The organism is Bacillus sp. YP1 (assembly GCF_000877815.1).
GTDB classification, from domain to species: Bacteria; Bacillota; Bacilli; order Bacillales; family Bacillaceae; genus Bacillus; species Bacillus subtilis.
Map to the genome: position 1 here is coordinate 2,007,985 of NZ_CP010014.1, position 56,329 is coordinate 2,064,313.

Annotated in this window: 65 protein-coding genes, 2 pseudogenes and 2 riboswitches (2 of these 69 running past the window's edge); of the genes and pseudogenes, 7 read left to right on the plus strand and 60 right to left on the minus strand. The window is 43.1% G+C overall.

The features are described from left to right. The 11 genes from sleB to QF06_RS09710 form a co-directional block, all read right to left on the minus strand. Positions 1 to 54, minus strand: the 5' portion of a protein-coding gene (gene sleB / locus QF06_RS09660) for a spore cortex-lytic enzyme (RefSeq protein ID WP_014480142.1). Its footprint begins 864 nt before the window's first position; the window shows 54 of its 918 coding nt (coding positions 1-54); it begins with the start codon at positions 52 to 54; its stop codon lies off the left edge, out of view. A gap of 138 nt (positions 55 to 192) precedes the next feature. Then, entirely contained in the window at positions 193 to 849 is a 657-nt protein-coding gene (gene prsW / locus QF06_RS09665; RefSeq protein WP_014480144.1) for a glutamic-type intramembrane protease PrsW, read from the minus strand. 119 nt (positions 850 to 968) lie between these two features. Beyond that, positions 969 to 1,943 (minus strand): YpdA family putative bacillithiol disulfide reductase, encoded by a 975-nt coding sequence (locus tag QF06_RS09670; protein WP_043940145.1) that lies wholly within the window; start codon positions 1,941 to 1,943, stop codon positions 969 to 971. Between the two features lie 108 nt (positions 1,944 to 2,051). Further along, positions 2,052 to 3,326, minus strand: a complete 1,275-nt coding sequence (gene gudB / locus QF06_RS09675) for an NAD-specific glutamate dehydrogenase (RefSeq protein WP_003230536.1) — start codon at positions 3,324 to 3,326, stop codon at positions 2,052 to 2,054. A gap of 155 nt (positions 3,327 to 3,481) precedes the next feature. Further along, positions 3,482 to 4,066, minus strand: a complete 585-nt coding sequence (locus QF06_RS09680) for a genetic competence negative regulator (protein ID WP_003230533.1) — start codon at positions 4,064 to 4,066, stop codon at positions 3,482 to 3,484. Between the two features lie 158 nt (positions 4,067 to 4,224). After that, positions 4,225 to 5,004 (minus strand): metallophosphoesterase, encoded by a 780-nt coding sequence (locus QF06_RS09685; protein ID WP_003230532.1) that lies wholly within the window; start codon positions 5,002 to 5,004, stop codon positions 4,225 to 4,227. An 86-nt stretch (positions 5,005 to 5,090) separates the two neighbouring features. Continuing rightward, on the minus strand, positions 5,091 to 5,534 hold the full coding sequence (locus QF06_RS09690) for a YpbF family protein (RefSeq protein WP_003230531.1): 444 nt from the start codon (positions 5,532 to 5,534) through the stop codon (positions 5,091 to 5,093). Between the two features lie 62 nt (positions 5,535 to 5,596). Next, complete coding sequence (locus QF06_RS09695; RefSeq protein WP_038429216.1) at positions 5,597 to 6,328, minus strand: LysM peptidoglycan-binding domain-containing protein; 732 nt, start codon at positions 6,326 to 6,328, stop codon at positions 5,597 to 5,599. Beyond that, positions 6,279 to 6,881 (minus strand): CPBP family intramembrane glutamic endopeptidase, encoded by a 603-nt coding sequence (locus tag QF06_RS09700; RefSeq protein WP_014477208.1) that lies wholly within the window; start codon positions 6,879 to 6,881, stop codon positions 6,279 to 6,281. Before QF06_RS09700 ends, QF06_RS09695 begins: the two co-directional genes overlap by 50 nt. A gap of 26 nt (positions 6,882 to 6,907) precedes the next feature. After that, positions 6,908 to 8,398, minus strand: coding sequence for a RecQ family ATP-dependent DNA helicase (locus QF06_RS09705; RefSeq protein ID WP_015251799.1), 1,491 nt, complete (start codon positions 8,396 to 8,398; stop codon positions 6,908 to 6,910). Then, on the minus strand, positions 8,391 to 9,449 hold the full coding sequence (locus tag QF06_RS09710; protein ID WP_041849976.1) for a YpbB family protein: 1,059 nt from the start codon (positions 9,447 to 9,449) through the stop codon (positions 8,391 to 8,393). The genes QF06_RS09705 and QF06_RS09710 overlap by 8 nt, the downstream gene beginning before the upstream one ends. Before the next feature lie 265 nt (positions 9,450 to 9,714). Between QF06_RS09710 and QF06_RS09715 the strand changes: the two genes are divergently transcribed. Beyond that, positions 9,715 to 9,963: a ferredoxin gene (locus tag QF06_RS09715; protein WP_003225461.1), complete on the plus strand. Its 249-nt coding sequence runs from the start codon at positions 9,715 to 9,717 to the stop codon at positions 9,961 to 9,963. A gap of 39 nt (positions 9,964 to 10,002) precedes the next feature. Here the strand turns inward: QF06_RS09715 and fmnP are convergent, their stop codons facing one another. Beyond that, entirely contained in the window at positions 10,003 to 10,575 is a 573-nt protein-coding gene (gene fmnP / locus QF06_RS09720) for a riboflavin transporter FmnP (protein WP_004399159.1), read from the minus strand. Positions 10,576 to 10,728: 153 nt separating this feature from the next. Then, a riboswitch (FMN riboswitch) is annotated at positions 10,729 to 10,863 on the minus strand. Positions 10,864 to 11,071: 208 nt separating this feature from the next. On the opposite strand from fmnP, the gene serA reads away from it, so the two are divergent. Next, the gene (gene serA / locus QF06_RS09725; protein ID WP_004398713.1) at positions 11,072 to 12,649 is read left to right on the plus strand and encodes a phosphoglycerate dehydrogenase; all 1,578 of its coding nucleotides are present in this window, start codon (positions 11,072 to 11,074) and stop codon (positions 12,647 to 12,649) included. Positions 12,650 to 12,691: 42 nt separating this feature from the next. On the opposite strand, the gene aroD is transcribed toward serA, so the two are convergent. The 15 genes from aroD to scpA all read right to left on the minus strand — a co-directional run bounded on the left by aroD (position 12,692) and on the right by scpA (position 26,567). Further along, on the minus strand, positions 12,692 to 13,459 hold the full coding sequence (gene aroD / locus QF06_RS09730; RefSeq protein WP_043940146.1) for a type I 3-dehydroquinate dehydratase: 768 nt from the start codon (positions 13,457 to 13,459) through the stop codon (positions 12,692 to 12,694). Between the two features lie 109 nt (positions 13,460 to 13,568). After that, positions 13,569 to 14,672: a GerMN domain-containing protein gene (locus tag QF06_RS09735; RefSeq protein ID WP_038828562.1), complete on the minus strand. Its 1,104-nt coding sequence runs from the start codon at positions 14,670 to 14,672 to the stop codon at positions 13,569 to 13,571. Continuing rightward, positions 14,608 to 15,192, minus strand: a complete 585-nt coding sequence (sigX, locus tag QF06_RS09740) for an RNA polymerase sigma factor SigX (RefSeq protein WP_003230521.1) — start codon at positions 15,190 to 15,192, stop codon at positions 14,608 to 14,610. Before sigX ends, QF06_RS09735 begins: the two co-directional genes overlap by 65 nt. Positions 15,193 to 15,395: 203 nt before the next feature. Beyond that, positions 15,396 to 17,165, minus strand: coding sequence for a sensor histidine kinase ResE (resE, locus tag QF06_RS09745; RefSeq protein ID WP_021481567.1), 1,770 nt, complete (start codon positions 17,163 to 17,165; stop codon positions 15,396 to 15,398). Continuing rightward, positions 17,162 to 17,884, minus strand: a complete 723-nt coding sequence (gene resD / locus QF06_RS09750; protein ID WP_003246107.1) for a DNA-binding response regulator ResD — start codon at positions 17,882 to 17,884, stop codon at positions 17,162 to 17,164. Before resD ends, resE begins: the two co-directional genes overlap by 4 nt. 80 nt (positions 17,885 to 17,964) lie before the next feature. Further along, entirely contained in the window at positions 17,965 to 19,140 is a 1,176-nt protein-coding gene (gene resC, locus QF06_RS09755) for a cytochrome c biogenesis protein ResC (protein WP_043940147.1), read from the minus strand. Between the two features lie 19 nt (positions 19,141 to 19,159). Continuing rightward, the gene (resB, locus tag QF06_RS09760) at positions 19,160 to 20,788 is read right to left on the minus strand and encodes a cytochrome c biogenesis protein ResB (RefSeq protein WP_038429221.1); all 1,629 of its coding nucleotides are present in this window, start codon (positions 20,786 to 20,788) and stop codon (positions 19,160 to 19,162) included. Continuing rightward, positions 20,785 to 21,324 carry a thiol-disulfide oxidoreductase ResA gene (gene resA / locus QF06_RS09765; RefSeq protein ID WP_003230513.1) on the minus strand — a complete coding sequence of 180 codons (540 nt, stop codon included), beginning with the start codon at positions 21,322 to 21,324 and terminating at the stop codon, positions 20,785 to 20,787. Before resA ends, resB begins: the two co-directional genes overlap by 4 nt. Before the next feature lie 94 nt (positions 21,325 to 21,418). Continuing rightward, positions 21,419 to 22,153, minus strand: coding sequence for a 23S rRNA pseudouridine(2605) synthase RluB (gene rluB / locus QF06_RS09770; RefSeq protein WP_004398815.1), 735 nt, complete (start codon positions 22,151 to 22,153; stop codon positions 21,419 to 21,421). A 91-nt stretch (positions 22,154 to 22,244) separates the two neighbouring features. Beyond that, complete coding sequence (spmB, locus tag QF06_RS09775) at positions 22,245 to 22,781, minus strand: spore maturation protein SpmB (RefSeq protein ID WP_003230509.1); 537 nt, start codon at positions 22,779 to 22,781, stop codon at positions 22,245 to 22,247. A 4-nt stretch (positions 22,782 to 22,785) separates the two neighbouring features. After that, a complete protein-coding gene (gene spmA, locus QF06_RS09780) occupies positions 22,786 to 23,376 on the minus strand; it encodes a spore maturation protein SpmA (protein ID WP_004398980.1) in 591 nt (196 codons plus the stop codon). After that, positions 23,364 to 24,512, minus strand: a complete 1,149-nt coding sequence (gene dacB / locus QF06_RS09785; RefSeq protein ID WP_041849978.1) for a D-alanyl-D-alanine carboxypeptidase DacB — start codon at positions 24,510 to 24,512, stop codon at positions 23,364 to 23,366. Before dacB ends, spmA begins: the two co-directional genes overlap by 13 nt. Before the next feature lie 122 nt (positions 24,513 to 24,634). Next, entirely contained in the window at positions 24,635 to 25,174 is a 540-nt protein-coding gene (locus QF06_RS09790) for a YpuI family protein (protein ID WP_014477219.1), read from the minus strand. A gap of 54 nt (positions 25,175 to 25,228) precedes the next feature. Beyond that, positions 25,229 to 25,822 carry an SMC-Scp complex subunit ScpB gene (scpB, locus tag QF06_RS09795; RefSeq protein WP_003223904.1) on the minus strand — a complete coding sequence of 198 codons (594 nt, stop codon included), beginning with the start codon at positions 25,820 to 25,822 and terminating at the stop codon, positions 25,229 to 25,231. Next, the gene (gene scpA / locus QF06_RS09800) at positions 25,812 to 26,567 is read right to left on the minus strand and encodes a segregation/condensation protein A (protein ID WP_003246108.1); all 756 of its coding nucleotides are present in this window, start codon (positions 26,565 to 26,567) and stop codon (positions 25,812 to 25,814) included. Before scpA ends, scpB begins: the two co-directional genes overlap by 11 nt. 281 nt (positions 26,568 to 26,848) lie before the next feature. Here scpA and QF06_RS09805 point away from each other — a divergent pair, with 281 nt between their 5' ends. Beyond that, positions 26,849 to 27,373, plus strand: a complete 525-nt coding sequence (locus QF06_RS09805; RefSeq protein WP_043940148.1) for a DUF309 domain-containing protein — start codon at positions 26,849 to 26,851, stop codon at positions 27,371 to 27,373. 13 nt (positions 27,374 to 27,386) lie between these two features. Here the strand turns inward: QF06_RS09805 and ribT are convergent, their stop codons facing one another. From ribT to sipS, 7 genes are all read right to left on the minus strand, one after another. Continuing rightward, on the minus strand, positions 27,387 to 27,761 hold the full coding sequence (gene ribT / locus QF06_RS09810) for a GNAT family N-acetyltransferase RibT (protein ID WP_003223910.1): 375 nt from the start codon (positions 27,759 to 27,761) through the stop codon (positions 27,387 to 27,389). Positions 27,762 to 27,873: 112 nt separating this feature from the next. Beyond that, complete coding sequence (ribH, locus tag QF06_RS09815) at positions 27,874 to 28,338, minus strand: 6,7-dimethyl-8-ribityllumazine synthase (RefSeq protein ID WP_003223915.1); 465 nt, start codon at positions 28,336 to 28,338, stop codon at positions 27,874 to 27,876. Positions 28,339 to 28,370: 32 nt separating this feature from the next. Then, a complete protein-coding gene (locus QF06_RS09820) occupies positions 28,371 to 29,567 on the minus strand; it encodes a bifunctional 3,4-dihydroxy-2-butanone-4-phosphate synthase/GTP cyclohydrolase II (RefSeq protein ID WP_043940149.1) in 1,197 nt (398 codons plus the stop codon). A gap of 14 nt (positions 29,568 to 29,581) precedes the next feature. After that, positions 29,582 to 30,229, minus strand: coding sequence for a riboflavin synthase subunit alpha (gene ribE / locus QF06_RS09825; RefSeq protein WP_014480161.1), 648 nt, complete (start codon positions 30,227 to 30,229; stop codon positions 29,582 to 29,584). A 10-nt stretch (positions 30,230 to 30,239) separates the two neighbouring features. Then, positions 30,240 to 31,325, minus strand: coding sequence for a bifunctional diaminohydroxyphosphoribosylaminopyrimidine deaminase/5-amino-6-(5-phosphoribosylamino)uracil reductase RibD (gene ribD / locus QF06_RS09830; protein WP_041849980.1), 1,086 nt, complete (start codon positions 31,323 to 31,325; stop codon positions 30,240 to 30,242). A gap of 129 nt (positions 31,326 to 31,454) precedes the next feature. After that, positions 31,455 to 31,599: riboswitch (FMN riboswitch) on the minus strand. 120 nt (positions 31,600 to 31,719) lie between these two features. Then, positions 31,720 to 32,064 (minus strand): hypothetical protein, encoded by a 345-nt coding sequence (locus QF06_RS09835; RefSeq protein ID WP_003230488.1) that lies wholly within the window; start codon positions 32,062 to 32,064, stop codon positions 31,720 to 31,722. Positions 32,065 to 32,298: 234 nt separating this feature from the next. Continuing rightward, positions 32,299 to 32,850, minus strand: a complete 552-nt coding sequence (gene sipS, locus QF06_RS09840) for a signal peptidase I sipS (RefSeq protein WP_041849981.1) — start codon at positions 32,848 to 32,850, stop codon at positions 32,299 to 32,301. Between the two features lie 266 nt (positions 32,851 to 33,116). On the opposite strand from sipS, the pseudogene QF06_RS22125 reads away from it, so the two are divergent. Then, a pseudogene (locus QF06_RS22125) lies at positions 33,117 to 33,355 on the plus strand (hypothetical protein). On the opposite strand, the pseudogene QF06_RS09845 reads toward QF06_RS22125, so the two are convergent. Next, positions 33,298 to 33,503: pseudogene (locus QF06_RS09845) on the minus strand (zinc ribbon domain-containing protein). The pseudogenes QF06_RS22125 and QF06_RS09845 overlap by 58 nt on opposite strands. 163 nt (positions 33,504 to 33,666) lie before the next feature. Between QF06_RS09845 and QF06_RS09850 the strand changes: the two are divergent. Then, a complete protein-coding gene (locus QF06_RS09850) occupies positions 33,667 to 33,879 on the plus strand; it encodes a spore germination protein (RefSeq protein ID WP_003230479.1) in 213 nt (70 codons plus the stop codon). 135 nt (positions 33,880 to 34,014) lie between these two features. Here the strand turns inward: QF06_RS09850 and QF06_RS09855 are convergent, their stop codons facing one another. Next, positions 34,015 to 34,446 carry a peptidylprolyl isomerase gene (locus QF06_RS09855; RefSeq protein ID WP_003223931.1) on the minus strand — a complete coding sequence of 144 codons (432 nt, stop codon included), beginning with the start codon at positions 34,444 to 34,446 and terminating at the stop codon, positions 34,015 to 34,017. 256 nt (positions 34,447 to 34,702) lie between these two features. Here QF06_RS09855 and QF06_RS09860 point away from each other — a divergent pair, with 256 nt between their 5' ends. Further along, the gene (locus QF06_RS09860; protein WP_021479957.1) at positions 34,703 to 35,575 is read left to right on the plus strand and encodes a DUF1002 domain-containing protein; all 873 of its coding nucleotides are present in this window, start codon (positions 34,703 to 34,705) and stop codon (positions 35,573 to 35,575) included. Positions 35,576 to 35,604: 29 nt separating this feature from the next. Here QF06_RS09860 and lysA read toward each other — a convergent pair whose 3' ends face one another. The 23 genes from lysA to ansA all read right to left on the minus strand — a co-directional run bounded on the left by lysA (position 35,605) and on the right by ansA (position 55,465). Beyond that, positions 35,605 to 36,924, minus strand: coding sequence for a diaminopimelate decarboxylase (gene lysA, locus QF06_RS09865; protein ID WP_004398851.1), 1,320 nt, complete (start codon positions 36,922 to 36,924; stop codon positions 35,605 to 35,607). Positions 36,925 to 37,029: 105 nt separating this feature from the next. Next, positions 37,030 to 38,511, minus strand: a complete 1,482-nt coding sequence (gene spoVAF, locus QF06_RS09870) for a spore germination protein SpoVAF (protein ID WP_003230471.1) — start codon at positions 38,509 to 38,511, stop codon at positions 37,030 to 37,032. Continuing rightward, positions 38,462 to 39,073 carry a stage V sporulation protein SpoVABEA gene (spoVAEA, locus tag QF06_RS09875; RefSeq protein ID WP_003230469.1) on the minus strand — a complete coding sequence of 204 codons (612 nt, stop codon included), beginning with the start codon at positions 39,071 to 39,073 and terminating at the stop codon, positions 38,462 to 38,464. The genes spoVAF and spoVAEA overlap by 50 nt, the downstream gene beginning before the upstream one ends. Before the next feature lie 7 nt (positions 39,074 to 39,080). Further along, positions 39,081 to 39,431, minus strand: coding sequence for a stage V sporulation protein AE (spoVAE, locus tag QF06_RS09880; protein WP_003230467.1), 351 nt, complete (start codon positions 39,429 to 39,431; stop codon positions 39,081 to 39,083). Position 39,432: 1 nt separating this feature from the next. Then, positions 39,433 to 40,449, minus strand: coding sequence for a stage V sporulation protein AD (gene spoVAD / locus QF06_RS09885; protein WP_003230465.1), 1,017 nt, complete (start codon positions 40,447 to 40,449; stop codon positions 39,433 to 39,435). Positions 40,450 to 40,461: 12 nt separating this feature from the next. Further along, positions 40,462 to 40,914 (minus strand): stage V sporulation protein AC, encoded by a 453-nt coding sequence (gene spoVAC, locus QF06_RS09890; protein WP_003223947.1) that lies wholly within the window; start codon positions 40,912 to 40,914, stop codon positions 40,462 to 40,464. A 12-nt stretch (positions 40,915 to 40,926) separates the two neighbouring features. Then, positions 40,927 to 41,352 carry a stage V sporulation protein SpoVAB gene (spoVAB, locus tag QF06_RS09895; protein ID WP_003230463.1) on the minus strand — a complete coding sequence of 142 codons (426 nt, stop codon included), beginning with the start codon at positions 41,350 to 41,352 and terminating at the stop codon, positions 40,927 to 40,929. Continuing rightward, entirely contained in the window at positions 41,342 to 41,962 is a 621-nt protein-coding gene (gene spoVAA, locus QF06_RS09900) for a stage V sporulation protein SpoVAA (protein ID WP_015714205.1), read from the minus strand. The genes spoVAB and spoVAA overlap by 11 nt, the downstream gene beginning before the upstream one ends. 126 nt (positions 41,963 to 42,088) lie before the next feature. Next, complete coding sequence (sigF, locus tag QF06_RS09905) at positions 42,089 to 42,856, minus strand: RNA polymerase sporulation sigma factor SigF (RefSeq protein WP_003230458.1); 768 nt, start codon at positions 42,854 to 42,856, stop codon at positions 42,089 to 42,091. Between the two features lie 11 nt (positions 42,857 to 42,867). Then, the gene (spoIIAB, locus tag QF06_RS09910) at positions 42,868 to 43,308 is read right to left on the minus strand and encodes an anti-sigma F factor (RefSeq protein ID WP_014477237.1); all 441 of its coding nucleotides are present in this window, start codon (positions 43,306 to 43,308) and stop codon (positions 42,868 to 42,870) included. After that, positions 43,305 to 43,658, minus strand: coding sequence for an anti-sigma F factor antagonist (gene spoIIAA, locus QF06_RS09915; RefSeq protein WP_003223957.1), 354 nt, complete (start codon positions 43,656 to 43,658; stop codon positions 43,305 to 43,307). The genes spoIIAB and spoIIAA overlap by 4 nt, the downstream gene beginning before the upstream one ends. 95 nt (positions 43,659 to 43,753) lie before the next feature. Beyond that, positions 43,754 to 44,923 carry a D-alanyl-D-alanine carboxypeptidase DacF gene (dacF, locus tag QF06_RS09920; protein WP_041850193.1) on the minus strand — a complete coding sequence of 390 codons (1,170 nt, stop codon included), beginning with the start codon at positions 44,921 to 44,923 and terminating at the stop codon, positions 43,754 to 43,756. A gap of 154 nt (positions 44,924 to 45,077) precedes the next feature. After that, positions 45,078 to 45,893, minus strand: coding sequence for a purine nucleoside phosphorylase I, inosine and guanosine-specific (locus QF06_RS09925; RefSeq protein WP_003230447.1), 816 nt, complete (start codon positions 45,891 to 45,893; stop codon positions 45,078 to 45,080). A gap of 12 nt (positions 45,894 to 45,905) precedes the next feature. After that, entirely contained in the window at positions 45,906 to 47,090 is a 1,185-nt protein-coding gene (deoB, locus tag QF06_RS09930) for a phosphopentomutase (RefSeq protein WP_041849982.1), read from the minus strand. A gap of 160 nt (positions 47,091 to 47,250) precedes the next feature. Then, a complete protein-coding gene (gene xerD, locus QF06_RS09935) occupies positions 47,251 to 48,141 on the minus strand; it encodes a site-specific tyrosine recombinase XerD (protein WP_041849983.1) in 891 nt (296 codons plus the stop codon). A 7-nt stretch (positions 48,142 to 48,148) separates the two neighbouring features. Next, positions 48,149 to 48,376: a YqzK family protein gene (locus QF06_RS09940; protein ID WP_003230440.1), complete on the minus strand. Its 228-nt coding sequence runs from the start codon at positions 48,374 to 48,376 to the stop codon at positions 48,149 to 48,151. Positions 48,377 to 48,500: 124 nt separating this feature from the next. Beyond that, positions 48,501 to 48,950 (minus strand): ferric iron uptake transcriptional regulator, encoded by a 450-nt coding sequence (gene fur, locus QF06_RS09945; protein ID WP_003223972.1) that lies wholly within the window; start codon positions 48,948 to 48,950, stop codon positions 48,501 to 48,503. 112 nt (positions 48,951 to 49,062) lie between these two features. Further along, complete coding sequence (spoIIM, locus tag QF06_RS09950; RefSeq protein ID WP_004398593.1) at positions 49,063 to 49,707, minus strand: stage II sporulation protein M; 645 nt, start codon at positions 49,705 to 49,707, stop codon at positions 49,063 to 49,065. A 100-nt stretch (positions 49,708 to 49,807) separates the two neighbouring features. Beyond that, entirely contained in the window at positions 49,808 to 50,023 is a 216-nt protein-coding gene (locus QF06_RS09955) for a hypothetical protein (RefSeq protein ID WP_038829773.1), read from the minus strand. A gap of 96 nt (positions 50,024 to 50,119) precedes the next feature. Beyond that, on the minus strand, positions 50,120 to 51,439 hold the full coding sequence (locus tag QF06_RS09960) for an NAD-dependent malic enzyme (protein ID WP_004398731.1): 1,320 nt from the start codon (positions 51,437 to 51,439) through the stop codon (positions 50,120 to 50,122). A 17-nt stretch (positions 51,440 to 51,456) separates the two neighbouring features. Next, positions 51,457 to 52,863 (minus strand): malate-H+/Na+-lactate antiporter MleN, encoded by a 1,407-nt coding sequence (gene mleN / locus QF06_RS09965; protein WP_014480178.1) that lies wholly within the window; start codon positions 52,861 to 52,863, stop codon positions 51,457 to 51,459. 140 nt (positions 52,864 to 53,003) lie between these two features. After that, positions 53,004 to 54,431 (minus strand): aspartate ammonia-lyase, encoded by a 1,428-nt coding sequence (gene aspA / locus QF06_RS09970; protein WP_014477246.1) that lies wholly within the window; start codon positions 54,429 to 54,431, stop codon positions 53,004 to 53,006. A gap of 44 nt (positions 54,432 to 54,475) precedes the next feature. Continuing rightward, positions 54,476 to 55,465: an asparaginase gene (ansA, locus tag QF06_RS09975; protein ID WP_043940150.1), complete on the minus strand. Its 990-nt coding sequence runs from the start codon at positions 55,463 to 55,465 to the stop codon at positions 54,476 to 54,478. A 181-nt stretch (positions 55,466 to 55,646) separates the two neighbouring features. Here ansA and ansR point away from each other — a divergent pair, with 181 nt between their 5' ends. Then, on the plus strand, positions 55,647 to 55,997 hold the full coding sequence (gene ansR / locus QF06_RS09980; protein WP_004399024.1) for an HTH-type transcriptional regulator AnsR: 351 nt from the start codon (positions 55,647 to 55,649) through the stop codon (positions 55,995 to 55,997). Between the two features lie 8 nt (positions 55,998 to 56,005). Here the strand turns inward: ansR and QF06_RS09985 are convergent, their stop codons facing one another. Next, positions 56,006 to 56,329 carry the end of a TIGR00375 family protein gene (locus tag QF06_RS09985; RefSeq protein WP_041849985.1) on the minus strand. 840 nt of this gene lie beyond the right edge of the window, so 324 of the gene's 1,164 nt are visible here — the last part of the coding sequence; its start codon lies beyond the right edge, outside the window; its stop codon occupies positions 56,006 to 56,008.

The following is a 56,329-nucleotide window of genomic DNA, read 5'->3' on the forward strand; positions in this document are numbered from 1 at the left end:
TATTGTAAAGGAAAAAAGGATGAGACATGCCATAATCGATCCTTTGGACTTCATCTTTTCAAGCCTCCTACTGCAAATTTTTAAGTGTAATCGTATTTTCTGTAACGAGGTTATTTTTATACACTCTTTCCTTGTTATCCCTCAGAACATAAAAACTGCACACAAAAAAGCCGCACGGTTGCTGTGCGGCTTCTATACTTGCATCATATTAACGGAACGGGCTTTTTTCGCTTTACGCAAACCAAACCACCATAAAAATACCATAAATGGAAGCATATAATAAATCCAATTGCTAAGCGCTGTTAGGATAAAATCATATGATCCATGCAAAAGGGATGGGACAACTAAAGAAAGAGTAAGCCACTTTACACGCGCCTTATCAGCGGAAAAACGGGCTTTTCCAAGATAAAATCCCATTATAACGCCAATCAAGGCATGGCATGAAACAGGCAGCAGCGCCCTGACAAACGCATGCTCTACGCCGTGGCCAATTAAATAAAGAATATTTTCGAGGGTTGCAAAACCGAGAGATACACTTGTACCGTACACAATCCCGTCATAATGCTCATCAAAGTGGGCGTGCGGGTAAACACTGATCATCAGTATAAACCATTTTAATGATTCCTCCAAAAACCCCGAAGATAAAAAAGAAACGAAAAAGCTTCCGCCTCCTACATTCTCTTTTTCAAGTACATACTGGATAAACATGATGGGAAATACAAGAACAACCCCGAGAAAAAACGACCGTAGCACCATATGTACAGGTTCATTATCATACTGATCTTTTAAATAAAAATAACTTAATAACGCGATGCCGGGGGCAATTCCTGCAGAGATGATTGCAAACATCAGGCAACCTCTTTCCTTTATATTCCTACGTCTATCCTACCATGTTGTTTAAAATTTTACATCTGTCTGCACTTAAAAAAACAAAAAGAGCATACGAATGCATCATATGCTCCTCATCTTTAATGGTTTTCTCTTTTGGCGATTTCCGCTGCGATATGCCCCCCGTGAAACCTGCCGTTTTCAATAAATATTTCATTTGCATTATTTCCCGCAGCAATAACACCGGCAATAAAGACACCTTCAACGTTCGTTTCCATCGTTTCTTCGTTGAAATATGGACGCCCTGTTTCTTTATCAATTTCAACACCAATTTTTTCAAGAAATTGATGATCAGGATGATAGCCTGTCATGGCAAATACAAAATCATTTTTAATGGTAATGAGTTCTTTCTCTCCGGAGCGAAACACAACTTCATCCTCGGTGATTTTTTCGACACAAGCGCCATATTCCATACGGATTGTACCGTTTCTGACGAGGGCTTCAAATTCCGGCAGAATCCACGGCTTAATGCTTGGAGAATACTCATTGCCCCTATATAAAACTGTGACACGCGCTCCAGATTTCACGAGTTCAAGGGCAGCGTCCACGCTTGAATTTTTCCCCCCGATAACAACAACATCTTTATCAAAATACGGGTGACCTTCTTTAAAATAATGAAATACTTTCGGCAAATCCTCACCGGGTACATTCATATAGTTTGGATGATCATAATAGCCTGTGGCGATGATACAATATGGCGTCGTGTAGGTCTCTTTTGACGTCTCAATAACGAATGTGTTTTTTTGCGTTTTCGTCACTTTATGCACCATTTCAAACGCATTAACACGGATGTTTTTCCGTTTAACGACTTCACGGTAATACGATAAAGCCTGGATTCTGACAGGCTTCCTGTTCTCTGTAATAAATGCGACATCTCCGATTTCGAGCTTTTCACTTGAGCTGAAAAAGGTTTGATGCGTCGGATAATTGTAAATACTGTTAACGACATTGCCTTTTTCGATGACGAGGGCATCAATGCCAATTTGTTTTAGGTGAATGGCAGCAGATAGTCCGCAAGGTCCTCCGCCTATAATAATTGCTTTTTCTTGAATCATTTCTGTCAACTCCTGCGATTGGCATTTCACTTCATATTTTCTATTTCCGAATAAAAAAATCTCCTATTTTATCATAGGAGATTTTTTATTTTTATGCAAATCATCAACTTATATCCAGCCTCTAAAACGCGAAGCTTCAGCCATTTTGCGAACGCCGACCATATATGCAGCGAGCCTCATGTCAATTCTACGGTTGTTAGCCATTTCATAAATATTGTTAAATGATTTGACCATCATTTTTTCTAATTTTTCTTCTACCTCTTCTTCACTCCAGTAGAAGCCTTGGTTATTCTGAACCCATTCAAAATAAGAAACTGTTACGCCACCGGCACTTGCCAGCACGTCTGGTACAAGCAGAATGTCCCGGTCTGAAAGAATTTTTGTTCCTTCAAGCGTTGTTGGTCCGTTCGCTGCTTCAACGACAATTTTAGCCCGGATATTATGGGCATTTTCTTCTGTAATTTGATTTTCAATCGCAGCAGGAACGAGAATATCACAATCCAGCTCCAGCAGCTCTTGGTTGGTAATGGTATCGTTGAAAAGCTTTGTTACGGTACCGAAGCTGTCGCGTCGGTCGAGTAAATAATCGATATCAAGGCCTTCCGGATCATAAAGTCCGCCATACGCATCTGAGATGCCGACAACTTTTGCCCCCGCATCATGCATAAATTTTGCCAAATAGCTTCCCGCGTTTCCGAAGCCTTGGACAACGACACGCGCACCTTTAATATCGATGCCTCTCTTCTTAGCCGCTTCTTTAATACAGATGGTAACACCTTTTGCTGTCGCAGATTCTCTCCCGTGAGATCCGCCAAGCACAAGCGGTTTGCCTGTAATAAATCCAGGCGAATTAAATTCATCAATTCTTGAATACTCATCCATCATCCAAGCCATGATTTGTGAGTTTGTAAATACATCCGGTGCCGGCACGTCTTTTGTCGGGCCGACAATTTGGCTGATCGCTCTGACATACCCTCTGCTCAGACGCTCCAGCTCTCTAAACGACATATCCCTTGGATCACAAACAATTCCGCCTTTACCACCGCCATATGGAAGATCTATTATGCCGCATTTTAAACTCATCCAAATTGAAAGCGCCTTCACCTCTTTTTCTGTTACGTTCGGGTGAAAACGTATCCCGCCTTTCGTTGGACCGACAGAGTCATTGTGCTGCGCACGATATCCTGTGAAAATCTTTACTGAACCGTCGTCCATACGAACAGGTATTTTTACCGTTAATAATCTCATCGGCTCTTTTAACAATTCGTATACCTCTTCGGGATATCCCAATTTTTCCAGAGCCTTATGTATTACGGTTTGGGTTGATTTTAATACATCAAGTTTGTCCTCTTCTGTATGACCGGTGTTTCGATCGGCTGCCATTTGAGTTAACCTCCTAGAATCTTCTGTTTCTCACATGCTCCCTTTCAGAGAATAGTATACACCTTCATATGATCTGTGCATAGAATAAACGTTATGTTTTTCCATGTTTTTTAACGAAAAAAAACTGCTGAAATCAGCAGTTTTCCGTTGCATTTTTATGAAAAATGAGTTTGTATCGTTTCTACGGCATTACCGTCCATAATGAGCTTACCATACTCTTGCAGGCGATAAATCGTTAAAGTTGTCGGATTGCCGTATTCAGCCAGAACCGCCACAACCCCTTCAGCCGTATGTGACCCTAGATCTTCAAGGCTTAAAAAGTACTGCCCGTCATAGTGGTAGACAGTTCCCCCTGTGATACCGATTCGCTGTAAGCTTTCTGAAAGCTGAATGATATCTTCAAAGGAATGGAATTGATATATGATGTCCGCGCTTTCATCAAGCTTGACTTGCATTTCGATGTAATCATCATCATACTCATCGTCTTCTGAATCGGCGTCTTGGTTCTTTGTTACAATCACGACCATCCCTTGTGCTTGGAGAGAATACACTTCCACTGCAATCGGTCCATTCGCTTCAAAGCCGAGCTCTGTATTTGCTTCATTCATCATATCTTTAAATAACTGGTGGACTTTAAATGAGTCCTTCCAGAGGTCTTCTTTTGTCAATCCCCGGTCTGTCAAATCATCGAGGGTTAAAAAGATTTTGATCTTATTATAATTCAGACGCTCAAGCCGCATAACGTTCCCTCCTGCCTCTACTTGCACACAAATCATATAACACATTATATGAGATGATGAGTCATAGGTTCTTAATTGTTATCAGTTTACACTGAGTTCACTAGTAAGACAAGCACAATGCAGTTTTTATTGCCATATGGATTTTTGCTTTTTAGAAGTTATTCTGGCCCGCAAAGAGTCACAATGTGTGTTTCAGGCTCAGCACCTAAACGAAGAGGCACTTTTGTCGTGCCGTAGCCGTTGCTGATCAGATATGCCGCGTTTTTAACAATACCTGTTTTCCCCAGTTCATAAGGACCGAATTTTCCAAACCTGATCTGGCCTCCATGGGTATGTCCGCTGAGTATCACATCAATACCGTCATCTTCATTGATTTGTTCATGAATCTCCGGATTATGGCAAACCAGAATATTCAGCTGGCTTTCATCAAGTTCTTTGATGGCTTCCTCATAATGATCCATCTCCATCCTGATATCATCAACCCCCGCAATCGCAATCGTATGCCCATTGTATGAAAACGGGACTGACTCATTTCTCAGAGTGATGACGCCGTGCGCTTTAAATATGGAATACAGCTTATGCTGCCTGACTTCATAATCATTATTCCCCCACACAAACACGATAGGGACCCCGAAATGCACGAGCCTTTTGATGTTTTCCTCGATTCTCGCACTGGGCACCCCGCCCTCAGCTAAATCACCGCCGATTATAACCAAGTGAGGGGCATGGCTTCGCGCTTTTTCTAAAAGGTCTTGATCGATGAGACGTTTGTGAATGTCTGAAATAAAAAAGATTGTCAGAGGCGGCTTGCCCTTCATCTTTGATAAAGGAAACGTATGTGTCTTCAAATGATTGCCTTTTGCTGTTGCATACATTTTTGCCGTCATTGCCGCTGCCGCAACAGTTAGTACACCGGCAATTTTCACTGATAGCTTCATAAAAAAACTCTCCATTCTTTTTAGAACTTATCAATAAGACGGACAATAAAAAAAGACGTTTCTATCGTTTGAGAAAACGCCCCATTTTATTTACTTTCAAAATATAGATTAATGTCATATTTGTGCTTCATCATATGAAAAACAGACTCTCTCGCCTTCCATTTATCGGGCTGCGGCCAGAGATCAGTGCTTTTCTGAATAATTTCACATCTCAGTTTATGGAAATCAGTCTCGGATTTTTCTTCCTTTTTCTTGAAATAATATGAAGTGCAGTAGGCAAAAGCGGTTGCCAGCATCCAAAATAAATAAAAGGTATGACTAAGTATTTCTTGAAGTATAAGCTGAGGCTCCGGGCTTTTGATCATGATCATAACACATAATAAGCCTAGGCAGATAAGTGAAGCCCATCGCCATCTGCGGCATTGTGCTGCATAATTTTCGAATTTTTGTTTTCGTTTTACCAGCGCTTGGAGCATCTGTTTGGTCGGCGCGTCTGTAAACTGATCCAGCTGATTCCATAAGGATTCCATACGCTTCACACCTTGTCCATTTTCATTGCTATAATATATGAACGTAAAATAAAAATAATACCCTATTCATCCATTAAGGGGATGTCCAAAACTTGTCCGGTGTAAACATCATTTCCATTCAGATGATTATACGCTCGAATTTTTTCTTCTCCTGTCCGGCTTTTATAATACTTCATGGAAATACGGTATAGCGTTTCTTTCTTTTGGACGGTGTGCTTGACAACGCGATTCGGCACATTTTGAACTGGCTCAGCCGGCTGCTGTTGCTGTTCTTGCTGTTGTACTGTTGATTGGGAAGAGGAAGCAGCCGCGGCGGTTGCTTCCTCCTTATTTGCCGAGTCTTCTTTTTCCGCTACAGCAGTCTGTTTCTTATCAGCAGCTGTTTGCTCTTTTGGCTTGGAATCTTCTGGCTCTTTTTTTGACTCCTTCTGCAGTGCGGTTTCTTTAGTGTCTGCGGTATCGTTTTTATCCTCTGATTTCGGGACAACCTCATATTTGCTTTGGCTGCTGTCAATAAATACGTCTTCATAATCGTCATGATTATCCGGGTGGCTCTTTAGATAAAATAAGGTGACTAAAACGATAACTGGCACAAATACAAATATTACTGCGAGTACTGTGAATAATGGCGTTTTTGTTTTGCCTTGCTTTTTTTTCTGTTCTCTTTGATTTTTTACAGATTGTCTTGTCGGAAGGCTTTCTCCATCATCGACATAATCGTCCGCCAATGCGGCGTTTTGATCTTCATAAAGATTCTGGGCTTTTCTTCTCTCTACTCTCGACATGTTCGTCATGTTTATCCCTCCTCACATGTTCAAAACGAATCTGACAGGCAAACACGGCATCAATGATAAAATGCGCCGTCATCGGAACAAATAAGTTGCCGGTCCATTCATACATCAGACCGAGCAAAAAGCTGATTGCTGTCACCATAATAAATAACAGCCATTTTGACAAATACCGAAAGTGCAGAGCGGCAAATATAAGGCTGGCCGCCCATAAACCGATATGAGTCTGCAGCACTCCTCTGAATAACATTTCTTCCGCGAAAGCAATCAGAAGCGTTAAAAATATAATATGAGGGATTGACCTCTTACTGAATATTTTTTTATTGATTCCGCCGTCATCATATAAATGAGACGGAAACCATTTCATTACTGCCATATCGGCTAAAATAACAATAACAGCTATAGAAACACCATACCAGATGATTCGCATATCGCGAATGTCCCAGAGCTTTAATACGTCCCGTACATCCTCAAAAAAGAACAGTCCTGCTGCAGCAGCGGCAAATATGATGAGTAGCTGCGTCAAATATAACTGCTTCAGCATGTCACGGTCAGTCATATGCTGAATATAATCTTTTTGCTGTTTCAGTTCAGCTCACCTACAGTCTGCAAGCTGAATATCCGGTGCAATTCCGAACTCCAGCTGTCTAATGGCGCCATTTTACTCCGTTCCCCTTTTTGTTCATACAAGGATAAATCAAAACCGCAATGTGAACAGCACGGGAGGTTTCCGTCATCGGGCTCGTATGATTCATCAAAGTAGGTTAACAGTGCCTGCCTTAAACAGCCGTCACGCTGAAGCAAAAATGATACACGGTGCATTTTTTCCAGCTTCAGCTCCATGCGATATGAAATTTCTTTCTTCATCAGTTCAACTGATGTTTTTCCCTGCATAAAGAGATGAATCATCATACGGGCCTGTGTCTCTCCGACGCCATACTGAAGTAATACGTCACGCAGCCTTCTCTCATCCCGCTCCTCCGTCTTCTCTAGCACACGGATTACGTCGGCGATTTCTTCAGCTGTGACACTCTCCATCTGGATAATTTGTTCCTGCAATTCAAAATCCCCTGGCGCCCGCAGCAAAATGCTGACACTCGGCTTTCCGTCGCGTCCCGCTCTGCCGATTTCCTGCATAAAAGCTTCTGCCGTCTGCGGGAGGTGAAAATGAATCACATATCTGATATCAGGTTTATCGACACCCATTCCAAACGCATTCGTACAACATATCACATCAAGCTGGTTATGAATAAACTGCTGCTGAATTAAAATCCTGTCCCCTGACTCCAAACCGCCATGGTAAAAGTCGGCTCTGCTGCTCGTTTTGCTTTTAATCTCACCCGCTAATTCCTCAGCCCATTTCCGTGTCGGACAATAAACAATTCCCGGGCCTTGCAGGTTTTCAACCAGCTGAATGACCCTATCTATTTTTTCGGCAGTATCCGCCGCATTTTCAACCCTCAGTGCGATGTTTGGGCGGTTGACTGAGTTGAGATGGCGTACAGCATGCTGCAGCTCTAGCAGGTTCATGACATCTTGCAGCGTTTCCTTTGTAGCCGTGGCGGTCAATGCCAGAACGGGCGGGTGACCAAGTTTTTTTCTCAGCTGTCCGAGCTTTGAATAATCAGGCCTGAAGTCGTGTCCCCATTCAGAAATACAATGCGCTTCGTCAATAACAAATAGGCTGATCGGGACGCTTTTCAATTTTTCCAATACATATGGAGACTGTAAAGCTTCAGGAGACAAGTACAAAAATTTATATCGATGAATATGTTCTAAAACAAATTGTCTTTCCTGCCTGTTAAGCATGCTGTTCAAAGCTGCAGCACGCTTTTCCCCCCGGGCTTTCAGCTGCTGCACCTGATCCTCCATTAAAGAAAGCAGTGGAGAAACGATTAATACCATGCCGTCAAGCATATAACCAGGCAGCTGGTAGCAAAGCGATTTCCCTCCCCCAGTCGGGAGCATTGCAATGGTATCCTTCCCGCTGAGTATGCTTTCAATAATGTCCTGCTGCCCTTTTTTAAAGGAAGTAAAACCAAAAAACTGATATAACGTTTGCTGTAATTTAGTCATATTGCTGCACCTGCTTTGTCAATGCCAGTCTGATTTGAAAGTAGCTGAACCGCTGTTCCAGCCCGTCGCGAATTTGTTTGATTTTATTCGTCCGCATCCGTTTGGCAAACTCTGCGATTTGGAGCTGGTCTTCTGCTGATACATAATCATTTATCATAAACGTAGGCTCATGGAGAGAAATCTCGACAATGTGGTCTTCAATCGTCGCTGTTTTCAGCTTTCTGATTTCAGCAATTCGATGTATCGGAAACCCTTGTTTGACCATCTGCCATGTTTTCCTCGTCGACTCTGTCAGGGCATTATCTAAGTGTACATCAGAAAGGAGATCCTTTAACAAAGCATCTTCACACTCCGGAAGAGAATGAATAAAATAATGTACCGAAGCCCAAAACATGATATAGACATACCATTCGTCTTCTTTCATCGTATCAGCAAGCTGCCTGCTCGTATAACCGATCCGATGGTGCGAGGTTAAGGAGTAGACAAAAATTTGCGCTGCTTTGTTTTCAATCTTTTTCAAATGCGCCTCAAGCATGGCAAAAAGGCTTTTTGCCATCTCTATATGATCCGTATGCCGGGACAGGTATTTCTTTACCCAGTGAAGAGTCTTATGATCCTTTGTGACAGGGATATACTGCCTGCTCCCTTGCTGTTTATGGGATAAGACCTGCACAAGCAGCGAAAGCCTTTTCCAAAGCACGCCGGCAGCCTGCTGATAATGAGCACCGTGACAATAAACGGGCCACGGCCGCTCGCTAAGGGAATGTCTCAAAACTGCTGCGCCGCTGGCTGTCACTTTGTATGTATCTGTTTCAGACATTGGCGCGAGATATGAATGCTTTTCAAGCTTGTCAAGCGACGCAGAAATATCGCCTCTCGAACATTTTGCCGCCATTCCGAAGTATTTTGCAGTCTGAAATAAGCCGGCATCTTGAATGGTTTGTGACGATCTCTTGCCTTTGAATAGGTGAAAAACAGCGCTTCCCGACCGTTCCCCGTTTATTTTGCAAAGACAATCGAGAACCATAATATCGAAGTAATTTAATGACAACCTATCCACCTACATTCTTCCTGACAAAAATCGTTGATTTGCTCTTTTTATTTTAACAGATTTCAAACAGAAATCGACGTTTAAAGTCATCATTAAGGGGGATGTTATGTAGATAACCCCTTATGTGATAAGCATTCTCAATCATTTTTCTGTTGAAATGTGGCAGCAACATCATTACAATAAGTAAGAGGAATAGGTGTTAAATTGATTAAATATAAAGATTGATCCATTTGTTCCACCAAGAACAATCTGGGAGGTTTTATTCATGGCAAAGTACACAATCGTAGACAAAGATACATGTATTGCATGCGGCGCTTGCGGAGCTGCTGCACCAGACATTTACGATTACGATGATGAAGGCATCGCGTTCGTAACGCTTGATGAAAACAAAGGTGTTGTCGAAGTTCCTGAGGTACTGGAAGAAGATATGATTGACGCATTTGAAGGATGCCCTACTGATTCCATCAAAGTGGCGGATGAGCCATTTGAAGGCGACCCGCTTAAATTTGAATAGAAGTAACTAAAAAAAGCTCCCGAACGGGGGCTTTTTTATTTAATGGATATGTGCACTTCGCTGCTGCTCAATCCATGGCTTAAGCTTGATAAAAATTAGTGAGAATACAACCGTAATTACAATACCTTTTATCATGTTAAACGGCAGGATACCTGCGACGACTGCTGTTTTTAGCGCGCTGTCGGATAATGCCGGTGAATGTAAAAACCACGTGTATGCCGGAAGAATCAGAACATAATTTAAAATACTCATTAAAATGGTCATCGCTGCAGTTCCCAAAAGCAGGCTGACAGCCAAGCCCTTTGCTGAGTTGAGTTTTTTAAATAAGAAAGCAGTCGGTAATATAAAGAGTGTTCCTGCAATAAAATTCGCAACTTGCCCTACAGGAACTCCGGCCATGCTTCCCTGAATGATATACTGAAGAACATTTTTTATCGCTTCTACGGCAATACCCGCCAAAGGTCCGTAAATCAGAATGGCAATAATAGCGGGAACGTCGCTAAAATCGATTTTTAAATAATCCGGAAGACCCGGAAACGGGAAATTTAACAGCATCAAAACAAATGCAATGCTGCTCAGCATGCTGACCACAACTAATTTTTTTACTTTCACTTCATTCTCTCCTTTTCGATCACATCTTACTCGAAAACGGAAAGGTTCTTTTCCAGCCAATAAAAAAACCGCTTCATATATAAAAGCGGGGTTTCGAAAATTAGGCTAGGCAAAGAAACGTTTGAAAAATTCAATTTCAAAACGCTTATGAACCTCCATCTTCTCCCATCCAGACTGTACTGTCGGCTCCGGAATCTCACCGAATCCTGCTGTAAAGACAGCTCGCGGGCTTAGAGCCATTGGCTCATCACCGCCGGTAGGGAATTTCACCCTGCCCCGAAGATTGATCATATGAAATTTAATTACATTATAAACGATAACTGGTTGGCTGTATAGAGAATTGCTTCAAATTATATATATTACCTGCAAGCTGTCAAATCATTGATTTATTAGGCTTTACTTTTATCCTTTACTGCGTCAATACACGTTGACACTCTTTTGAGAATATGTTAAATTATCAGATATTTAGTTTGTCAATTTAGGAGGAAATCTAACGATGTTTCGAGTATTGGTCTCAGACAAAATGAGCAACGACGGTTTACAGCCACTTATTGAATCAGACTTTATTGAAATCGTTCAAAAAAACGTAGCAGATGCAGAAGATGAATTACATACTTTTGATGCTCTTTTGGTGCGAAGTGCGACAAAAGTAACAGAAGACCTTTTCAACAAAATGACTTCTTTAAAAATTGTCGGAAGAGCCGGTGTCGGTGTCGATAATATCGATATTGATGAGGCTACGAAACACGGGGTAATCGTGATCAATGCTCCGAACGGCAACACCATTTCGACAGCTGAGCATACATTTGCAATGATCTCTTCTTTAATGAGACACATTCCGCAGGCTAATATCTCAGTGAAATCCAGAGAGTGGAACCGCACAGCTTATGTGGGTTCAGAGCTCTATGGAAAAACGCTTGGTATTGTAGGATTAGGCCGAATCGGAAGTGAAATTGCACAGCGTGCGAGAGCGTTCGGTATGACAGTGCACGTTTTTGATCCTTTCTTAACGGAAGAAAGAGCGAAAAAAATCGGCGTAAACAGCCGTACATTTGAAGAAGTGCTTGAAAGTGCGGATATCATTACCGTTCACACGCCTTTAACAAAAGAAACAAAAGGCTTATTGAATAAAGAAACGATTGCAAAAACGAAAAAAGGCGTTCGTTTAATTAACTGTGCGCGAGGCGGAATTATCGATGAAGCAGCACTTCTCGAAGCTTTGGAAAACGGGCATGTTGCGGGAGCGGCTCTTGACGTTTTCGAAGTTGAACCGCCAGTTGACAACAAACTTGTTGATCATCCATTAGTCATTGCCACTCCTCACTTAGGAGCATCAACGAAAGAAGCACAGCTCAATGTCGCCGCCCAAGTGTCAGAAGAAGTTCTGCAGTTCGCAAAAGGCCTGCCTGTCATGTCAGCTATCAACCTGCCTGCCATGACAAAAGATGAATTTGCTAAAATTAAGCCCTACCATCAGATTGCAGGAAAAATTGGCAGCCTTGTATCACAGTGCATGAAAGAACCAGTACAGGATGTTGCCATTCAATATGAAGGCACAATTGCTAAACTTGAAACATCGTTCATTACAAAAGCCCTTCTGTCAGGCTTTTTAAAACCGCGCGTTGACTCTACTGTTAACGAGGTCAATGCCGGGGGTGTCGCAAAAGAACGCGGCATCAGCTTCAGTGAAAAAATTTCCTCTTCTGAATCTGGATACGATAACTGCATCAGCGTAAAAGTGACAGGAGACCGCAGCACCTTTACTGTAACAGCTACGTATATTCCTCATTTCGGAGAACGAATTGTCGAGATCAATGGATTTAATATTGATTTTTATCCGACAGGTCACTTGGTGTATATCCAGCATCAAGATACAACAGGTGTCATCGGCCGAGTAGGACGTATTCTCGGAGATAACGATATTAACATTGCAACTATGCAGGTTGGCCGTAAGGAAAAAGGCGGAGAAGCCATCATGATGCTTTCCTTTGACAGACATCTGGAAGATAAAATTGTGAAAGAACTAACAAATGTCCCTGATATTGTGTCTGTGAAGCTCATTGATCTGCCATAATCAAAAAAACTCAAGCTATAAAGCTTGAGTTTTTTTATTGTTCTATCCTCGTGTGTTTTTATGCAAAATATCTAAGACACTCCTTAGCTCAGAAACAGGTATTTGACCTGGTGCGGACGCCTCTTCTCCAGCTCCAAAAGTACAAGCCGATCCAAAAACCTCACCGCTCAGCCTGCTGATGAGCCCTGTTGCAGCCATTGACATTGTAATAATGGGGCGGTCTGCATATTTTGTTTTCATTGTATACGTCGCATCAAGCAGCGTTAGGAGATCTCCAGTATCATTCGGCATAACAGCCATTTTGGGAATATGTGCCCCTAAATCCTGCATTTTCCGAAGTCTTGAAAGAATCTCATCTTTCGAAGGCGTTTTTTCAAAGTCGTGATTTGACATCACCACATAGACGTTGTTTTCTTCCGCCATCGATACTAACGCTTTTACATGTGCATCTCCTGAAAATAATTCGATGTCTATCAGATCGATGTCTTTTGTTTGGATTGCCGATTCCAGCAAAGCAAGATAGGAGCTTTCGTCCATCTCCATGCTCCCGCCCTCTTTGTGGGTTCTGAATGTAAATAGAAATAGCTTGTCTTCTAAAGATTTACGAAGCTTAGACATGAGCTTTGTGACCGCTTCTCTGTCATTAGCTTTTTCAAATACGTCGACTCTCCATTCAACAATGTCCGGATTCAGTAATTTTACTGCCTCTGCTTCATTCAGAATTTGTTTTTCCGTCTTTCCCATCAGCGGAACGATGATTTTCGGCATTCCTTCCCCGATGGAAACTCCTTTAATTGTTAACACGTTCACTCATCTCAAATCCTTTCAATCGTTACCTTGTTTTATTATACACGCACAACTTTTTTTTGAAAATTTCTATTATGAATAGCAACTAAAAAAGAGCCTCAAAGGGCCCATTTTAGTTTAAGAAAATCGGATTTGGAGCAGCCGGTACCGGAATTGCATCTGATACGTCATATTTGCCGATTTTGTTTGTTCTGGTTTCGGTAAAGGTCACTTCTGTGAAGCCAAACTCTTTTGCGGTTAAAAGAAGTCCCTCAATCATTAAAATACTGGCAATAGAATCCTCAACTTCTGAGTCCTTTGAGAAACGGATATATAAGTGCTTCTGTTTCTTCGTTACAGATTGGACAGTACCCGCTTGAATAAGCGGTGTTGTATCTTTTTGACTGCTCGATTCCATTTCATTAATCGCTTCTTTTACCGTATCAAATGTTTTTTCTGACGGAATGAGAAAGTTTCCTTGTTTATTTTTGTACAAGTAGTAAGCTCTTTTTGACTGTTTTGGAATCGAAATTTCCGTAAAAGTGCCATATGAGCCAATCCGAACGCCAGTCTCATTTTGATCCGATAAAAATTTGACTTTTTCATAAGGACTCCATTTTAAGGATTCTTTAAGCAATTTTTTTAACAGTGTATCATCTTTTACAGAAAATGCCGTAGCTGGCTGATGGACTCGTATACTTAATTCCTTCTGCTTTGGTTTTTCTTTTATTTCTACTTCATCTATGAAGGATGGAATTGTAATGGCATGATCCAAGATATCCAATTCACTACTTACAGTCAGCATGTCCTGGATCGTTTGGTATGCATTTGTTTTTTGAATGCTGACAGGTATGATTGCAGATGTATCGGCATCAGCAACTGCTACAGTGATGTAATTGTCTTGTTCCTTTTCAGTTACAACAAACGATGTATGATCCAGGGATGATGCAGCTTTTGGGCTGTCTTCTGTCTCAGTTTTCGTTACTGCGTTCTCTTGGGACGCTTCTTTTTGTTGAGGCTGTGCCTGATCAAAGAAATGAGGAGAAATAATGAAGGCGATATAAACCGCAATTGCAGCGGCACACGCGGGGCCAATCCACCTGACAGCGGGCTTATTTTTACGCTTTGCCATCGTCAGCCGCTTGTAAATATCCTGAGGCGAACGATGGTCTTTAACTGCCGGAAGTTGACTTAACAACTCCTTTATCTGTTCTTCGTTCCATTCTGACTTCATCATCCATTAGCTCCTCCCTCAAAAGCTCCATATGTTTCCGAAGTACTTTGAGCCCTCTGTGTTGGGTCGTTTTTACTTTGCTTTCCGAGAAGCGCAGAGCCTTGGCTGTTTCCTGTATTGAATATCCCTGAATAAACCGCAAGATAATCACAGCTCTTTGATCGATTGTACATTGATCAAGCGCAGCATAAATTTCCCGGACATTTTCATGTTGAACCGCAAGTTCGTCCGGCAGCAATTGCTGATCCCTGACATCTTGTGTATCCCAGTCAAATGTACCGAGTATACGCTGTCTGATTGTTTGCTGTTTACGAAACCAGTCTATCGCAACATGGCGTGCGATAGACAAAAGCCATGTTTTTTCACTGCTTCTTCCTTCAAACGTATGATAAGAATTTAATACCCGGATATAAACCTCTTGAAGAAGGTCTTCTGTCTGGTTTTTATCCTTTACCATATAAAATAAAAATTGGTACAAATCTTGATGATATGTATCATATAATAATTGAAAGGTTTCTTCCATTTGAAACCCCTCCGTTCACTTTTTTGTCGTATGAATAGCTTGAAAAGTTACATTACAACTATATTACGAGTAACTGGAATTTGGAAGGGAATTTATATTAACATATCCTTAAATTTTATTAATGTTGGCTATTAAAAAAACACCCGCTCAGTCAGCGGGTGTTTCTTATGGAACAAGATTCTTCGGCAAATTCAGACTCGATTTTACCGTTTTGTCGGAATATAAAAAGTAAATGTTGTTCCTTTATCTATTCGGCTGTGCACAGTAATTGATCCGTTGTGGGCTTCCACGATATTTTTAACGATAGCCAGCCCTAACCCGGTTCCTGCTCTGCCTCTTGTCCGCGCTTTATCTGCCTTATAAAACCGCTCAAAGATAAATGGCAGATCTTCTTCCGGTATGCCGGACCCGGAGTCTTTGATATCAATTTTCAATCCATCCTTCACAGAATGGACTGAAATGGAGACACTGCCACCGGATGAAGTATGCCGCAACGCGTTATCGATCAAATTGGTAAATACCTGCTCCATCTTGTCTTCATCAAACATAAATTCCTCTTCTGTGAGAGAAATGTCATGATGTAAAGCAATATTTTTTTCTTTCGCAACACCGGAAAACTTCCGAATGATCTTTTCTAAAAACTCATTCACATTGATTTTTTCATAATGTAAGCCTGTATGGCCTGATTCCATTCGGGCTAAATCAAGCAAATCATTAACTAAACGGCCCATTCGGAGCGATTCGTCATAAATGATTTGGGCAATTTCTTTCCGGTCTTCTTCAGAGCTTGCAATGTCATCGACAATTGCTTCACTGTATCCTTGAAGCATGGAGATTGGTGTTCTCAGCTCATGACTGACATTTGCGATAAAGTCCTCCCGCAGCTTATCAAGGCGGCGTTCTTCTGTCATGTCACGCAGTACGGCAACCGCTCCTCTGACATGCGATTCCGCATAAAGCGGCGACATCAAAAGCACCCATGATCTGCCTTGCAGCGTCATCTCAATCATTTGTTCTTTTTCAGTGCTGACAGCGTTTTGAAACAGCTCTTTTGCTTCAGGCGGAAGGTTGTCGCCTTCTTTGATATTCATGTTCTGTTCATAATACCAAGCCTGAAGAAAACGTTCAGCCGGCGGGTTGGTCACAAGAATCGTACCGTCAATATTAATGGTAATAACCCCGTCAGCCATACTGCTCAAAATGTTAGAAAGCTGCTCTTTTTCTTGATTGAGCGCATTGATATGAAAGTTAAGCTGCCGGCCCATTTGATTAAAAGCGGTCGCCAGTTCACCGATTTCATCCTGAGTTAAAATCGGGATTTTTGTATCGAACTTGCCCTTCGCCAAATCCTGCGCGCCTTCTCTCATTTTTCGGAGAGGGTACGTGACCCTGCTTGATAAAAAGAATGCGAAAAATGTGGTCAGCACAATCGCAATTCCAGCGGCAAGAAAAATATAGCGGGTCGTATGTTTTGTTGTATCTTTAACGGCAAGCAAAGACTGGGATAAAAAGACCATGCCTTTCTTTCCGTCTTTTTCATACGGGACACCTACAATCAGGCGTTCATTATCCGTGTCTGTATCGCTCAGTCCCGTCCGTTTGCTTACTTTTTTATGGTCTTTGAGAGCTTTATTTAAGTCTTTGTCATGCTGTATTTGCTCAACCGTAATAGACGACAGGCGATTTTTATCATTCGGAGAATACCAGTGGTTCTTCTCATCCTGGATGATGGCAATGCTTGTTAAGTTATCAGCGAGCTCCCAAGTGATTGACCTTGCCAGTGCCTGGTCCTCGTGATTTTCTAGGATGACAGCAACTTTATTCGCAAGCTGTGTTAAATCATTCTCGGCTTCTTCCACATGGTAGTTTTCAATAAACTCCAGCAAAAGAACCGTTAAAATGAACAATACGATCAAGACGAGTGAAAGGATCGTAAACCACAGCTTGCCTACTACGCTTTTCCAAAATTTCATTCAGCGCCGACCTCAAATTTATAACCTACACCCCATACTGTGACAATTTTTTTCGCAGCTTCCGGAGATACCTTGTTCAGCTTCTCTCTCAAGCGTTTGACGTGAGTGTCCACTGTGCGTAAATCACCAAAAAACTCATATTGCCACACTTCTTTCAGAAGCTTTTCCCGATCATACACCTTGTCAGGCGTTTTCGCTAAGAAATATAGAAGCTCATACTCTTTTGGCGTCAAGCTCACTTCTGTTCCATCAGCTGTTACGCGGTGAGCATCATGGTCTATTGACAGATGTGAAAACACGAGCACATTTTTCGTCGGTGTATTGGCATTGAAATAAGAGGTTTGGGATGCTCTTCTCAAAAGGGCCTTTACACGCAGCACGACTTCTCTCGGGCTGAACGGCTTAACAATATAATCATCTGTTCCCGCTTCAAACCCCTGCACCCGGTTTGCTTCTTCTCCTTTTGCGGTCAGCATGATAATGGGTGTCGCTTTTTTTTCACGAATTTGCCGGCACACTTCAATTCCATCAGTCCCCGGCATCATCAGATCAAGCAAAATTAAGTCATAATTGGCTTCAAGCCCTTTGGCAATGGCTTCATCACCATTTTCAGCTTCATCTATAGCATAATTTTCACGTTCAAGATACATTCTTAAAAGGCGGCGAATTCTGGCTTCGTCATCAACTACTAATATTTTTGTTTCGTTCGTTTGGTCCATGTTTTCCCCCTGCTTTCCTTCTGTTACTTTCATTTTATCAAATCGTGAGAAAGTTTGAGAACTGTGTCGCTTTCAAAGGACTATGCATAAGAATGAAGTCCGGCAAGCACAAGATTTACGAATATTAAATTAAACATAATAATAGCAAAACCGATTACGGCCAGCCATGCTGACTTCTCACCGTGCCAGCCTCTTGACAGTCTTAAATGCAAGTAGGCGGCATAGAACAAAAATGTGATCAGCGCCCATACTTCCTTAGGGTCCCAGCCCCAAAATCTGGTCCACGCGAGCTGAGCCCAAATCATTGCAAAGATCAGCGCGCCGAGTGTAAAGATCGGAAATCCGATTGATACGGCCCTGTACCCAACCTCATCCACCAGATCAAGATTGACGTTTTTCACCAGCGGATGTAATAGAGCGCTGATTCTTTTTCTGATGATCAGACGGAGAGCCCCATACAACACAAGACCTGCTCCAAATGACCAAATGACAGTGTTCACTTTTCTGCCTGAGAAAAGCGCGGGAAGTTCAACAAGCGGTTCCATTCTTCCTTCGGTCAAAAGCTCTCCCTGATGCGGACCGACAAGCGCGGGCATTTCGTACACCATCACGCTTTTTTCTTTATTTTTGTCCACCCAGTTAAACTCCGCTTCATAGCCCGCAAGACGAAATGCTGATGTGATTGCAATAAAGGCGACGGTTGTGACCAGGATAAACATAATCGCTTCAAGCCAGAAGGTCTTTTTGCTTGGCTTTGTCTGGTCTACATGCTTCAAAAGAAAGATGACACCAGCGACAAAGCTGATGGCAAGTATAGCTTGCCCAAGCGCGGCCGTTGTTACATGAATATACAGCCAGTTGCTTTGGAGCGAAGGAATTAAAGGCGAGATATCTGTTGGAAACATGCTGGCGTAGGCAATCAGCAATAAAGCAATTGACAGCGTAAACAGGCCTAATGAAGGCAATCTATAGAGAAAATAAAGAATGATAAACGCCAAAACAAGCATCATGCCAAAAGCGGTGGTGAATTCAAACATATTGCTGACCGGCGCATGGCCGCTGGCAGCCCACCTTGTGATGAAATATCCAAGGTGGCAGAGAAAACCGACAATAGAAAGGGTGATTCCAATGTTGGCCCATCGGTTTGGCCTGCCCTTTTTATCTTTATTCCCGCGTATGGCCCCGCCGAAGATCGGGACAGCGATTAAATACACAAGAAAGGCCGCATAAAGAAAATTTCCGCTCAGCTCTGCCATGACATCACTCCCTTTTCGCCTATTTCTGTGTTTTGATTAATTCTTTTTGGTCCACCGGTTCAGTCAGTCCGGAATCAGCCAATATAAATGCTAAATCCTTCTTCAGGCCAAACCAGTTTTTATTGGTATGCCCCGCTACCATAACTGCACCGTCCTGTGAGTGCAGCCAAATTCTTCGATGCTGCCAGTACATACCTTGAATAACACCGATCATAAAAATGGCTCCGCCGACAGCAAGCACCCAGAGTGTCAGATCCTTTCTGACTGTAAGTCCAGTAATGTTTTTCGTTTCGACATGGTCAAATTTCAGCTTGTATTTATTATTGCCTGATCCTTCGATGGTTTCTTGGATGGCGACAAAGCTCTTTTCGCCTTTCGGTTTGTCCGGCGTTATAATATTAAAGACAAAAGCCGGATTGTTAGGGATCTTTGTTTTTGTGCTCGGCTCTCCGTCCTGATTAAAATAGAAGTCAGGCAGGTAGCTGGCGATTTCCACCTTGTAACCGTTGCCAAGATCATAGACCGAATCTGGATCCAGAAGGTTGATCTTCAGGCTCCCAAAGGATTTTTTTGTTTTTTTATCAATCAGCTGGAACACCATCTGGTCAAGCTGATTCTCTTTGTAATCCACCTGGTAAACGGAAAAAGAATCAAAACGCAGCGGCTGATTGACACGGATGTCTTCTTCTGTTACTTTTTTCAGCTTCGGCTTCTCGCCATAAACAATTTTTCCTTCTCTCTTGTAGAGTACGGCATCGGTTTGAAAGTTCTTTGCCACTCTACCGTCCCCGACTCTGTCAATGGCATCTGCAAATACCTTTTTTTCCGTTTTGCTGTTATAGGTCTCTACGCTGAATTGATTGTTTTTTAAATAATATTTTCCGTCTGTACCCGGAATTGCTGCGGTTTCGCCTTCTCTGACCCAAAGCGTCTCATCGACGTACATGCCAGGCACAAATCTCAGCATCGCACCAATCAGAAAGATGATCAATCCAATATGGTTGACATACGGGCCCCAGCGGGAAAAGCGTCCTTTTTCAGCAAGAATGCTGCCCTCTTTTTCTCTGATTCTATAATGTTTTTTCTTTAATAGAGCAACTATCTTTTCTTTCGATTCCCCGTTCAGTACTGTAACTGTTTCACTGAACAAGCGCTGCCTTCTTAAAAAAGCCGGGCTCCTTCTGACGCCTTGGTTTTTTAACGCTCTGTACAACGGAATGACCCGATCAAGGCTGCAAATCACAAGTGAAATGCCGATCGAGGCAATGAGCAGCAAATACCACCAAGAACCATATAAATGATGAAACCCGAGCAAATAATAAAGCTGGCCGAACGTGCCGTACTGCTCCTTGTAATAAGTATCAGCCTGTGCGCCCGGAGGCAGATAGGCTTCCTGGGGAAAAATGGTGCCGAACGCTGATGCGGCAAGGGTTATGACGATAAGCCATATTCCCACCTTAACCGAGGAAAAGAAATTCCAAATTTTATCGATGATCGTTTTGTTATAGGTTTGCGAACGTCTTGCGCTTCCGTCATATCTCATATCAGCGAGCGGAGGTTGAGTTTCCTGAAGAGCTCTTCCGCACGATTCGCATAAAACGGTTCCGACCGGGTTTATATGTCCGCATTCACATTTGACTTGCTTCATCCCGAAGTCTCTCCGGGTTTTATGAGATTCATATAATCGTGTATCATGCTTTCTGTCATAGTGCCGGTCACCACCTTGACAACTTTTCCTTCCGGATTGATCAAAAAGGTTGTCGGAAGCGGAGATACGTCATAGGCATCAAGCACTTGGCGATCTGTATCCAGAACAACCGGGAAATTGACTCCGTAGGATTTCATAAAATTATGTACTGCTATCTTTGACTCCCCAACATTTACAGCGACAATTTCAACACCTTGGCTTTTAAAATGCTTATATTGGTTTGCCATATAAGGAAACTCTTTTTTGCACGGTTCACACCATGTACCCCAGAAATTCAAAAAAACACCTTTCCCTTTTAAGTCACTGAGCTCGATACGTTTCCCATTCGTATCCTCAAGGACAAAATTCGGTGCGTCGGACCCTTCGGATATACTCTCTTTGCCGGCAAATACAGCATTGTAAATGGTATAGCCGAGTGCGCAGATTAAAACGAGAAGGATGCCGGTCCGAATGAATAAACGCCTTTTTTTCTTCATTGTCCACTGCCCCCTTCCCCCTATTGCAGATCCATTCAATTATATCATTGCACGTTCATTTCACATTTCTTACTTTTTGAAGGTTATGTGAAATTTAGAAAGCGTTTTTACCGTGATCCGCCAGTGCTCTGAGCCTTTTTACTTCGTGAGGCGTAAGCTCTCTGGCATCGCCCGTGTGCAGGCCTCGCAGGTTTAAAAACGCGTATTCCTCACGCTTCAGCTTGATTACCTCATGTCCGATCGCTTCAAACATGCGGCGCACCTGTCTGTTGCGTCCCTCATGGATCGTCAGCTGAATAATGCTTGTCTGCTTTTTCTTATCCAAGGACAGCAGCTTCGCTTTAGCAGGCGCTGTTTTGCCTTCTTCCAGCCTAATTCCGCGCTCCAGCTTTCTGAGCAGCTCTTTAGGCGGGATTCCTTTCACCTTCGCCACGTATGTTTTGTCTATTTCATACTTAGGGTGCATCAGCTTATTGGCGAATTCGCCGTCATTGGTTAAAAGCAAAAGACCGCTCGTATCATAGTCCAGACGCCCAATCGGATAAATGCGCTGCGGAATATTTTTAAAAAAGTCCGTCACCACTTTGCGTCCTTTATCATCTTGCGCTGCGGAAATAACGCCTCTTGGTTTATATAAGAGAAAGTAAACCGGCTCTTCGCGTTCAACCTTTAACCCGTTTACCTCAATCTGATCAGAACCGGTGACCTTAACACCTAGCTCTGTTACTACTTTGCCATTCACCTTTACTTTTCCTTCTTTAATCAGCTCTTCTGCCTTTCTGCGCGACGCAACTCCGGCATGAGCAATCACTTTTTGCAGTCTTTCCATGTCTTTCACCTCAAGTATTATCTTACTTTTTTCAACCTTAACAAACAAGCTTTTTCAAATTCCTATGCCAAATCTAAAAAAAACGCCGTTTTCAGGCGCTCCCAAATAATAACGTAACGATGATGATAGATGCAACTACGCCGATTAAATCTGCAAGAAGTCCCACCTTTAATGCATCACCCATTTTTTTAATGCCGACTGCTCCGAAATACACAGTCAGTACGTAAAGCGTTGTATCTGTAGATCCCTGCATGACGGAAGCCAGCCTGCCGATAAAGGAATCGGGCCCGTATACTGCAATTAAATCGGTCGTCATTCCGAGAGCGGCCGTACCGGAGATCGGGCGGATCAGAGCAAGCGGCACTACTTCAGCAGGGATGCCGATAGCGGAGAAAGCCGGTTTTAAAAGATCCATTATAAAATCAAGCGCGCCTGATGATCTGAAAACAGTTATAGCGACAAGCATTCCGACTAAATAGGGGATAATGGAAAAGGCAATTTCTATCCCCTCTTTCCCGCCTTCGACAAACGATTCATATGTCGGAACCTTTTTGATCGTTCCATAAAGAAGAATTCCGGCAATAATGATTGGAATCATGGCTAAAGACAGCCAGTTGATGATTTCCATCCGCTCACCTTCCCTTCTTTTTGCGGCGGTAATAAAAATACCGATCAATGATAATGGCACCGATTCCGGAAATAAGCGTTGCCAAAATGCTTGGCCCGACGATATCTGTCGGCGTTTTGGAGGAATAAGCCATTCGGACAGCGATCACCGTTGTCGGGATGAGTGTGATGCAGGACGTATTAACAGCTAAAAAAGTAATCATTGACCGGCTTGCTTCCGATCGGTTTCCATTCAGCTTTTTCATTTGTTCCATTGCTTTAATGCCAAGCGGAGTTGCTGCATTTCCGAGGCCGAAGAAATTCGCCATAAGATTAGATAAAATATAGCCCATCGCCGGGTGATCCGGCGGTATATCAGGGAACAGTTTAGATATAAAAGGCCTGCACATCCGGCTGAAAATATCCAAAAGACCTGACTGCTCGGCGATTTTCATTAAGCCAAGCCAGAAAACAAGCACGCTCATCAATCCAAATGAAATCGTAATCGCTTCTTTCGCACCCTTAAACACGGCTTCATTTACATCTTGCAGAGTTCCGTTGCACATCGCAAAAACGAGTCCGATCACGGTTAAACTGACCCAAATTATATTGACCATTTTGCTCCGCCTGCCGCATTCAGAAAGATTGATTTAAACGTTTCAAAAAATTGTTTCTTCGGTTTTTGATGCCGCTCATTTTCATAATAGATCGGCACTTTTGCGATGGTTGCATCGTTGAACATGATCTCCATGTGCCCTACGATGTCAGGGATTTTCGAGGCATCTTTTTCCCATGCTTTTTTCGGCTTGAGCAGTGTGGTATTAATTTTCACATCTTCTTTTTCCTCTTCAGTCAGCAAATAGGTGATATCACGTTTGATAAAAGCCTTCGATTCATAAAATGTGCCTTTCAGCTTTGGAATATCCCCTTTTTTTGCAATTAAATAGGTTTGATAATGCTCAAACACATAGTTAAACATCTTCATATGGTCATCCCAATCATTAGGGTCATTAATGGTGACGGCTATCAGGTCAATGCTGTCCTTTGAAGCCGTAGAGACCAGTGTCCGTTTTGCAAGTTTTGTATAGCCTGTTTTTCCTCCTGTGCTGTACGGATATAGCATGGTCAGCAGTTTATTTTTGTTTTTCCATACGCTTTCCATCGTTTCCGCTTTGTATATTTTTGTGCCTGAAATCTTTTGATAGTCTTTCAGCTTCATAGCATACTTAGTTAAAATGGCCATGTCATAGGCTGTTGAATAATGATTTTCATGGTCGTCCAATCCGTGCGGGTTTTGAAAACGGGTGTTTTTCATACCAAGCTGCTCGGCTTTTTGATTCATCATATAAACAAACCCATCGAGGCTCCCACCGACATGCTCAGCAATCGCGACAGCGGCGTCGTTTCCTGATCTTAGCATCAGGCCATACACAAGATCTTTTAGCTTCACTTTTTGACCTTCTGTTAAATAAATGGCGGAGCCTTCTGTTCTGACAGCATTTGCCGAAACCGTCACCGTTTGATCCATTTTGCCGGATTCGATGGCGAGGACGGCGGTCATAATTTTTGTGATGCTCGCGATCCGCCTTTTTTGATGCTCATCCTTGGCATATAACACTCTGCCTGACGCACCGTCAATAATGATCGCGCTTTTTGCACTGACATCTATAGCAGCATGTGCTGTATTCACATTTACGGTTGCAATTAGAAAAGTAATCATGATCACGAATACTGCTTTTTTGAAAATGCGCATGTTTGCTCACGTCCTTGTGGTGGTTTGTACAAGTTTATGCGCATGTCCATCAGTTATGAATAACAATTATATTTCTGGAAGCAAACATAAAAAAACTCTCCCTGAAAAAGGGAGAGTAAACGTTATCTGATTGGCGCCATGCTTGATCCGGACGCTTCGTAATGAGCCAGCTCTTCCCTCATCTTCAGAAAGGCCGCGCTCAACGGCAATAATAATTGCTCAAGCGACGCAGGAACAGCATGATAAAACTCAATTGCGCTGACCCCGGTATAAGACGCCCGGCTATTTTCACACCACGTGTCTTTTTTCGGCATAAAGAACTCTTCAATGCATTGGTGATACACATTATAAAGTGTTTTTTCCGCTCTGGCTTCCTGAAAAGGCTCCTGCATCAGGAGACGGCGGCACGCTTCTGCGCCTCCTTCACAAAATACTGCCATTCTTCTCAGAGTGCTCAGCACATCACAGCAGTATCCTTTTTCAATAGGCAATTCAGCCTGTAAGGACTCAAGCGTCGTTTGATTTAGGTAATCGTTCACGGTATTGACAACCATTGATAAGAATTCGCCTGTTTTTTGAGTCTGCGCTCGCACAATCGAATGTCCCATTTCGTTTGGTATCTTCCCCTCATGTCTTTGTCTCTCACATTTTGCTTCTTTCATGATAGCTTCTTCCTTATATCTTATGATGATGAAAAAGCGCGATTCATTAAACTTCTATTTTATATCTTCGAAGGTTTGGTTAAAGTTTTCAAAAAATAAATCTGCTTCTTCTTGAAGAACGTCTTCTTCCGCATTTTCAGGCAGCGGCGGAAGCTCGTCCAGCGTTTTCAGACCGAATTGTTCAAGAAAAGTCGGCGTAGTACCGTATAAAATGGCCCGCCCCGGACCATCGGCACGCCCTACTTCACACAATAGCGCCTTCGCGACAAGACTGTGTAAAATCCGCTCTGATTTTACTCCTCTGATTTCTTCAATTTCTGCTCTCGTAATTGGCTGTTTGTATGAAACAATGGCCAGTACTTCTAAAGATGCTTGAGAAAGGCCCTTTGACGGCACTTCAATCAGTTTTTTCAAGTAAGGCGCAAAGTCTTTTTTGGTAGAGAGCATGTACGTATCTGCATACTCAATAAGTTCAATCCCTCGTGTATCTCCGCGGTATTCGTCCGCCACATCCGCCATGATCGTGTTCAGTTCAGGCTCTTCGATTTCAAGCACTGTTAACAGCTGCTTTTTTGTAAGCCCTTCATCGCCTGCCGCATAAAGAAGGGCTTCCACAATAGCTTTCCAATTCACGATATCAAGCCCCATGAATGGATTCACTCCCCGTAATGTAAATATCTGAAAAATTGTGCTCCTGTTCAATGAGGACCAGCTGATTTTTCATCAGCTCGAGAACAGCTAGAAAGGTCACTACTAAATGTTCTTTTTGCTCATATGGAAACAGATCCATAAAGTTGATTCTCGTTCCTCTAGATTTCAAGCTGTGCACGATTTCGTTCATTCTGGCTTCGATTGGTATGTCCTGTCTTGTAATTGTTGTTTCCATCGGCCTGTTTATTTTTTTGCGTTTCAGCACTTTTTGAAAAGCTCCGATCATATCATAGACCGTGACAGAGAGCTTTTGCTCAGACTGTTTTACTTCTTTTGCATATTCACTCAAATCACTCGGCGGTTTCGTGAACGATTTTTGTCTTTCTTCTTCCCGTTCTTTTAAATCCTTCGCCGCATCTTTATATTTTCGATACTCAATCAGCTTTTCAATCAGTTCCTCCCGCGGATCTTCTTCTTCAAGTAATTCATCTTCAAAAAGCTCCTCCTCTTGCTTCGGGAGCAGCATTCTGCTTTTAATGCTGAGCAGCGTGGCAGCCATAACCAAATACTCGCTGGCAATGTCGAGCTCAAGCACACGCATCGTATGTACATATAATAAATATTGTTCAGTGATCTTCGCCACAGGTATATCATATATGTCAATTTCAAGACGATTGATTAAATGAAGCAGCAGGTCCAATGGGCCCTCAAACGTATCAATTTTCACTTGATATTCTTCCATCATCTCACCATTTTCAAGTATCACTCTCATTGCCGGAAAAACTGGCTACCCTATAGTATAAGCCACCAAAAAGCTCTCGTCCAATACTATTTCATTTCCTGTTTTGAACAAGTTTTGTACAGAATATTCAAAACACGAGAGGTGTTTGCTGGGAGCGCAGAAGCGGGAGAAAAAGCCTTAGCTTCTGGTTTTCCTTTCTAAGAAGCAATAGAGGCCGAGCGTTCTTTTTTCCTTTTATCCCTTCTATGGTACACTAAAAGCACATTAAAGGAGGAAACACCTTGTATCCGAAAGCTTATATAGATTATCTCGTTGAGTTTCACGCGACACGGGATTATTTTGAATGCCATGAAATATTAGAAGAATTTTGGAAGGAAGATCCGCCAAAGAAACGAAAACGCTATTGGGTGGGCTTTATTCAGCTTGCAGTGGCTTTATATCATCACAGAAGGCAGAATACAGCCGGGGCAAAAAGACTGATGGCGAACAGCATCCGGATTCTTCAAGCAGAACACCGGGCAGTCGAAGACTTAGGGCTTGATCATGGCCGTTTGCTCGAACTTATGCAATCGGTTTACGAACAAATCGAGACGGGCTCTGCCTATAGAAGCATTATGCTGCCAATCAAAGATGAGAAACTGGAGGAAGCATGCAGGATCGAATGCAGGAAAAAAAAGTATACATGGGGGCAGCCCAGTGCACTCAGGAACATATTTCTTATCGACAAACACCGTTTGCGGGATCGGACTGACGTCATCCGTGAACGTGAAAAAGAAATAGAACGCAGAAAAAAAAGCAGAGGCTGATGACAGCCTCTGCTTAATTATTGTATGAAATGTCTTGATCCTGCTGACCTTGACAACGTTCGAAAAAGCTCTGCGTTAATTCATTTGGAACCAGTACTTGCGTTTTGAATAAATGCTTTAAAGCATCCATCATCTGTTTTCCGATTCCTTGATGGCGATGAGAAGGATTCACACTGATATGCCGGATCTCAACCTCAGAATCCTTTTTTTCGACTCCGATTGCTCCGACGATATCCTCGTCCTCTTTCCAAAGAAAGAGCTGGCGGTCTGTATCCGTTTCGTAGTCCTTAATTGTCTGCTGAAGCTGCTTAAGGTCTTTTTCATTCGGCATAAACGAAAGAAGCCCCATCGCAATCTTTTCAAACGATTTTTTATAACGAATTAACATAAAAACCCCTCTATATCCAAAATGTCCAGTCTGCTATTAACGGATACGAATAGGTGATCCGTTTTCTCACATTATATCATTTTCACCATATTTTTAAACTGTTTTCAGCAAATTATTCAAATGAGCGGTTTAAATTTGCCATTTCAATGGCAGAAACAGCACAATCTACACCTTTGTTGCCCGCTTTTGTGCCGGCACGCTCGATAGCCTGTTCGATGTTTTCAGTTGTTACAATTCCAAAGATGACAGGTACACCAGTAGTGTTTGCTGCTTGCGCGATGCCTTTTGCAGCTTCATTGCAGACATAATCGTAATGTGTCGTCGCGCCTCTGATGACAGTGCCCAATGTGATAATAGCATCATATTTTTTTGTTTCCGCCATTTTTTTCGCAGCAAACGGTATTTCAAATGCGCCTGGAACCCAAGCCACATCAATATCATTTGTGTCTACGCCATGTCTGAGCAGCGCATCTTCTGCTCCGCTCAGCAGCTTGCTCGTAATAAAATCATTAAATCTTCCTACTACGATTCCGATTTTAAGACCTGTACCAACTAAATTTCCTTGTATGATATTCATATGATTCCCATCCTTTTTTGTGATATTTGTGATTAGAAATGAAGTAAATGACCTAGCTTGTTCATTTTGGTTTGCAAATATTTTTTATTGTGTTCTTTCGCCTCCATTTGAAGCGGCACTCTTTCTGAAATACTGAGTTCGTAGCCTTCAAGGCCTGCGATTTTTCGCGGATTATTCGTCAAAAGCTTCATATTCCGGACACCGAGGTCGCGTAAAATTTGTGCTCCGATGCCATAGTTGCGAAGATCCGGCAAGAATCCAAGCGCCTCATTGGCTTCTACGGTGTCATAACCTTGTTCCTGAAGCTTATAAGCTTTTAATTTATTGATTAAACCGATGCCTCGTCCTTCTTGGCGCAAGTACAGAAGCACTCCACGGCCTTCTGCGGCAATTTGGTTCAGCGCGGCGTGCAGCTGCGGTCCACAATCACAGCGATGAGAGCCAAACACGTCACCTGTGAGACATTCTGAATGCACCCGGACCAATACCGGTTCTTCTCCGAACGGCACATCTCCCATCACAAATGCGACATGCTCTTTTCCATCTACCTCATTTGTGTATCCATAAACCTTAAATGTCCCAAAATCAGTAGGCAGCGTAATGTCAACTTCACGCTCGACGAGTGTTGTCAGATTGTAACGGTATTGAATCAAATCCTTAATGGTGATCATTTTTAATTGATGCTTTTTCGCAATTTCAATGAGCTCAGGCACTCTCGCCATCGTTCCGTCTTCATTCATAATTTCACAAATGACGCCGGCTCCTGGAGATCCGCAGGCTTCAGCAAGATCAACAGCAGCTTCTGTATGGCCCGCTCTTTTCAGGACACCTCCTTTTTTCGCAATCAGCGGAAAAATGTGCCCCGGACGCTGAAAATCAGATGGCACGGATGTGCTGTCCAGCAATGCTTGAACGGTAAAAGATCTTTCTTGAGCGCTGATACCTGTTTTCGTTTCACGATGGTCTATGCTTACGGTAAATGCAGTATGGTGAGAATCTGTATTATGCTCCACCATAGGGTGAAGATCAAGCCTGTCTGCGATTTCCTCACTGAGCGGCGTGCAGATCAGTCCTCTCCCATGTGTCGCCATAAAGTTAATGACTTCCGGCGTTGCATGCTCGGCAAGAGCCACAAAGTCTCCTTCATTTTCTCTGTCTTCATCATCTACAACGATGATAACTTCGCCTTTTTTTAAAGCGTCCAGTGCTTCTTCTATCGGATGAAACATGCAAATCTTCCTCTCTAAAAGCCGTTTTCGCTTAAGAAGGCTTTTGTAATGGTTTGTTGGGTCTTATTTTCATTGGCTTTATGCAAAAATCGATACATATATTTTCCGATCATATCGCATTCGATATTCACTTTAGAGCCGATCGTTTTTTCTGAAAAGATCGTTTCGCTGATCGTATGCGGTATTAAGGAAATCGTCACTGTGTCTTCTGTCAGGCCGAATATGGTTAAGCTCACGCCATCCACAGTAATTGATCCCTTTAAAACCAATGTTTTTGTTAATGACGGGTCCATTTTTAAATCATAGTAAACTGCGTTGCTTTTCTCTTCAATTCGTGTGATTTCCGCAGTTCCGTCGACATGGCCTGAGACGAAATGGCCTCCGAAACGGCCGTTTGCCGCCATTGCTCTTTCCAGATTTACTTTGCTTCCTTTTGTTAAATCATTCAGTGACGTAGCTTTGACTGTTTCAGGCATAACATCCACTGTGAATTGATTTTTTGTAAAATCAGTGACAGTCAGACAAATGCCGTTCACTGCAATGCTGTCGCCAAGATGAACATCCTCTAAAATCTTTGAGCATTTAATTGTTAAGGCCATTGAATGCCCTGCTTTTTTCATGGATTCGATTGTGCCTGTTTCTTCGATAATTCCTGTAAACATGGTCACCATCCTATTCCTTTGTTGGTTTTGCCGTCAGTTTGATATCACGGCCGATTTGGGTTATATCAGTGAATTGTAATAAGGGGACATCTTTCATTGATTGAAAACCTTCACCGGAGATTAAGCTGGGAGCATGCGTTCCTCCGATTAGTTTAGGGGCAAAATAGAAGATGATTTCTTGAAAACAGCCTTCTTTGACAAAGCTTCCGTGAACAGCTGAACCGCCTTCCACATACACCGACATGATGCCTTCTTCCGCTAGGATCTTCAAAACATCGGGAATTTGAATGCGCTCGGTTTCAAGTGTAAATATGTTCACTCCGAAAGCTGAAAGCCGTTTTTTCTTTTCCTCGTCTGCGCGTGCCGTCGTAAAAATCCATGTCGGCGCTATTTGATCGCAAATCACTTTAGCGTCCTCAGGAATTGAGAGTACGGTATCAAGTATGACCCGAACCGGCTGTTTTGTTACATTCGGCAGTCTGCAGGTTAAGCTCGGATTGTCGGCTTTCACTGTGCCAACTCCGACTAAAATGCTTTGGTGTGTTTTCCTGTATTGCTGAGCATCCTGTCTTGCAGCCTCTGACGTGATCCATTTGCTGTCACCTGTGCTGGTAGCTATCTTGCCGTCAAAGCTGGCAGCCGCTTTTAGCGTGACGTACGGAAGGCCTGTCCTCATAAAGTGCAGAAATTTTTCATTCAGCCTCTCCGCCTGGTCTGCCAGGATGCCTTCCCTTACCTCAATGCCGGCTTCTTTCATCATGCTGATCCCTCTTCCAGCCACAAGCGGATTAGGATCTCTCATCGCCACGAACACTTTTTTGATGCCAGAGTTGATAATCAATTCTGCACATGGCGGTGTTTTTCCATAATGGCTGCACGGTTCAAGTGTAACGTAAATGTCGGCACCCTCTGCATGTGCTCCAGCCATATGGATGGCATGAACTTCTGCATGAGCTTCACCATATTTTAAATGGGCGCCCATTCCGACAATTTGTCCGTCCTTTACGACAACAGCGCCGACGAGCGGATTGGATTCGGTCTGTCCTTCGCCCTGCTTCGCAAGATCTAATGCCAGCTTCATATAATACTCTTCCATTTGTTTCCCTCCCCTCTTTTGTTATTTACCGTCAAAAAAGCCCCGAATTTATAAAAAATCCGGGGCTTTAGGTATTTTACGCAATAGGAAATAGCACTATGCATTTTTGAACCATTTGCATAGCGGTTCATCATCCTTCTCCCATCCAGACTTTCACTGTCGGCTTCAGCTTAAACTGAATCCACCGCGTGCTTATGCACACGGGTCACGGGCTCTAAAGCAAATGTGCTTTACTACCGCCGGTCGGGATTTCCACCCTGCCCCGAAGGATACAATCTTTATTCATTTGTCCTTATTGGCTATTATAGCGATCCTTTTTAAAGTACGCAATGAAATAAACTTACAATTTGAGAAAAACAAAACATCACCCTTCGATCCGAAAGGTGATGTTTTGTTAATCATTCACTTTTGCAACCTTGATTAATCCGTCGATCCGCTTTGATTTGCTGAAGTATGCCTTAATCTTGTCACCTTCTTTTATATCAGATAAATCCTGATTTAATTTTTTTCCGTTGAAGATGATTTTTGTTCCGTTTTCTGCTACTCCATGATACTCTGAGCCGTCAATTTTCGTCACTTTATATTCCTGGATGGTGTATTCCTCTTCTTCCGAGGACAAGGTTTGTCCAATTGCTGTCGGAACATCCTTCAGCTCAACATCATTTATGTACATATAACCGCCTGCAAGTAAAAGCAAAAGCACTAACAGAATGGTAATCTTGGTTTTTATTCTTCCCATTTCTAAACCTCCAGCCAATATGAATCTATTCATTCATATGAGTTATTCCTTTTTTTCATGAATAAAAAACCGTAAATTCTCGTAAATTATTAATATAACGATGCATAACGGGAATATGTTTCACATTTCTGCAAAAATTTCTTTTCTATAGATATACGAATTTATGTTCTGTTTTTAGGGGATGACCGTAAAAAAGATATAAAAAAAGCAGCCCCAATGGGAAACTGCTTGATCCTAATTTGTTTTGCGAATTTCATTAAACGGGTAGAAAACAAACTTTGACGTACCCGCAATTTGTTTTTTCGTGAAGAGGCCAAGTCCGTTACGGCTGTCCATGGAATTCCGACGGTTGTCACCCATCACAAAATACTTGTTATCAGGCACTTTAACCGGGCCGAAATCATCGGTCAAAGGTTTACCGTCCTGTTTCGCTATCTTTTTATTAGCTGCCAAATAAGGTTCGTCCACCTTTTTCCCGTTGATATAGAGCTGGTCATTTTTCATCTCAACCGTATCGCCGGGAAGGCCGATAATACGTTTGACATAGTGAACATCATCTCCGTTTAACACGACAATGTCCCCTCTATCAAACTCGCCGATGTATTTGACTGTCATATTGACAAAGACCCTTTCACGATCGTGAAGTGTAGGTTCCATGGATTCACCGTCAACGACATACGGCGCAAAAATAAAGTTGCGGATGAGCAAAGCAAGAACGACAGCAATCACAATTGCTTTTGCCCATTCTAATATTGTTTTTTTCTTCGAAACATTTTCTGATTTCAACTGATTTCCTCCAATAAACAACGGTCTTCAATTTATGTTATCACGAATCGAAAAAAAATCCCATTAGGACCATTGAAGTGATTTTACAAACTGTTAATCTTCATCTTCTACCCACATCATGCCTATTTTTTCTTGTCGATCATAACTAAGCCTGCAAATATTGAAAGAAATGAATCGCATAATTCAGAAGCGATGGACTCAGAAGAAAGAGAGTTCTCATATGCTAAATCTTTAGATCGTATATAAGGCATGAGGTTACGAACAGTTTGTTCATTTACTGCATTCCATTGATCTCTCAGTCCATGATACCCATGGCACTTGACAAAAAACAATTCACGTCATAAAGGTTACTGGAATGTTTGCGGCAACCTATTTCGCAGGTGATAACCGCACCCCATTTTTTGCTTTCATAATATGTTTAAAATCATTCAAGCTCGAAAACATGGATCAGCCTCTAAAAAATAAATCCAATATATTCCCGGCAGTTGAAGACTCTTTATTATAAAACTCTGAATATCCGCAGTTCTTACAGTAAACCCTAGAAATCGGTTATGCTGCACGTCAAACAGCTTTGATAATCCCGTGCCGGTTGTGGCTATTTCTTTTTGTCCTGCTTCAGTACTGCCGCATTTTCTACAGCCTTTGTTGTCCATATCGCGATCTCCTTTTCATTACATCACGTTTATTTGATTTATTTTACCACAAAATACCAATGAGCAGGCATCTCCTAAATATTTTTGCCATTAAGTTTACGCTAATCAACTCTAGCACTAATACATATAAAAAATAGAATGATATGAAAGGAGACTTGATAGTATGATTGATTATCCTATTAATATAAACAACGTTTCCGGGAACAGCGTAATTAACGTAGGCGGCGCTTTTATGATCAGGCCTTTAACTTTGTCCAAATCTGTGTTTGGCTCCGGAGGTTTAAACACAGGAATTGTCTTTGAAAATAACTTTGTAAGCAAGGCTAAAATGATTAATCATCAATTTACTGATCAGAACGTCACCAAAACTTTTTAATGTATTCAATACACGGGGGTCACTAACTAAACACCTGGTTTTGCCAACCGCCATCAGCATTCGGCGGTTTTTTATTGAACATTTTTGGCCAATAAAAAAAGCTTCCTCTCTAAGAGGAAGCCTTTTGCCTGCCGATTAGCCTTCTACACGAACTTCTTTCATGACGTCGCCATTAGACATGTTTTTCGCGAATTCTAATCCGCTTGTTACTTTACCAAATACAGTGTGAACACCGTTCAAATGAGGCTGTGGCTCATGAACGATGAAAAATTGGCTGCCGCCAGTGTCTTTTCCGGCATGTGCCATAGAAAGTGCGCCCGCCTCATGTGTATGCGGGTTTCCTTCTGTTTCACATTTGATTGTGTATCCTGGGCCGCCAGTACCAGTTCCGTGCGGGCATCCGCCTTGGCTCACGAAGCCAGGGATCACTCGGTGGAATGTAAGCCCGTCATAAAAGCCTTCGTTTGCAAGCTTTTCAAAGTTTGCAACAGTTCCAGGTGCAGCTTCAGGATAAAGTTCAAATTCAATTTTGTTCCCGTCTTCTAATAAAAAGTAACCTGTTTTCAATTGTATGCCTACTTTCTTTATTTTAATTTTCAAAGGAGATTATGTATGATAGGTTATAGCCTGTCTCTCCTTGTCGCGGCTATTATACCACACCTTTCGGGGGAAAACGAATCTCCCGAGCTTTACTAAAAAATAAAAATGAAACCTGAATCTCTTTATCTCCGTCTAACCTAACGGAACTGTATTTTTCATGATTCAGGTCCTCACAAAGCAGCACTATCCAGCTGCTTGTGAAATTGAAGGAGGTCAAACTGCTTTGAAGAAAATTTGGATTGGAATGCTGGCAGCGGCCGTTTTGCTGCTGACGGTTCCGAAGGTCAGTCTCGCGGATGCCGCAGTTGGAGATGTCATTGTAACACTGGGTGCTGATTTGTCAGAATCCGACAAACAAAAAGTGCTTGATGAAATGAATGTCCCTGATAATGCCACAACGGTAACCGTGACCAATAAAGAAGAACATGAATATTTAGGAAAATATATATCAAACGCGCAAATCGGATCGAGAGCGATTTCTTCTTCGTCAATCACCATTGCCAAAAAAGGCTCCGGATTGAATGTTGAGACCCATAATATCAGCGGCATCACAGATGAAATGTACCTGAATGCACTGATGACAGCCGGTGTGAAAGATGCGAAGGTGTATGTTACAGCACCGTTTGAAGTATCCGGGACTGCGGCTTTAACTGGATTGATTAAGGCGTATGAAGTTTCTTCAGACGAAGCGATCTCGGAGGATGTTAAACAAGTCGCCAACCAAGAGCTTGTCACGACATCAGAGCTTGGAGACAAAATCGGTAACGAAAATGCATCAGCCCTGATTGCAAAAATCAAAGAAGAGTTTGCTAAAAACGGGGTGCCTGATAATAAAGCTGACATCGAAAAACAAGTGGACGACGCAGCTTCTGATTTAAATGTCACGCTTACAGACAGCCAAAAGAATCAGCTTGTCTCCCTATTCAATAAGATGAAAAACGCTGACATTGACTGGGGACAAGTCAGTGACCAGCTTGATAAAGCGAAAGATAAGATTACGAAATTCATAGAATCAGATGAAGGCAAAAACTTCATCCAGAAAGTCATTGATTTCTTCGTATCTATCTGGAATGCGATTGTATCTATATTCAAATAAGAAAAGCGCCGAAAAATCGGCGCTTTCTTTTATTGCTTTACACCCGTTTTAAATGGCAGATCAAGTTTTACAATATCTTCGTATGTTTCTCGCTTCACGACTAAATGAGCCTCACCGTTTTCGACAAATACAACGGCGGGTCTCGGAATACGGTTATAATTGTTGGCCATGCTGTATCCATAAGCGCCTGTACAAAAAACGGCAAGAAGATCGCCTTCTTTTACTTCCGGCAGGTCAATATCCCAAATCAGCATATCTCCGCTTTCACAGCACTTTCCGGCAATCGATACCGTTTTGTCATGCGCTTCTCCGATCCTGTTGGCTGCCGCAGCTTCATATTTAGCTTGGTAAAGCGCAGGACGAATATTGTCGTTCATGCCTCCGTCTACTGCCACATATTGGCGGACACCCGGCACTTCTTTTTGAGAGCCAACCGTATAAAGGGTTGTGCCTGCGTCTCCCACGAGAGAACGGCCCGGTTCGATCCAAATTTCCGGAATATCAAAACCGTAACGGGAGGCATTTTCTTTCACAGCTTCAATAATTTTTTCAACGTATTCAGTGGCATGAAGCGGTTCATCATCTTCCGTATAACGAATGCCGAAACCTCCTCCAAGATTCAGCACCTTGGATACAAATGAATATGAATCTCTCCACTCGTCTAGTTTTTTGAAGATTTTTTCCGCTGCTAACACAAAACCGGCCGTATCAAAGATTTGCGAGCCGATATGGCAATGGACACCCAGCAGCTGAATGTGTTCCGATTGTAATACTTGTTCAATGGCCCGTTCAGTTTGTCCGTTATGAAGATCGAAACCAAACTTTGAATCTTCCTGGCCCGTTGTAATGTAGTCATGCGTATGCGCTTCTACTCCGGGCGTGATCCGAAGAAGAACATCGATGGAGTGACCCGTTTCTTTACATAGGTCTTCAAGAAGCGCAATTTCATAGAAATTATCCACCACAATGCAGCCGATGCGGTGCTCAAGCGCCATCCGCAGTTCTTCCCTGCTCTTATTGTTCCCATGAAAGTGGATGCGTTCTGCCGGAAAGCCTGCCGCAACAGCCGTATATAGCTCTCCTCCGGATACGACATCTAAAGAAAGTCCCTCTTCCTCAGCGAGCTGAATCATTGCGACTGATGAGAATGCTTTACTCGCATATGCCACCTGTGCTTTCAGCCCTGCAGAAATAAACGCCTGCTTAAAGCTTTTAGCACGCTCACGTATTAAAGCCACATCATATACGTAAAGAGGTGTACCATATTTCTCCGCTAAATAGAGAGCATCCACACCTCCGATTTCTAAATGACCATGTTGATTTTGTCTGCTTGTGCCGTGTAAGAACAATGTCATTCCCTCTTTCTCCGCTTATGGATGAAAGGACAGTTTTATGGACTGTCCCTTCATAATTAAGACATACATTATCATACTCTTCAGTCAGTTTCAATGCGATTATGAATTGGTAGGCTGTCTTAAACGATTTTTGGGGTGAACGATACTGGGTCTTACTTTTGCGCCAGGTTTCGCTGTGCGGACAAGAACCTGCCACAGCGCCTTTCCGTTAAAGGGAATCAGCGGCCATAAGTACGGTGTCTGAAGGGATTTGATGCTTGCCATGGCAATAATTAGCACTGTAAATCCGATGACGAGCCCTTTTATATGAAATAAGGCAACGAGTATCATGAGGACAAGACGGCTCATTTTGTTTGCCAAGCTTAATTCATAACTAGGCGTCGTAAAGGTTCCAATCGCCGCAAGTGAGACGTACAGAATTACCTCAGGAGAAAAAAGGCCGACCTCAATCGCAATCTGCCCGATCAGAACAGCGGCAATTAAACCCATTGCTGTCGATAAAGCCGTCGGGGTGTGAATGGCAGCCATTCTGAGAAACTCGATTCCTAAGTCAGCTAAAAATATCTGCAGGATGATCGGGATATGCGTATCTTTATTTAAACCGATAAATTTCATGTTGTCCGGGAGCAGATCAGGCTGAAGCACAAAGAGAAACCAGATCGGAAGAAATAAAGTAGAAGCAAGAATACCGAAAAATCTTACCCATCTTAAAAAGGTCCCGACTGAAGGCGCCTGCCTATATTCTTCAGCATGCTGCACATGGTGAAATAAAGTCGTCGGGGTAATGATCACACTCGGCGATGTGTCCACTATAATGATAACATGGCCTTCTAGAACATGATTTGCGGCCACATCCGGTCTTTCTGTATAGCGCACGAGCGGAAAAGGATTATAGCTTTGATTAACAATGAATTCCTCGACAGTTTTGTCTGCCATTGTTAATCCATCGACATCAATGGATGCAATTTCTTTTTCTACGATCTCAACCAGATCCGGATCAGCTATATCTTCTATATAACAAATGCTTAAATCCGTCTTTGACCGCTCACCAACTTTAGTCATCTTGACTCGAAGGCGCTCGTCTCTGATCCGCCTTCTGAGAAGGGCCGTATTGACGACAATATTTTCAACAAATCCGTCTCTGGCTCCTCTGACTACCTTTTCCGTATCAGGTTCTTCCGGGTTTCTGCCCGGATAGCTTCTGACGTCAATTATAAATGCGAAGCCTGCACCTTCAACAATGACAGCGACGAGCCCGGACAGCACTTGGTCGGTGGTTTCATCCAAGGTTTTTACTTTTTCGACCTGGGCGTTAAGCAGCCTGTTTTCGACGATGTCGACCAGCTCATCAGGGTCTTCTTTCCGATTGTTAATGGCGACAAGCTCTCTCATTAAATGAATAATATAGGCTGTATCGCATAATCCATTTAGATAGTAAAGCTGGATCTCTTTATCTAAAATCGTGAGCTTGCGAACACCTACATCATAGCTCGTCCCCATCCCAACACGGTTTTTGAAATACTCTTCATTTTTAGCTGGATTCCGATAAACCCGAATTTTCTCTTCCTTGTGGTCCGGCATGATACCCGCTCCTTTCTAAAATAAACTCGACCGCTTTCATGGTGATTGGCGACCCTTTTGAGATATCGTCTTTTCTGCCCATTTTGCCGATATCCCCGATACCGACAATAAGCGGGAGATCAAGTTTATCAAGGCAATAGACTGTATCTCCACTCATTCTGTGGTCATCAAATTCTCTTTCCCCGACTTTATCGACGCCGTATTCAGTTATTTCTCCATTGCGGTCAATGCTTACATCGACCCTGGTCCATTCAGCCTGATGTGTTTTTGAAGCGACCGCAATCACACCGAGCACTTCAATAGACGGATGGGTTGCGACATAGGTTAGAGCGGCTTCTCCCGGACCCTCTCCTTGAAGGCCGGAGTCGTCAAACATGACAAATACAGGATCATACGGTGCTGAGGCGATCAGCTTGACAAGCTCGGCGCCGCTACGGGTGGAAGGATTCCCTTTTGATTGTGAAATGCATCGACCTCCCACTTTGCTTGCGGCGTATTCAATTGTTTTAGCGGCATAAACATCCCCGTCTGTTACCAGTATGACCTTGCGTTTTGTCGTCATGTCGGCATTATCCTTTCGGTTTGAAAATAACAGCTACGATAAAGGCGAAAAGAATAGCGGCTGAGATACCGGCCGAGGTCAGCTCAAAAATCCCCATGCCGATTCCGATAAATCCGTGTATATGCGCCTGATGCATGGCGCCGTGCAGAAGACTGTGACCAAAGCTGACGATCGGAACGGTGGCGCCTCCTCCGGCAAATTCAATAAATTTATCGTAAATGCCGAAACCATCTAATATTGCACCGATTACAACAAATGATGTCATGACATGAGCTGGCGTCAATTTAAAAATATCCAAGAGCAGCTGGCCGACGATACAAATGGCCCCGCCGCAGACAAAAGCCAAAAGGTAGTCCATGTTAAGATGCACCTCCTGCACGCTCAAATACAACCCCGTGGGCGATAGTCGGGATGGTTTCTTTTTGCTGGATCATCGTCGGGCTTAATAGTGCCCCGGTCGCTACGACAAATACACGGTTTAATTTTCCTTCTCTCAGCTGCTTAAAAATATGAGAGTAGGTGACAACCGCTGAACAAGCACAGCCGCTCCCCCCGGCAAAGACCTGCTGATCCGGAGTGTAAATCAGAAGCCCGCAATCATCATGCTTTGTGCCGACTGGATATCCATCTTCTTTTAAGATGTCTTTTACGATTGGAGAACCGACGCCTGACAGGTCACCTGTCAGGATTAGATCATAATCATCCGCTGTCCGGTTGAGATCTTTAAAGTGCTGCTTAATCGTATCAGCTGCAGCCGGAGCCATAGCCGATCCCATATCAAAAGGGTCTGTAATTCCTAAATCAGAAACCTTTCCGACAGTCGCACTTGTGATTTGGATATCACCCGGTGTCTGACTGATGACAACTGCACCGCTTCCGGTTACAGTGGAGGTAGCAGTGTCCGGTTTTTGGCCTCCGTATTCTGTCGGATAGCGAAACTGTCTTTCCGCAGTTGCATTGTGACTGCTAGTGGCAGCGAGTGCCCTTTTGGCAAACCCGCCATCAACTAAGGCTGATGCGACAGCCACTGTTTCCATTGATGTTGAACAGGCGCCAAACATACAAAGAAATGGGATTTTCAAGTGTCTTGCCACATAGTTAGCCGTCACGTTTTGGTTCAGCAAGTCGCCTGCCAGCAATAGGTCAATATCATCTTTTGTCAGATTGTTTTTTTGAAGTGCAACATTAACAGCGTCTTCCATCAGCTGCCGTTCCGCCATTTCCCAGCTTTTTTGATTACAATGCATTTCGTCATAGGTTTTATCAAATAAAGAGCCGAGCGGTCCGTCTTTTTCCTTTGGTCCTGCTGCCGTTCCCGCTGAGTTGACAAATATGGGATGTTCAAATACCCAGGTTTGCTTTCCTGTTAATTTCATTTTCTTCTCCTCCTATGACATCAGTTTCTCAAAAGCAAACCGAATCATTCCAACGATGTATGCAGCTACAACTCCGAAAACAATAACATTTCCTGCCAGTTTAAACATATTTGTCGCTACTCCAAGCACTAATCCTTCGCTTTTATATTCAAGAGCCGCGCTTGCCATACTGTTGGCAAAACCTGTGACAGGTACGGCTGAACCTGCGCCTGCGAATTGTCCGATTCTGTCATAGATGCCAAACCCTGTAAGCAGGGCAGAAATTAATATCAGCGTTGCAGCTGTTGGATTCCCCGCAGTTTTTTCATTGAAATCAAAAAAATGGATATAAAAATTTTGCAGACCTTGCCCGATTGCACAAATCAGTCCGCCCACTAAAAAGGCTTTTACACAGTTCCAGACGTAAGGCGGCTTAGGCTGATATGTTTTCACTTTTGATTTGTAATTTTCTTTTATGTTTGTCATCTTGAAACCTCCTTATGAATGGTCAATAAAGTACAGCCAGTGAAATAAAGATCCCGCGATTTTCCCAATCACGATGGCCATTAATAAAATAATGATTTTACTTCTGAGCCCGATTCGTTTCGCCAAAATCGGCAGGACATTTAAAACTTCTGTAAGAGCAGCCGCTAGCATCCCGACGAACAAACCTGCCAGAAGCCCGACCGGCACAGCTATCCATTTTGTTAGATAAAGATGATTCATGTGAAGCGTCTCCCATCCCCCGCAAACCGCGCCAAGAATGACAGCCGCTTCATAAGCCTGAACAAATCTCATTGTTTTGGTGAGCTGCATCAGCCGCGGAATGATTCCCATTACGGTTAAAAAAGCAACGAAACCCGCCCCCACCGTTATGCCTCCGCCGAGCCCTACAAAAATAATGAACAATACACTAACGATCATGCAGATCCTTTATGGTTTCTTGATTCTCATGCATGGCCACATATTGATCGAGATCAAGCTGATAGTTAAACATCTCAACCTCCAGCGGGCTGGGCTCTTCATTTAGGCGCTTTTTAAATATGTGGTTAAAAAACACGATCATCCCCAGTCCCAAACCGATGCTGTATGGGATTTGAAGCAAATATGGATAGTCATTCCTCTCTCCGGTTATGATTTCATATAGTGCGATATGAACATCTCTCATGCTTACATCCTCATGAAAGTTCATGATGGCAAGACACGATCCAATAAACAGAAGCAGCCAGACACCGATAAATAGAACCGTTGATAAATTTCGCTTTCGATATTGAATTTCAACAATGGTTTCTGCTCCGCCTACGGTTTGAACATCAAGTGTCGGATCTTGTAAATGAATGGCTCTGAGGACTTGTATGATATCCAGAATTACGATATTTTTATCTTTTTCGCTCACCTGATAAAGCGGCATAGCCGAAAGTTTCTTTTTCAGCTGAAGCTGCCCTTCTATTTGCGCGGCATCTCCAACGGTAATAATATCCCCTGGATGTGCCAGCACCCGGTGGCGAAGCCGGATAAATATTCGTCGTTCCATCATTGATCACCATCTTTCGGTGGTTATATATGTAGTATGTGGTTCGATTTTGTTCTCATTCATCCGCTCGAAAAGACCATAAATTACCACGCTTTTGCACACAAAAAAGCTAGCCTGCACTGCAGACTAGCCATCCGTATGATCCATTTGAACCTTGATCTGTTTTAATATTTTCTTTTCAAGCCTGGAAACCTGCACCTGAGAGATCCCGAGCCGCTCAGCCACCTCGGACTGTGTCTGGTCTTTATAATATCTGAGATAGACGATTAGTTTTTCCCTTTCCTCCAAATCGCTGATTGCTTCTTTCAGCGCAATTTTGTCAAACCATTTTTCTTCTGAGTTGTCAGCGATTTGATCAAGCAGGGTAATCGGATCTCCGTCATTTTCATAAACGGTTTCGTGAATCGAAGATGGAGCCCTTACCGCCTCTTGGGCCAGTACAACATCCTCAGCTTCAATCTCCAAATGGTCAGCGATCTCCTGCACCGTCGGCACTCTGCCCAGTGTTTTCGAAAGCTCATCCTTTGCGCGCCGGATTTTGTTTCCAAGCTCTTTTAATGACCGTGATACCTTTACGGTTCCGTCATCACGGATAAATCGTTGGATTTCTCCGATAATCATCGGCACTGCATACGTTGAAAAACGCACATCATAGGTTAAATCAAATTTGTCAACAGATTTTAACAGCCCGATGCAGCCGATCTGGAAGAGATCGTCAGGCTCATATCCTCTGTTTAAAAACCGCTGTACGACAGACCAAACAAGACGCATGTTTTTTTCTATGAGGAGGTCTCTTGCCTGCTGGTCGCCATTTTGGCTTTGTTTGATTAATTCCTTTACTTCATGATCCTTCAGCTGAGCGTTTTTGCCGTTTTTCTTAACCTCCACATCCATAACAAATCTCCTTAATTACAAAGCGCTTTGCTTTTTGATAAGTGCTTTGTTAAGCGAATCGTTGTTCCCATTTCAGGCGATGAATCGATACTGACATCATCCATGAAATTTTCCATAATGGTAAAGCCCATTCCAGAGCGCTCAAGCTCAGGCTTAGTCGTAAATAGAGGCTGACGGGCTTCTTCAAGATCTGTAATGCCTAAGCCTTCATCACGAATGGTCATATATACGACATGATCTTCCAGCGTCACTGAAATGTAAACTTTCCCTTCACAGTTCTCTTCATATCCATGGATAATTGCATTTGTGACAGCCTCTGACACGACTGTTTTGATTTCAGTCAGTTCATCCATTGTCGGGTCCAGCTGAGCTATAAATGAAGCAACTGTCACACGGGCGAACGATTCATTCTGACTGAGGGCAGAAAACTCAATGTGCATTTCATTTTTCATGATGCCACCCCCAGTGTCAGGAGCGCCTGCTGTTCAGATTGTTCAAATCGTATAATTTTAAACAGACCCGACATATCAAACAATCGCTTCACCGCAGGAGAGATAGCGCAAACAACCATTTCTCCGCCAATTTGCTTAATTTGCTTGTATCTTCCTAAAATAACGCCAAGCCCCGAGCTGTCCATAAAGGAAAGGTCCTCCAAGTTCAGCACGATATGGCGAATATCATCCTTCTCCAATGATTGAGTCACTTTTTGCTTCAGGGTTTCAGCCGTATGGTGATCGAGTTCGCCTGTTAATCGAATACAAAGCACAGATTCTTTGACATGCATGTCAATTCCAAGGCTCATGCTCATTCCTCCTTGATATGATCGGATAATGAGTGTTTCGATTTCGACGGAATGAATTCCTTCACCGTGACAAAACTAGTGGTCATTCGGCATAATTACTTAAATTTTGTCCAGTCTCCCATCGTCCGCTTCAAGAATGTGATAAACCCGGCTTTCTTCATATCTTCTTTTGCAGCAACAGGACTTTCAGCGATTACTTCTCCATCCTTTTTCAGAACAAGAGTGCCAAGCTCTTGGCCTTTTTGAATCGGAGCACTAATATTGTCCTTCATCTTGATTTCTTTTTTCACATCGTTCATATCCTCGCCTTTTTTCGTCAATATTGAAATCGGCTCAGATGTAGTGAGTTCGATAAATTTTTGTTTCCCTTTTTTGACCTTTACTTTTGCTACTGTTTCATTTCGTTTATATAAAGGATGCGTTTCATACTGGCTAAAGGCGAAGTCAAGCATTTTTGTCACTTGCGCGTTTCTTTCTTTAGGCGTGCTCGCTCCGAATACAACCGCTATGGCCCGCATGTTTCCTTTTTTAGCCGAAGCAGTCAGACAATATTTCGCTTCGCCTGTATAGCCTGTTTTTACGCCGTCTACACCAGGATAAAATTTGATAAGGCGATTTGTATTTACAAGCCAAAACTTTTTATCTGTATTTTCACGCAGATAATCTTCATACGTGCCGGTAAACTTCGTAATTGATTCGTATTTCAATAATTCCTTAGCCATGATTGCCATGTCATAAGCAGAGCTGTAGTGTCCTTCCTCGGTCAGTCCTGTTGGGTTTTTAAAGGATGTATTTTTCAATCCCAGCTCTTTTGCTTTTTTATTCATTTTCTTCACAAATTCTTCTTCAGAGCCGGAAATAAATTCAGCCATGGCAACGGAAGCGTCATTCCCCGAAGCGATTGCGATGCCTTTCAGCATTTCTTTGACAGTCATTTCTTCGCCGGGCTCAAGGAATATCTGTGAGCCGCCCATTGACGCCGCATGTTCGCTTGTACGGACCTTATCACTCATTTTGATTTTGCCTTTATCTAAAGCTTCCATAATCAAAAGCATCGTCATAATTTTCGTCATGCTTGCAGGCGCCAGTCTCTCATTGCTGTTCTTGTTGTAAAGCACTTTTCCCGTGTCACGTTCTATCAGCACCGCAGACTTCGCTTCATGAGCAAGCTCCGATGTACGTTTTCCGTCTTGTTTTGCAAATGCAGACGGTGCAAATGTAAGCAGCATTATACCAATCAACAAAGTGGATAAAAGACGTTTCATCTCAAAAGCCCTCCATTTCATAATCCTTTTTATTTTTTCCAAGCGGGATGGTTTTATACGCCACTGATGGAAAATGTTTCGAATTTTGGCCATAAAAAAAGACAGCTGTGTGATATCAGACACAGCTGTCTTTTGATCCTGCATTGATTCATATTTATTCGTACTGAGCGACGATCGCTTTAACAAGCTTTAAGAATCCAGCTTTTACTTTTTCGGTCACTTCCATAACTTCATCGTGACTTAAAGGCTGATCCAGAATTCCGGCTGCCGCGTTAGAGATGCAGGAAATGCCAAGAACCCGCATTCCCGCATGATTCGCTACAATGACTTCCGGAACAGTAGACATGCCGACTGCATCAGAGCCCATCGTTCTTAAGAAACGGACTTCTGCCGGTGTTTCGTAAGAAGGTCCTGTCACAGCAGTGTACACGCCTTTTTGAATTGGGATATTAAGGTCTTTCGCAATCTTTTCAGCCAGGCTGGACAGATCTTTGTCATAGGCTGAAGACATATCTGGAAATCTGGCGCCGAAATCTGCTTCGTTTGGCCCGATTAACGGGTTTGTTCCCATAAAGTTGATATGATCGGTAATAATCATTAAATCTCCCGCACGGAATTCAGTGTTGACACCGCCTGCGGCATTTGTCACGATCAACGCTTCCACACCGAGCGCTTTCATCACGCGTACAGGGAATGTGACTTTCTCCATTGAGTAGCCTTCATAAAAATGAAAGCGGCCCTGCATTGCAATGACGGAAACTCCTTCAAGAGTGCCAAGCACAAGCTGTCCGGCATGCCCTTCAACAGTAGATACCGGGAATTCAGGTATATCTTCATATTTCAGCTTGACCGGATTTTCGATTTCGTCCGCCAAAATGCCAAGACCTGAGCCTAAAATAAGGCCGATCTTCGGAGATTCCGGCAGGTTTTGTTTAATAAAAGCGGCTGCGCGTTCAATTCTGTCCTTCAAGAAACAGTCCCCCTATTGTAATAAAGATAAAAAGCTTTTCCCGTATTTCGGTTTATTTGTTTGGAAATTATCAGCGATCGTTGCGCCAATATCGGCAAATGTATCTGCAAGCGGCAGCATTTTCGCTTTCTTATGTTTTTTGCTGTAAGCGAGAATCGGCACATACTCGCGTGTATGGTCAGTCCCATGATGAATCGGATCATTGCCATGGTCGGCTGTAATAATTAACAGATCGTCTTCTCTCATTTTTTCAAACACTTCCGGAAGCCGCGCATCAAATTCTTCAAGCGCGCGTCCGTAGCCTTCAGGGTCACGGCGGTGTCCGAATAACGCGTCAAAATCAACAAGGTTCGCAAAGCTCAGACCCGTAAAGTCTTCTCCCAGCGTATCGATCACCTTGTCCATTCCGTCCATATTAGAAACCGTTCTGCGTGAAGAAGTAATGCCTTCTCCGTCGTAAATATCAGAGATTTTACCGATTGAAATCACATCTAAGCCGCTGTCTTTCAATTCATTCATGACAGTGCGATCAAACGGCTTCAGCGCATAATCATGGCGGTTTGGCGTCCGTTTGAATTGACCCGGCTCTCCGACGAACGGCCGTGCAATAATGCGGCCAACCATATATTTCGGATCAAGCGTCAGCTCTCTCGCCGTTTCGCAAATGCGATACAGCTCCTCAAGCGGCACAACCTCTTCGTGAGCGGCAATTTGCAGAACAGAGTCAGCAGACGTGTAAACAATTAAAGCCCCTGTCTCCATGTGCTCCTGACCAAGCTCATCCAAAATCGCTGTGCCGGAAGCCGGCTTGTTTCCAATAATTTTGCGGCCAGATCTCTTTTCCAGCTCTTGAAGCAATTCATCAGGAAAGCCTTCCGGGAACACTTTAAATGGTTTATCAATGTATAAACCCATAATCTCCCAATGTCCGGTCATCGTATCTTTTCCGTTTGACGCTTCTTGCATTTTTCCATAATAGGCAAGCGGATGTTCTGTTTTTTCTACACCTTTGATATCTTCGATAAGACCAAGGCCGAGCTTTGCCATATTCGGCATATGTAATCCGTTCATATGCTCGGCAATATGACCGAGCGTATGAGCGCCTTCGTCATTAAAGTCAGCGGCATCCGGCGCTTCGCCGATTCCGACTGAGTCCATCACAATTAAAAACACACGATTATATTTGTATGCAGGCATCTTGAAAGCCTCCTTTTTTTCTATACGTCTATTGTATCGCTAAGAGGTCTGACAACTCAAGTATAAACCGTTTTCATTCCCGTTGACAATGTATTTGGAAATAATGAGAAACTTCAATATTTTCTGTCGCTCTAAACAAAAAAGCCGCAGCCACCTGCGGCTATGCTCGCGGATGAAACTGCTTGTACACATCCTTCAGCCTTGTTTTCGTCACATGCGTATAAATTTGCGTTGTGGATATATCCGCATGACCGAGCATTTCCTGCACCGCTCTTAAATCTGCCCCGTTCTCAAGCAGATGCGTCGCAAAGGAATGCCTGAGTGTATGCGGAGTCAGCTCTTTCTTAATGCCGGCTTCCAACGCGATTTTTTTCAGGTTCTTCCAAAATCCCTGGCGGCTGATCTGTTTGCCGTGATGATTTAAAAAGAGGGCGTCAGATACATTATTTTTTAACAGTTTTCCCCTGGCTTGTGTCATATATTCCTCAATGGCGGAAGCGGCGGCTTCACCAATTGGCACAATCCGTTCTTTTCTTCCTTTGCCGAAGCATCGGATAAACCCCATAGATAAATGAACATCTGCCGTTTTCAACTCAATCATTTCACTGACTCGTATGCCTGTCGCATAAAGCAGCTCCAGCATTGCTTTATCCCGATATCCGAAAGGGCTCGTCAGCTTAGGCGTGTCCAATAATCGCTCGACTTCATTGAGTGCGAGCACCTTCGGAAGCGCCCGTTCCGTCTTTTGTGTTTCGATATGAACGGAAGGGTCCTTATCCGTTACTTTTTCCCTGAGCAGAAATTGATGAAAAGAGCGAATGGATGCCAAATGCCGCGCCGATGTCTTGCCGGATTTCCCCGAGTCCTTCAAATGCTTTAAGTATTGGATAATATGTATGCGGGTAACGTGATTCCAATCTGTAACATGAAGGGTTTCTGTTAAGTAGAGAGAATAGCTTTTCAAGTCACGTTCATAGGATACGATCGTATTTTGAGAGAGCCCTCTCTCTACCATGACGTAGTGGATGAAATCCTTTATTTGATCTTTCACTCTTGATCTACTCCCCGTTTTGGTAAAAAAAGATCAACCGGTCGAACCATCCGCCTTTTTCATCCTGATCCATTTCAACAACTTTTACAGCGGAGCCTTCCGGTTTATCATACCGATGATAGTTTTCATACTCTTGATTCACCCATATCATAGCATAATAGAACAAAGCGGTAAAACCGGTAAACAGGATGAAAACTTTCAATGCATCGACAGCTGTTTTCAGGAATCTTCCCATGTCCTAATCGATCCTTTCCCTATGGTTCCAGTTATATAAACCATATGCCAAATCAGAAAGGTTTTATACATAGAAACAGCAAAAAACCCTTTCCCCATGAGAAAAGGTTCGCGCTCGGCACCGTCTATTCAGTTTCTTTTCCGTTACAGCGGTGGCAAATGCCGTGAAACGTCAATCTATGATCTTTAATCTTAAATTTCCAATCACGTTCAATGATTTCTTCCACGTCTTCAAGCAAATCTTCTTCAATTTCATCAACGGCTCCGCACTCCATGCACACCAAGTGGTGATGAAAGTGAGCTGCGCCCTCTTTCCGAAGGTCGTAACGGGACACACCGTCTCCAAAGTTAATTTTATCTACGACTTTTAATTCAGTTAATAATTCAAGCGTACGGTATACTGTAGCGAGACCGATCTCAGGAGATTTCTCTTTTACGAGGAGGTATACATCTTCTGCGCTTAAATGGTCTTCTTCGTTTTCAAGCAGCACTCTTACTGTCGCTTCACGCTGTGGCGTAAGTTTATAGCTGGATGAGTGCAGTTGTTTCTTAATTCGATCAATACGGTTTTCCATGTCTTTCCCTCCTACGCCGCATTCCATGACTCATTATAACAAAATACGCGCAGAGTTCCAACTATAATTATTATAAACTGATAAATAAAACGGTTTTCTTTTAATAATAATTTTAAAAAAGTCTAGATGTAAGCTTTTCCATTAAAACAGGAGATAAGTATGCTTCAAAGAGAGATGAGATCAGCGCTAAAAACAGAATGACCAGCAGCACAAAGGCATACCGCCCGAACCATTGAATCGGCGCGTCATGCAGGCTTCGTTTCACGAACAGCTGTCTGATTAACTTTAAAGAAAACGCAATTGCACATGTGCCCATAATGAGATAAGCCGGAATCAGCAGCACATTTTGCGGCAAAACGGAGACAAAAGATAGGAAAAACCCGCTTACTCCCATCTGATTGACTAGGAACCCGACAGTAAAGCCGACGACGATCCCTTTCAGAAAGATCATGATGAAAATAATCGGCATTCCAATGACGGAAATTCCCAGTATCCACATCAGGCCTAAATACTTTGCATTATGAAAGATACTTTGCCCAAACATATCAGCTGAACTTGCCTGTTTTCCATCCGAAAGCTGTCCAAAAAATTGACTTAAGTAGTAGTATAAATCTTCTTTCTGGCTGATGGTCATACTGTTGACAATAATCGCGCCAAAGATGACACCCATGAAAAACAGCACTGACACAAATATATAAAGAGAGAGATGATCTTTGACATGCCTGAGAAACATGTCCTTATAAGAGATTTTTCGCATACCGTTTCCTCCCGCCCGTTCTAGTGATTTGATTTAATAGATTGTATGAAAGAAACGGAAAAACATGCCCTTTTTCAAAAAGAAACGATAGAGACGAATGCTAGGCGGCTTTTTTGGGCACAAAAAAATCCTTATCATCAACTGCTGTATGATCATAAGGATTCTTATGCTTCCGTTTATTCAAAATCTCTTTTTTGCTTTTTGTCATTCTTTCATGTGTGCTGAAAGATGGTGTGCTGCCTCTTGATAATAAGACGTCACGTCCGCCGTTTCTCAATCGATGCTCCCGCTTCTTTTTCGCTTGGCTTTTTGCCATGTGATCACTCCCTTTTTTTTCATAGTAATGATAACAAAATTGAACAATAATAAGAAAAAAACAGCACCTGCTACGACAGGTGCTGTTTAGCTACATTTATTTCACTGCTGTAAGAGCTGCATGCTCGACAGCTGCTGCTACCGCATGATGGACTTTTGAATCAAGCGGCTGAGGGACAACATCACCTTGTTTAGTGCAAGCTGCGATGGCCTCTGCTGCTGCGACAAGCATATCATGATTAATCTCCGTGCTTTTTGCGTTAAGCGCTCCTCTAAAAATCCCCGGAAAACCGAGTACATTATTAACAGAACGCCCGTCAGCTGCATATGCGGCGCCAGCCTGCAGTGCGGCCTCCGGCTCAATTTCCGGCTTCGGATTCGATAAAGCCAAAATCACTTGACCAGAACGTACAAATGCAGGTTTTATTAAACCCGGAACGCCCGTTGTAGCAATGACAATATCACATGTTTCCATGAGCTCCTCAATACTGGAAACTGCCTGTCCGCCGTATTGTTCGAGACGGTTCATTGCTGACTCTGATTTGTCTGTGCCGTACACAGCATTCACACCATAAGCCATGAACATCCGGCAGATGGCCACGCCTGCTGCGCCAAGGCCGATTTGCCCCACTTTCGCTTCTTTCAGGTCAACTCCCGCACTCCTGCATGCCGAAATGGCAGCTGCCAGCGTCACTACAGCTGTACCATGCTGGTCATCGTGCATAACAGGGATGTTCAGCTCCTCTTTTAGGCGATCCTCGATTTCAAAACAATGCGGCGAACCGATATCCTCAAGAAGGATGCCGCTAAAGCCCGGAGAAATATGTTTTACTGTTTTGATGATTTCTTCAGGATCACTCGTATCAAGCAGTATCGGAATGCCGCTAATACCCGCCAGCTGATCAAACAAAGCAGCCTTTCCTTCCATGACAGGCATGCCAGCCACAGAGCCGATATTCCCAAGGCCTAAAATTGCGGTTCCATCCGTTACAATTGCAACAGAATTGCTGATCGTTGTATAAATAGAAGCTTTTTCAGGTTCTTTTTCGATCAGTCGGCACACGTCCGCAACACCTGGTGTGTAGACACGTCCCAGCTCTGCCAGTGAACGGATCGGCATTTTGCTTTTCATTTGGATTTTTCCGCCTTCATGTGCGGACAGGACTTCATCAGATACGGTGTGAAGCCTGATCCCTTCTCCGAGGGCCTGTACAGCCGCGATCACTTCCTGAAGCTGTTCTTCATTCTCCACTTGAACGGTAATATTCCGCATTGTGTAATTGGGTCCGACTTTTACCGTCTCCACTTCACCAATATCCCCGCCCAGAAGGCCGATGGCCGTAGCCACCCTTCCAAGATTTCCGGGAACCGAAGGCGTTTCGATCATCAGTGTCCGAATCATGTGTTTCGCTATCATTCAGTGATCCTCCCCTATTAGCCTAGTTTTTCGGCTTTAACTGTATTGTTTTTCGTATACCATATAAATTTTCCTGTATAACCATAGATAATTGCAAGACCTATTGCTACAAAACTGAGCCACATAAACGGCAGATAAGAGAAGGTAGAAACACCTAAAATACCAGCCATGTAAATCCCATTATCAGACCAAGGTACCATCCCCGAAGTCAATGTTCCCCCGACCTCTGAGTTACGTGATAACACTCTTCTGTCCAGATGCAAGCGATCATAGCTGTCTTCCATAATTTTTGGAGTCAAAATAAGAGATACATACATCGCACAGCCGAAGATGTTCGCTAAAAACGCTACGATCAGTGTAGACAATGTGACATTGCCGGCTGAAGTTAATTTCTTTTCAAACGTTGAAACAATGACTTTTAACACGCCGAGTTTCTCAAGCAGACCGCCAAAACCAAGGCCAAAGATGATGACGACGAGAGAATCAAGCATACCGACAATTCCACCGCGGTTTAACAAGCCGTTCAAAAATTCAACATCAGTTTTAATAGAGAAACCGTTGTACGCAGTTGCAATCGCATGGGCAATATCCATCCCTTGGAAAACGACAGCCCAGATTGCACCGAGTAAAGCGCCAATTACGATAACTGGCATAGATGGCTTTTTCATCGCCAATAAGACTATGACGACAACTGCCGGGATCAGCATCCAAATATGAATGTCAAACGTGTTTTGCAAAGATGATTTTAAGAATTCAACTTTATCAAGATCAATATTTTTCCCGCCGTACATAAATCCAACAACTGTAAAGAGTATAGCTGTAATGACATAAGCAGGTATTGATAAATAAAGCATTGCTCTCACGTGAGCCAATACATCGACTTTTGATAGTGAAGAAGCTAGAACTGTACTGTCAGACAGCGGAGACAGCTTGTCCCCGAAATAAGCACCTGAAAGAATAGCTCCCGCTACTAGAGGAAGCGGAATGCCTAAACCCTCTCCAATTGCGATCATGGCAATGCCGGCAGTTCCGACTGTTCCCCATGACGTTCCTGTTGCCACAGACATAATGGAACAAATAATTAACGTTGCCAGTAAAAAGATACTTGGGTGAATAAATTCCAGTCCGTAATAAATCAAAGTCGGCACAACGCCTCCGGCAATCCATGTTCCGATGAGTGCCCCAACTGAAACGAGAATCAGTACGGCTTCAAGGCCATTTGATATCCCATGTACAATCGCATTTTGTAAATCTTTATAAGAATAACCGAGTCTTATACCTAAAAGCATTGCAATAAACCATGAAACAAAAAGCGCCAGCTGTATCGGCAAGTCGAGAAAGACTGTAAACGATAGAACAAGTGCTAAAAATACTCCTAGTACAATAATAATTTCAAATAGTGTTGGCAATCTTACATCCTTCAAAAGAAGTCCCCCTTCATGTAAAAGCTAAAACGCTTTCAATATATAGTGCAACACGTATACTATACTTCCTCATCCCTATGTTGTAAACAGCTTATTCATCCGACTATTCGGAGATGAATAAGCTGTATTTTATACAAATTTTATTTTTCTAATAGTTCTTTCCCTGCGATACCTGGTTTGGTCATCTCATATGGGTTTAAAATAATATCCAATTCTTCTTCAGTCAGCACATCATGCTGCAGGCAAAGGTCACGGACTGATTGGCCTGTCATAATCGCTTCCCGGGCAATTCTGGCAGCCGCTTCATATCCAAGATGCGGATTGACAGCTGTGATCACGCCTGCGCTTTTTTCTACGTATTGCTTCAACCGCTTTTCGTTGGCTTCAATGCCCTTTAAGCAGTTGTCAGTGAACGAACGGAAGCCGTTGTTCATGATGCTGATGGATTGAAGCAAATTAAAGACAAGCACGGGCTCCATGACGTTCAACTCAAGCTGGCCGGCTTCTGAAGCAAGGCAGATTGTATTGTCGTTTCCGATAACCTGGAACGCAATTTGGTTGATCAGCTCCGCCATAACCGGATTGACTTTCCCCGGCATAATAGATGAACCCGGCTGACGTGCAGGCAGAGAAATTTCCGCAAGTCCGGCGCGCGGTCCCGACGCCATTAAGCGCAGGTCGTTTGCGATCTTCGACATGTTCATCATGCAGACTTTTAATGAAGCTGATACCTCTGTATAGGCATCTGTATTTTGTGTCGCATCAACAAGATGGTCAGCGCCGACAAGAGGAAGGCCGCTAATATCAGCAAGGTGCTTTACTACCTGTTTGATATATTCAGGATCAGCGTTCAGCCCTGTACCAACAGCAGTTGCGCCCATGTTGACTTCATATAGGTGCTGGCGCGATTGCTTGATTCGTTTGATATCACGCTCGAGAACACGGCTGTAAGCTTCGAATTCCTGGCCAAGACGGATCGGAACCGCATCTTGAAGGTGTGTCCGGCCCATTTTAATAACAGAGTCAAACTCCTGTGCTTTTTGCTTAAACACACTATGCATATCTTCCATTGTTTTCAGCAGTTTTTCTAAGAGCTTCAATGTGGAAATATGAATAGCAGTCGGGAACACATCGTTCGTAGACTGTGACATGTTCACATGTGTGTTTGGACTTAAATGGATATAATCTCCCTTTTTATGTCCCATGATTTCAAGCGCCCGGTTTCCGATAACCTCATTCGCGTTCATGTTCATAGAAGTTCCGGCACCGCCCTGAATCGGATCGACGATAAACTGATCGTGCCACTTGCCTTCCAGAATCTCGTCAGCAGCTTGTACGATAGCTTGGCCAATTCCTTCATACAGCCGTTTCACGTCCATGTTGGCAAGAGCCGCAGCTTTTTTCACAATCGCCAGTGCGTTAATCATTTCCTCATGGATTTTGTATCCTGTGATCGGGAAATTTTCAGAAGCACGGAGCGTCTGAATTCCGTAATAAACATCTGCCTCAATTTGTTTTTCCCCAAGGAAGTCTTTTTCCACGCGATATTCTTTTTGGCCGTTTAACATAATCTTTAACCTTCTTTCTCTTTGCTGGTTATCGTTTTTACATTTTACAGGACAACGTCATCAGCTATCGGCGTTTCCATAATTCTCTTGACGACAGGAAGATCCGAAGACTGACCTAGCGCCCACATCAATTTTGGCACAATTGCTTCTGTGTTCATATTTCTTGATCGGATAATTAAGTCTTGGTTGACTCTGCGGCCAACCTCGTAAATGCTCATGTCTTCGCCTTCTTCAAGACATTGAGTCGTAATGACGACGACAATGCCGCTTTCGATCAGCTCATTCACTTTTGACAAAATGTCCCTGCCTTCAAACGGCACCCCTCCGCTGCCATAACTCTCAATGACAATTCCTTTGTACATGCTTTTCAGGGCATCAAACATTTCGGGCTTTAAGCCTGGATGCAGCTTCAGCAGACATACATCTGTGCATAGTGAAGTGTCAACTGTGAAGGTGTCGTTCTCAGGTTCCGTTACTTGTTTGTTGTATTCAATCCCGTCTTCATTGATAAAAGCGATATATGGGTAATTGATGCTTTCAAATGCGTCGTAGCTTTTCGTTCTTAATTTGATCGCACGCGTTCCCTGAATGACTCTGCCGTCAAATATAACATAAACGCCGCCCACGCCTTCACAGGCAAATCGAATGGCATCAGTAATATTTTTTTTGGCATCGGTTTTTTGGAACGTGATCGGAATCTGCGAGCCGGTGATGACAATCGGCTTTTTGGCATGCTGCAGCATATACGATAGTGCTGCAGATGTATAGGCCATTGTATCTGTACCGTGAGTAATAACAAACCCGTCATAGGCATCATAATTTTCCTTAACGGCTTCCGCTATTTCCACCCAGTATTCAGGCTGCATATTGGTGCTGTCTATATTCATAAGCGACTGAGTTTCCATTGTGTAATCGTTATCAAGTTTTGATACGTAACTTAATAATTCATCAGCCTTGACTCCGGGAGCCAGCCCATTTTCCCCTTCAACTGAAGCAATCGTTCCCCCAGTTGTCAACATCAATAATTTTTTCATACCATGCACCTCTTCACTGTATCTAAAGATGGGTTGCGAGAAGGTATTCGCTTTTCGCATACTTTTAATGCAATTATAGACACGGAAAATAAAATACGCAAGACATTATTATTCAATTCGCGTACACTTCCTAATACCTATATGATATAATCAGCTCAAGGTGAAAAAGGAGCGGAAGTTCATGAATCTAGATCGTTTAACTGAATTGAGAAAAAAGAAAAATTGGTCGCTTCAATATACAGCTGACCTTCTCGGTATCGCAAAAAGCACATATGCCGGCTACGAGTCAGGCTACCGACGGCCTTCACTTGAAGCGCTTGCCATGCTGGCTGACCTCTTTGACACAACCTGCGATGAACTTTTAGGCCGCGAGAAACAAAAGCAGACTGCTCCTCAGGCCATAGAATTGGCCACGTGGAGCAGCCTTGACTTTACCATTTCTGTTGATGGCCAGCCGCTGAGTGAAGATGAAATCATCCAGCTGATTACCTTTATACGCACAAAAAGAAAAGTACAGGAGGAACTGAGTTAATCTTTAGCTCACGGTTTAATTTTACCGTAGGTTCCTCCTCCTCCGGCTTTCAATTCCAGTTTTCCGGATCTCGCTTTTACGATAAGCGCCGCGGTTTTCGGCGGGACAACGCGAGCCAAATCTTCTTCTGCAGCCTCATGAAGAACAGCCATTTCTGTTCCGAAGGCTTTTTTTAGTTTGTCCAGCGTTTTCGGGCCTACACCCGGAACAAATTGCAGCGGGATCTGATGTACATATCGCGGACGCGGGACGCGAACTTCAAGCTGATCACTCAATTCACGCAATCTTTCGCTGACTCCCTTGGTAAATCTGGCATTTCCGCAATTCGCGCA

Bases quoted from the DNA above. Each gene is read 5' to 3' on its own strand.
- prsW (WP_014480144.1), bottom strand. From the start codon at position 849: ATGTTTGCAATCATCTCTGCAGGAATTGCCCCCGGCATCGCGTTATTA.
- QF06_RS09670 (WP_043940145.1), bottom strand. From the start codon at position 1,943: ATGATTCAAGAAAAAGCAATTATTATAGGCGGAGGACCTTGCGGACTA.
- gudB (WP_003230536.1), bottom strand. From the start codon at position 3,326: ATGGCAGCCGATCGAAACACCGGTCATACAGAAGAGGACAAACTTGAT.
- QF06_RS09680 (WP_003230533.1), bottom strand. From the start codon at position 4,066: ATGCGGCTTGAGCGTCTGAATTATAATAAGATCAAAATCTTTTTAACC.
- QF06_RS09685 (WP_003230532.1), bottom strand. From the start codon at position 5,004: ATGAAGCTATCAGTGAAAATTGCCGGTGTACTAACTGTTGCGGCAGCG.
- QF06_RS09690 (WP_003230531.1), bottom strand. From the start codon at position 5,534: ATGGAATCCTTATGGAATCAGCTGGATCAGTTTACAGACGCGCCGACC.
- QF06_RS09695 (WP_038429216.1), bottom strand. From the start codon at position 6,328: ATGACGAACATGTCGAGAGTAGAGAGAAGAAAAGCCCAGAATCTTTAT.
- QF06_RS09700 (WP_014477208.1), bottom strand. From the start codon at position 6,881: ATGACTGACCGTGACATGCTGAAGCAGTTATATTTGACGCAGCTACTC.
- QF06_RS09705 (WP_015251799.1), bottom strand. From the start codon at position 8,398: ATGACTAAATTACAGCAAACGTTATATCAGTTTTTTGGTTTTACTTCC.
- QF06_RS09715 (WP_003225461.1), top strand. From the start codon at position 9,715: ATGGCAAAGTACACAATCGTAGACAAAGATACATGTATTGCATGCGGC.
- serA (WP_004398713.1), top strand. From the start codon at position 11,072: ATGTTTCGAGTATTGGTCTCAGACAAAATGAGCAACGACGGTTTACAG.
- QF06_RS09735 (WP_038828562.1), bottom strand. From the start codon at position 14,672: ATGATGAAGTCAGAATGGAACGAAGAACAGATAAAGGAGTTGTTAAGT.
- sigX (WP_003230521.1), bottom strand. From the start codon at position 15,192: ATGGAAGAAACCTTTCAATTATTATATGATACATATCATCAAGATTTG.
- resE (WP_021481567.1), bottom strand. From the start codon at position 17,165: ATGAAATTTTGGAAAAGCGTAGTAGGCAAGCTGTGGTTTACGATCCTT.
- resD (WP_003246107.1), bottom strand. From the start codon at position 17,884: ATGGACCAAACGAACGAAACAAAAATATTAGTAGTTGATGACGAAGCC.
- resC (WP_043940147.1), bottom strand. From the start codon at position 19,140: ATGGCAGAGCTGAGCGGAAATTTTCTTTATGCGGCCTTTCTTGTGTAT.
- resB (WP_038429221.1), bottom strand. From the start codon at position 20,788: ATGAAGCAAGTCAAATGTGAATGCGGACATATAAACCCGGTCGGAACC.
- resA (WP_003230513.1), bottom strand. From the start codon at position 21,324: ATGAAGAAAAAAAGGCGTTTATTCATTCGGACCGGCATCCTTCTCGTT.
- rluB (WP_004398815.1), bottom strand. From the start codon at position 22,153: ATGGAAAGACTGCAAAAAGTGATTGCTCATGCCGGAGTTGCGTCGCGC.
- spmB (WP_003230509.1), bottom strand. From the start codon at position 22,781: ATGGAAATCATCAACTGGCTGTCTTTAGCCATGATTCCAATCATTATT.
- spmA (WP_004398980.1), bottom strand. From the start codon at position 23,376: ATGGTCAATATAATTTGGGTCAGTTTAACCGTGATCGGACTCGTTTTT.
- dacB (WP_041849978.1), bottom strand. From the start codon at position 24,512: ATGCGCATTTTCAAAAAAGCAGTATTCGTGATCATGATTACTTTTCTA.
- QF06_RS09790 (WP_014477219.1), bottom strand. From the start codon at position 25,174: ATGAAAGAAGCAAAATGTGAGAGACAAAGACATGAGGGGAAGATACCA.
- scpB (WP_003223904.1), bottom strand. From the start codon at position 25,822: ATGGGGCTTGATATCGTGAATTGGAAAGCTATTGTGGAAGCCCTTCTT.
- scpA (WP_003246108.1), bottom strand. From the start codon at position 26,567: ATGGAAGAATATCAAGTGAAAATTGATACGTTTGAGGGCCCATTGGAC.
- ribT (WP_003223910.1), bottom strand. From the start codon at position 27,761: ATGTTAATTCGTTATAAAAAATCGTTTGAAAAGATTGCGATGGGGCTT.
- ribH (WP_003223915.1), bottom strand. From the start codon at position 28,338: ATGAATATCATACAAGGAAATTTAGTTGGTACAGGTCTTAAAATCGGA.
- QF06_RS09820 (WP_043940149.1), bottom strand. From the start codon at position 29,567: ATGTTTCATCCGATAGAAGAAGCACTGGACGCTTTAAAAAAAGGCGAA.
- ribE (WP_014480161.1), bottom strand. From the start codon at position 30,229: ATGTTTACAGGAATTATCGAAGAAACAGGCACAATCGAATCCATGAAA.
- ribD (WP_041849980.1), bottom strand. From the start codon at position 31,325: ATGGAAGAGTATTATATGAAGCTGGCATTAGATCTTGCGAAGCAGGGC.
- QF06_RS09835 (WP_003230488.1), bottom strand. From the start codon at position 32,064: ATGGGAAGAATAAAAACCAAGATTACCATTCTGTTAGTGCTTTTGCTT.
- QF06_RS09850 (WP_003230479.1), top strand. From the start codon at position 33,667: ATGATTGATTATCCTATTAATATAAACAACGTTTCCGGGAACAGCGTA.
- spoVAF (WP_003230471.1), bottom strand. From the start codon at position 38,511: ATGCCGGACCACAAGGAAGAGAAAATTCGGGTTTATCGGAATCCAGCT.
- spoVAEA (WP_003230469.1), bottom strand. From the start codon at position 39,073: ATGACGACAAAACGCAAGGTCATACTGGTAACAGACGGGGATGTTTAT.
- spoVAE (WP_003230467.1), bottom strand. From the start codon at position 39,431: ATGGACTACCTTTTGGCTTTTGTCTGCGGCGGGGCCATTTGTATCGTC.
- spoVAD (WP_003230465.1), bottom strand. From the start codon at position 40,449: ATGAAATTAACAGGAAAGCAAACCTGGGTATTTGAACATCCCATATTT.
- spoVAC (WP_003223947.1), bottom strand. From the start codon at position 40,914: ATGACAAACATAAAAGAAAATTACAAATCAAAAGTGAAAACATATCAG.
- spoVAB (WP_003230463.1), bottom strand. From the start codon at position 41,352: ATGATCGTTAGTGTATTGTTCATTATTTTTGTAGGGCTCGGCGGAGGC.
- spoVAA (WP_015714205.1), bottom strand. From the start codon at position 41,962: ATGGAACGACGAATATTTATCCGGCTTCGCCACCGGGTGCTGGCACAT.
- sigF (WP_003230458.1), bottom strand. From the start codon at position 42,856: ATGGATGTGGAGGTTAAGAAAAACGGCAAAAACGCTCAGCTGAAGGAT.
- spoIIAB (WP_014477237.1), bottom strand. From the start codon at position 43,308: ATGAAAAATGAAATGCACATTGAGTTTTCTGCCCTCAGTCAGAATGAA.
- spoIIAA (WP_003223957.1), bottom strand. From the start codon at position 43,658: ATGAGCCTTGGAATTGACATGCATGTCAAAGAATCTGTGCTTTGTATT.
- dacF (WP_041850193.1), bottom strand. From the start codon at position 44,923: ATGAAACGTCTTTTATCCACTTTGTTGATTGGTATAATGCTGCTTACA.
- deoB (WP_041849982.1), bottom strand. From the start codon at position 47,090: ATGCCTGCATACAAATATAATCGTGTGTTTTTAATTGTGATGGACTCA.
- QF06_RS09940 (WP_003230440.1), bottom strand. From the start codon at position 48,376: ATGGGAAGATTCCTGAAAACAGCTGTCGATGCATTGAAAGTTTTCATC.
- fur (WP_003223972.1), bottom strand. From the start codon at position 48,950: ATGGAAAACCGTATTGATCGAATTAAGAAACAACTGCACTCATCCAGC.
- spoIIM (WP_004398593.1), bottom strand. From the start codon at position 49,707: ATGCGAAAAATCTCTTATAAGGACATGTTTCTCAGGCATGTCAAAGAT.
- QF06_RS09955 (WP_038829773.1), bottom strand. From the start codon at position 50,023: ATGGCAAAAAGCCAAGCGAAAAAGAAGCGGGAGCATCGATTGAGAAAC.
- QF06_RS09960 (WP_004398731.1), bottom strand. From the start codon at position 51,439: ATGATAGCGAAACACATGATTCGGACACTGATGATCGAAACGCCTTCG.
- aspA (WP_014477246.1), bottom strand. From the start codon at position 54,431: ATGTTAAACGGCCAAAAAGAATATCGCGTGGAAAAAGACTTCCTTGGG.
- ansA (WP_043940150.1), bottom strand. From the start codon at position 55,465: ATGAAAAAATTATTGATGTTGACAACTGGGGGAACGATTGCTTCAGTT.
- ansR (WP_004399024.1), top strand. From the start codon at position 55,647: ATGAATCTAGATCGTTTAACTGAATTGAGAAAAAAGAAAAATTGGTCG.